Source organism: Halomonas sp. NO4 (assembly GCF_010994375.1).
GTDB lineage: Bacteria > Pseudomonadota > Gammaproteobacteria > Pseudomonadales > Halomonadaceae > Halomonas.
Genome location: NZ_WHMA01000020.1, coordinates 1 through 56,669, shown reverse-complemented (window position 1 = coordinate 56,669; position 56,669 = coordinate 1). Strand labels below are relative to the sequence as shown.

The following is a 56,669-nucleotide window of genomic DNA, read 5'->3' as shown; positions in this document are numbered from 1 at the left end:
TCGCGGCCGAGACGAGCGATGGCCTCGAGCATCTTGGCTTCGCTGATGCCACGGAACTGGCCACGTAGCAGGGCGGATACCTTGGGCTGGGGAATGCCCATGATCTCGGCGGCCCTGGACTGCGTCAGGCGGCGGTGCTTGATGATCTCGCCGATCTTGGCGGCGAGCTGTGCCTTGATGAGCATTTCATCGGCATCGGGCATGCCCAGGTCGGCATAGACGTTGGTGGAGCCGGTGTCGATGGTCATGACGTTTCCCCCTTGGCGTGCTGCTCGGCGAGCTTGAGTCGGTCGCGGATCTTGTCCATATCAGGCTTGGGGGTGGAAATGCCCTTGGCTGACTTCTTCTGGAAGCAGTGAAGGACGTAGATCGCATCACCCAGTTTGACGGTGTAGACGGCGCGATAGGTATCCCCCTGGTGGTCTTCGACGACCTCGAGGACGCCAGCGGAATCAAACCCCTTCAACGGCTTGGCCTGTGGATGCTTGGTGCCAACCTGGGCCAGGTGAAGGGCGAAGCCAAAGACGTCCTTGACATCGTCGGGCATGGCCAGAAGATCCTTCTTGCTGCTGGCCACCCAGTGGACGGGTTTGGGAGGGGGCGAATCCATGTCGGTATTTTATTCCCATATGGGTATGGGAACAAGTATCGACATTGTGTCGACGGCGATGAGTTGGGGCGACCGCATGTCGGTCGCCCGCGGTTTTCGTTCGGTTAGCGGATCTATGTCAAAGCTGGGTATTGCCGGCTTTCCTGCCGTGCGTCGTTGAGCTTGAAGCTGCCCACCAGTTCCGCCAAGCGGTCGGCTTGCTCGCGCAGCTGCTCGGCGGCCGAGGTGGATTCCTCCGCCAGCGAGGCGTTCTGCTGGGTCATGCGGTCGAGCTCGGCCACGGCAATGTTGACCTGGCCGATGCCGTCGCTCTGCTCGGTGGTGGCGTGGCTGATTTCCCCGAGCATGCCTGCCACGCGGTTCACCACCTCGACGAGCTCGTTCATGGCGTTGCCGGCGTCGCGTACCAGCCGGGTGCCGCCCTGGACCTTCTCGCCGGAGGCGTCGATCAGGCCGCGAATGTCCCGCGAGGCCTGGGCGCTGCGGGTAGCGAGTTGGCGGACCTCGCCCGCCACCACGGCGAAGCCTTTGCCGCTCTCGCCGGCGCGGGCCGCTTCCACCGAGGCGTTGAGCGCCAGCAGGTTGGTCTGGAAGGCGATGTCATCCATGACCTTGATGATGTCGCCGATACGTTCGGAGGCGTGCTGGATATCGCCCATCGTCGTTACCACGTGCGATACCGTGTCGCCGGTGCCCTGTACCAGCTGGGCGGCGGATTGCGAGAGGTGGTTCGCCTCGCGTGACGAGGCCGAGGTGTTGTCCACCGTGCCAGCGATCTGCTCGATAGAGGCGGAGGTCTGCTGCAGGCTGGACGCCGCCTGGTCGGTGCGTCGCGACATGTCCTGTCCGCCGCTGGCGATCTCCTGGGCGGCATGCCGAACGGCATCGCTGCTGCTCCTCACCTGGGCGAGTACGTCATGCATCTTGTCGGCGAAGGCATTGAACTGGATGGCCAGCTCGCTGGCTTCGTCCTTGCCCTGCACGGGCAGTCGCAGCGTCAGGTCGCCATCCCCCTGGGCGATCTCGCCCATGGCATCGGCGGTGCGTCGGATGGGGCGGAACAGGGCACGTAGCAGCAACGCGAACACCACCAGGCTCGCCAGCACGATTGCCGCTACCGTCAGAATGACCATCAGCACCGCCTGGTTGAGATCGGCAAACAGTTCGCTGCGCGGTATCCGGGCGAAGGCGATCCAGTCGGTACCCGGTACTTCGATCGCCGCGACCAGCTGCTCGGCGCCGTGTTCGTCGCTGATCGTGGCGTAACGATAGCCAACGCCTGCCAGCAGCTCGGCGGCCTGGGTCTCCCAGCCGGGCAGGTTCGCTACCGGCTGGCCCGCCATCGAGGCTCCCTCAGGGTGAACGCTGATCGTGCCGTCCTGGCTTGCCAGGAACACCGAGCCCGTCTCACCCAGCTGATAGTTGCTGATCGTCTCGGCCATGGCGTCGAGCGTATAGCCGACCCCGGCGACCCCCACGCGTTCGCCGTCGAATTCGACCACGTGGTTGATGAAGACCTTCAGCTCTCCGCCGTCTGAATCGACATCCAGCGTATAATCAGGGCTGTCGGCATCGTCGACCAAGCGATAGAACCAGGGGTCTTCTTCACGGTCCAGCGTGCGCTCGATCCCATTGGCCGTGTAGTAGTTGCCGCTGAGTGCCGACACGTAGAAGACGGTGTTGGCTCCGGTGCGTTGCTGGAGTCGTTCGAAGTGCTCCACCGCGCGCTCGCTACCTTCCCGCGATTCCCCTTCGGTCAGCCATTCGTGCAGATAGCCATTGTTCGCCAGGCTCTGGGCCGTCGTGATTGGCCCGCTCAAGTTGGCTTCGATGTCATTGCGAATGCTTTCCAGGGTTGCCGGCAATTCGTCTTGGGTGACTCGGTCGGTGATCAGCTCGCTGAACAGCCGGTACTGAATGGCCGTCGCGCCGCCAACGATCAGGATCATGCACAGGCTGATGCCGATCATCAGCTTTTGGGCAATGGTTAGATTCCTCACTGTTCCCCCTTCATGCTCGCGCATCGTCAGGGTCGATGCGTCGTTGTTGACTATTTGGTCAGAGGGGTATCGGCGAGGTAAGGAAAAACTGTAGAGGTGGTATGGCTAGCGCCGACCCACTGCGGGTCGATGCCTCATCCGAGCAGCGTCACCACCGCCCCATAGGCCGCCACGCCGGCGGCGATCGGCCAGCCGAGCGAGCGTAGCCGCCACCACGCGGCCAGGGTGGCGAGCACGCCGATGGCCGTGGCGAGCCAGGAGGTGGCATCGACGGTGGTTGGCACCAGGGAGGTGCCCAGCACGGCGGCGATCATGAGCGGGCCGAGAATGCCGAGCCACTGGGGCATGGCATCGAAGCCGTCGTCGCCGTCATCGAGGCGCTCGAGGCGGCGCCGCATCCACAGTAGCGGCAGCAGGCGCATCAGCAGGGTACCCAGCGACGATGCCAGCACGGCGAGCCAGAGAGCGGTACTCATGTCAGCGTCCTCTCGTTGTCGAGTCGAGCTTCACCAGGTAGAAGCAGAGAGCCCCGCAGGCGGCGCCGAGGGGAATGGCAGCGTTGCTCAGCCCGTTCACGGTGAGCAGCAAGGCGATGGCGATGCTGCTGCCCAGCGCCAGCGACCAGCGCCGATCGGTGAAGCGCGGGGCCAGCAGCACCAGGAACAGGGCCGGCAAGGCGAAGGGCATGATCTCGCCGAGCAGCGGCCAGCGCCGGGTCAGCTCTTCGCCGGCCACGGCGCCCAGCGCGGTGCCCCCGATCCAGCTGAACCAGGCGAGCAGCGCGGCGCCGGTGAACCAGCCGAGGCGCTGCGACGCCGGCAGCTGTGGCAGGCGGGTGTGGGCCAGGGCGAAGACCTGATCGGTCAGCCCGTGCATCAGCCAGGGCCAGGCGCGGCTCGCGGTCAGCCAGGGGGCGATGTTGGGGGCGTAGACCACGTGGCGCACGTTGATCAGCAGGGTCATGACGACCACCAGCCACAGCGGCGCCCCCGCGGCGATCATGCCGACGAACAGGAACTGCGAGGCCCCGGCGTAGATCAGGGTCGAGATGACCACCGCCTCCCAGGTGCTGAAGCCGGCCTGGACGGCGATCAGCCCGAAGGAGATGGCGACCGGTACGTAGCCGCCCAGAAGCGGAATGGCCTCACGCAGCCCGGCAAGCCAGGGGCGGGGCAGGGAATGAGTCGCTTGCTGGCTCATGGCGCGTCTCCTTCGTCGGTGTAGACGATGGTGAGCAGCAGCGTGGCCCAGGCGTCATGGGTGCGATAGAGGTGCGGGCGGTCGGCGGCGAAGGTCAGGCTGTCGCCGGGCCGCAGCTCGCTCAGGTCGCTCTCGGGGCCGGCCTCCAGCCGTCCGCTGATGAGGGTGAGCGACTCACGGGCGCCGGGGGTGTGCGGTTCGGCGTGGCGCAGGGTGTGGGGCGCGCAGCGCATCCAGTAGGCGTCGACCTGGGGGGATTCCTTGCCCTGGTCGATCAGCCGTACCTCCACGCCGTGCTCGCCCAGCGGCACGCTGATCGGCGCCACCAGGGTGCCGAAGGGCACGCCCAGCTGCACCGCCAACCGCCAGATGGTGTCCAGGGTGGGGTTGCCGTTGCCCTGTTCGAGCCGCGACAGGTTCGACTTGGCGATGCCGGCGGCGGCGGCCAGCTGCGAGAGCGACCAGCCGCGTTCGAGCCGCAGGGCCTGCAGGTGCTGGCCGAGGGTGCCGAGGGAGAGCGTGTCCATGGGGTGCCTTTCAACCGTTCCTTTTAACGAACGTTCTATTAAAGGAACGGGCGCCCGTCAAGGGGTATCGCGTCTGTGGGAGCCGGAGTGATCACGACCCGTGACCGGGATACCGCGGGCGCTTGTAGGGATTACCCTACAGGAAGGTCGTCCATGCCTGAGTTTAGTATCAGGTGTTAGCGATTGAAAAAGCGATGCCGAGGCAACGACCATAGGCCGATATCAACGTCAGGTCCTCTCCGGGGGCACCCTGTTCGGTAATGAAGGATAAAGGGGGGGCGACCCTTTCGCTAGTCGCCTTCAATGAATGCATTGAGGCGCAAGAATATCAGCATATAAGTGCTGATTGAAATGGCCGGTTTTACGAGAAGGAAATGATCCCTTTGCAGAATCATGATCCAGACAAGTCAACCCGCGTCACGAGTGGCGTGCCGGGTCTCGATCATATACTCCATGGCGGCTTTCGGGCGGGCAGGTCCTACCTGATATCCGGTGGCCCGGGCTCAGGCAAGACCACGCTAGGGCTCCATTTCCTGGCGGAGGCAGAGCCTGGAGAGGCCCTGCTGATCAGCCTCGGTGAAACACACCGGACGATTGACGAAGACGCACGCGGTATCGGCCTCGATATCAGCGGGGTGGTCAGCATCGACCTGTCACCTTCAGAGGCGAGTGGAACACCGGATGCCTATACGGTACTGGAGCCGTGGGAAGCCGAGTCTCCGGATCTGCAGGCGCGGATCCACGAACTCTTTCCGGATCGGCTGCCCAAGCGAGTCTTCGTCGATGCCTTGAGCCAGCTGCGGCACCTGTTCCCCGACTCCTACCAGTTCCGCAAGCAGGTCATGGCCCTGATGGAATACCTGAAAAGGGCCGGAGTGACCGTGCTGTTTTCCGCGGAACGGGGATCCTCTGCCGAGGAGGACCTCCAGTACCTCGGCGATGCCATCCTGACGCTGGAGGCGACGGAGTTCGGGCGGACCCTGTCGGTCGTCAAGTATCGCGGCTCCGGCTTCGTCGAGGGCAAGCACTCGGTACGCTTGAGTGATCACGGCATGACGGTCTATGAACGGCTGATTCCCACCGATCATCGCCGTGATTTCATCACCGAGTCGATCGCTTCCGGTGTCGCGGAGGTCGATACGCTGATGGGCGGTGGCCTCGAACGAGGCACGGTGACGATCTTGTCGGGCCCCACGGGTGCCGGCAAGACATCGCTCGGGGTACAGTTCATGCGTGAGGCCGCCACTCGTGGCGAGCGGTCAGTGATCTTCAGCTTCGAGGAGCGACTCGAGACCCTGCGCTATCGCTGCCAGGGCATCGGCATTCCGCTCGAAGACATGATCGATCAGGGAACGCTGGCGGTTCGCGAGGTCGAGCCGCTGCGCTACGGCCCCGACGAGTTTGCCTGGCTGGTGAGGCACGAAGTGGAGGCCCAGGGGGCGCGTATCGTCATGTTGGATAGCCTGGCCGGCTATCGCCAGTCGGTATTCGGTCAGGACGTGGTGCCCCATGTGCATGCCCTGTGTCGCTATCTGGGCAACATGGGCGTCACGGTTCTGCTGGTCAACGAGGTCGGTTCCATCGCCGGCGGCGAGCTGCGCGTGTCCGAGTACGGCATCAGCTACCTGGCCGATACGGTGGTGCTGCTGCGCTATATCGAACTGGACGGTGAACTGCGCAAGACCATCGGCATGCTCAAGAAGCGCACCGGTGATTTCGAGAAGACCCTGCGCGAATTCCAGATCACATCGCAGGGGCTGAAGGTGGGGGAGCCAATGGTCGGCTTGCGGTGCATCCTGCGCGGCGTGCCCGAGGCAACGCTTCCACGGACGCAGGGCAGTTGATGGTTGATATTCCGGCCTGGGGAATCGGCAGCGGCGGCCTGCGAATCGAGGTCGCGGTCGGTAATACCGCCGATCACGAACTCCTGGCACGCTCCCTGAGAGCCGAAGGCTATGTGATCGGGGGCTTTGATGCCGAGGGCACGGCCGGCCGCGAGGCCGACCTGCTGATCGTCGATCCCCCCTCTTTGGATCGCTTGCGCCAACGCATCGACCAGTTGCACGCCGAGGCCTCGCCGGTGGTGTTCCCGGTATTGTTGTTGACGAAGAGTGAGTTGACCTCACCGACCCAGGTCAGTCGTGAACTCGGCACCACGGCCGCCGACATTTTGCGTATCCCGACCACCCGGGCGGAACTGCGTGCCCGGGTGCGCAACTTGGTGCGTCTACGGCAGCTCTCCCTGCAGCAGTTCCATGAATACAACCTGGTGCGTGAGGTCACGCTCCAGGAGGCAACGGAGCAGGGGTTCGCCAAGGCGGTTTGTCGGATCATCACGTGCTTCAAGGGCCATGCGGCGGCCTGGGTCGGTATCGCCGATCCGGGCCAGTCGCTACCGCATATCCTGGCGATCCGCACCGGAGTTGGTGTCGACGTGTCCGGCGCCACCTGGAGCGAGGATGGTTCGACCTGGCAGGGCTCGGCGGGCTGGGCGCTCGCCTCGGGAGAGGCGCAGGTGGTGGCAGACCTGGCCACGGCGCCCGGTCTGGCCCCTTGGCGAGCGCAGTTGCGGAACCTGGGGCTGGAATCGATGGTCGCCCTGCCCCTGCGGCCGCAGCACGGCGCGGCTGGGGTACTGATGGTCGGCGCCTGCCGGCCCGGTGTCTTCGGGCCTGATGAGCGACTGTTGCTGGAACGACTCTCCACCCACCTGACCTTCGGGCTCGACAAGCTGCGCGTGCAGGGCGAGCGGGAGCGTCAGCAGCAGGAGATCCACAAGCTGGCCTACCGGGACCCGCTCACCGACCTGCCGAATCGACGCTTTCTCCTGCACCGACTGAACCAGCTGATGGCCGGCACCGGCAGTGGTCAGCAGGCCGCGGTGCTGTTTCTCGACCTCAATGATTTCAAGCTGGTCAATGATGCGCTGGGCCATGCGGCGGGGGACCAGATCCTGCAGCGGGTGGCACGGCGCCTCCAGCACACCCTGCGTGACGGTGACCTGGTGGGCCGGCAGGGCGGGGACGAGTTCATCGTGGTGTTGATCGACGATCCGCGTGAGCCCCTGGCTTGCGGGGAGGATGGCGTGCGCCGTCTGGCCGCTGGCGCCGAGGCGCTGGCGAGTCGGATCGTCAAGGCACTGGAACAGCCGTTCGCCATTCAGGAGCATCGTCACCACCTGAGCGTCAGCATCGGCATCAGTCTGCTGCCCTGTTACGCGACAGAGCCCGAGGTGGTGATCGACCAGGCCGACATGGCCATGTACCAGGCCAAGAAACAGGGCCAGCAGCTGGTGTTCTACTCTCCGGGTATGGAGCAGCAGCGACTCCAGCGCCTGTCGCTGGAGTCCCGTCTCTATCATGCCCTGGAGTGCGAGGAGTTCCAGTTGCATTACCAGCCGATCTGGGAGATCGGCAGCGGTCGCCTGGTTGGGGTTGAGGCGCTGTTGCGCTGGACGGACGCCGAGGGAAACCGCATCTCGCCCGGGGAATTCATCCCCGTCGCCGAGGATCTAAAACTCATGGGTCCCCTCGGGGACTGGGTGCTGAAAACGGCGGCTCGACAACTGGTGGACTGGCGGGCGCGCGGGATTACCTTGTCCATGGCCGTGAACCTCTCCGTCAGCCAGCTGCAAGGGCGTCAGGCGGCTGAGCGCATCCGCGATCAAGTGGTGGCCGACGGCACCCAGCCGGAGTGGTGGCACCTGGAGCTGACCGAGGAAACCCTCATGCATGAGCCTGAAGAGGTCGAGGCGGCGATGAACGTGCTCAGCGAGTGTGGTTTCCACCTGGCGCTGGACGATTTCGGACGTGGCTACTCCTCGTTGGCCCGCCTGCAGTCGATGCCGCTGGATATCCTCAAGATCGACAAGCTGTTCGTCGACCGGCTCGACGGCGATGCCGCCGGGGAGCCCATCGTCCAGGTCATCCTCGACCTGGCACGCCACCTGTCGATCCAGGTGGTGGCCGAGGGCATTGAAACCATCGCACAGCGCGACCGCTTGTCGGCGCTGGGGTGTCACTGGGGGCAAGGATTCCTGGTCAGTGCGGCACGGCCTGCCGACGAGATCGAGCAGCTGATACAGACCGAACGGTCGTCCTGATACATGAATGCATTGAGGCTACACATTCCCTTGGAGGCGTTACCGGGCGCGATGATCCAGGTCGATCCCCAGGGTCGAATTCGTGACTTCAACCATGCCGCCGACGGCCTGCTGGGGCGGCTGGCCGTTGACGAGCGGCTGGGTGAGCGGTTGGATGTCCAGGGCGTTTCGCGGCTGGTGGCGATCCTGGCTGCACCCCAGGGGGCTCCGGGGGCGTTTGCTGAGTTCGAGGCCTGCATCGGCGATCGCCACTTTCGATTCGCCGTGGGGCCGACATCGCCCGTCGATGAACAGCGGGTCATCCAACTGACCGAGATCACGAAGTGTCGCGCCCTCTTCCAGCAGCTGAAGACGAGCGAACAGTGCTATCACTCGCTGTTCCTGGAACATCCCGATGCAGTCTACAGCCTGGGCCTCGACGGCCGGTTCTTGGAGGTGAATCGCCGTACCTGCGAACTCACCGGCTATCGTTACGAGCAGCTGCTGGGCGAGCACTGGGAAGCCGTCGTGGTCGAGAAAGACCGGGAGGCCGTACGCCATCACTTTCGCCAGGTGCTGGGGGGCCAGTCCTGCAGTTATCGCTGCCGAGTGCTCGATCGCACCATCGGTGAGCGGGTGGCGCAGGTGACCAATGTGCCCATGATCGTGGACGGCGAAGTGGTGGGGGTGTTCGGCATCGCTCAGGACGGCACCGAACTCTACCAGTCTCGGCAGACCCTGCGCCGCCTGTACAGTGCCCAGGAGAATATCCGTGAGGAGGAACGGCGTCGCATTGCCCGTGATCTGCATGACGACCTGGGCCAGATGCTGACGGCCATGAAGCTCGACCTGGAGAGGGTCAACCATGAGCTGCCGGGATTACCCAGCGACCATGTCGAGCGTCTCCGGGAGAAGGGCCATTTCATCGACGAGGTGATCGAGAAAGTCCGCGACATCGCGGCCAATCTGCGGCCCTCCATCCTCGATGACCTGGGCTTCGAGGCCGCTGCCGAATGGTTCCTCGAGCAGTGTGCCAGACGCGATCAGCTGGACATACGCTGGCAGCCCGGGTCGGGAGTGACCGGCCAGGCGGTTGGCGAGACCGCCACCGTGCTGTTCCGGATCCTGCAGGAGTGCCTGACCAATATCCGTCGCCATGCCCGAGCCTCGCGGGTCATCGTGCGCTACGACGAGCATGACGATCGGGCTTGCCTGGAGGTCAGAGATGACGGTATCGGCTTCATTCCGCAGGCCACTCAAGAGCGCGGGGTCGGTCTGACCGGCATGCGCGAGCGGGTGGCGATGCTGGGTGGCTCGCTCAGGGTGGAATCCTCTCCTGGCATGGGGACACGAATCGGCATCACGCTGCCGCTGGAACCTGGCCATCATGATTAAGGTGGTGATTGCTGATGATCACGGCATCGTGCGCGAAGGCATGCGCTCGCTGATCTCATCGACTCCGGAGATGGAAGTGGTGGGGGAAGCCGACAACGGCGACGCCGCCTTGGCACAGGTGCTCAAGTGCCAGCCAACGGTGCTGCTGATGGACATGAGCATGCCGGGAAATGCGGGGTTGCAGCTGGTCGAGGCGGTGCGACGCCGGGCGCCGGATACTTGCGTGCTGGTACTGAGCATGCACCGGGAAGAGCAGTATGCCGCCCGGGTCATTCGCGCCGGGGCCCATGGCTTCATCACCAAGTCGCGTCCCCCCGAGGAGCTATTGACGGCCCTGCGGGAAGTCGCCCGGGGGCAGCTCTACATCCCGGGGGAGCTGGCGCATAAGCTCGCCCTCCAGGCTCTGACCGGACAGCCGGAGGGCCAACCTCATGCGCGCCTGACCAAGCGGGAATATCAGGTGTTCATGGCCCTGGCGCAAGGCCTGACGGTAGGCGTCATCGCTGCCAGGCTGCATCTCAGCTCGAAGACCGTGAGTACCCACAAGGCGCGCATTCTCAAGAAACTCGATGTGGACAGCCTGTCCGGGCTGATCCGCTATGCCGTGGAACACGACCTCCTTTGAGCTACACGAACTCCTGAGCTACACGAACTCCGAATCGTCCGTGCGCACGGTGATGCCGCCTTCTTCCCCGGGCAGCGTGATGGAGAACTCGCCGCCTCCCAGGTAGGTCACCGGGTGGCCCTCCCGGGTGCGCAGGGCGGGCGGGTCATGGATGGCGCCGGCGTGCTGCAGCTCGCTGAGCTCCTTCACGCTGACGAAGACGTCGATCATGTACTCGCGGCCTTGGTCGTCGAAGGCCATGATGGTGCGTTCCTGCCGGGGCACGCTGTCATCCTCCGCCGTGATCATTCACTTCATCCATAGCAGCGCGGCATGAGTTTGGCGAGCCGCCCATTCAGCCCGTCGGGCCGAGCAGCCCCACCACGCTGACCAGGATCAGAACGCCGCCGAGCACGCGGAAATAGAGGTTCGTGCGGCTGGCGATCATGTGGCGATGGGCACGCTCGCCGAGCAGGTGGCCGATCAGGGCGCAGGGCAGCAGCCACAGGTGGTGGATGAGCTGCAGGTCGACGCCGACGACCAGGAACGACACCATCTTGATCAGTACCAGGATGAACCACAGCACGAAGAGGGTGTCGCGCAGCTGATGGGCCGCCACGTGGGTGGCGAAGACGGCGACGATCAGCGGCGCGCCGATCAGCGAGGTGCCGCTTACGTAGCCGCCCAGCGCCAGCAGAACGGCATCCACGTAGCGGTTGTTGCTGCGAAAGGGCTTGTCGAGCACATAGCCGACGGCGTAGACGATCACGATGGCGAAGATGATGCTGGTCATCACGTTGCCGGGCAGGGTGAGCAGCCCGACCACCCCGATCAGCTTGGGCACGATCATGATCTGCATGGCCCGGCGCAGGTAACCCCAGTCGATGTTGCTGGTTTCCGGCCGCTGGCCGCCGTTGTCCGCTACCAGCTGGCGGTGGCCGCGCCAGGCGATCCAACTGGAGAAGATCAGCAGGTGCACAGCGATGATCGGCAAGAAGATCAGCGGCTCGTCATGGATCAGCAGCAGGAAGGGCAGCGAGAGTACGGCGCCGCCGAAGCCGAGGCTGGTGCGCACGAAGCCGCTCCACACGAAGATCAGCCCGATCAGGGCGTACTGCCAGGCCTCGAGTTCGCCCATCAGCGTTCCCCCTCGTGGAGGCGGGCTGCCAGGGCGAAGACGTGCTCATCCTCCACGCCGAGGTCCTTCAAGGCGGTGGCAAGGTGGAGCAGGTAGTCGCGGTTGGCACCGCTCGGCCCATGGGCGGTGGCAATCTGCTCGGCGATGGCATCGAGCGGGGCGTCGCCGAGGAAGGCCGCATTGTCGGCGCCGGCCAGGTAGACCAGGCCCTCGGCGCTGTGGCCGTCGCCCTCGTCGAAATGCAGCCGCACCACCTCGCGCAGGTAGCCGTTCTTCTCGCGCACGTCGAGCGGCTCGAGCACCTCCGGAGCGATGCGGTAGGCCATGCCGTGACAGGTCGCCCCGGGTTTGTGCACCAGGGTGACCACGCGGCCCGGCGCCTCGGGGGTGCCGCGGTGATCGTGGGAGCCCTGCCAGAAGCGGCGCACCCAGCCATGGATGTACGCCGGGCGCCGTTCGCGGTAGGGGAAGTCCGCCTTCCAGATCAGCGATCCGTAGCCGAACAGCCAGATGGCATCATGGCCGGCAAAGTGGGTGCGGCGTCGATTGTCACGGGTGGTGTCGAGCGTCATCGTCGGGGTGTCGTTTTTGCAAGTGTCGGGCCCGTGATCTTGCCAGGCCCGGCGCGTCAAGTGCACCCGGGAAGCTCGCGGCCGCGGAGGGAACTTGGCGGCCGAGGGCCTGTCACAACTAAAGAAAGGCAAGAAAAGGCGTTGGAAAATAAAGGCTTGCCTTCTATGTTGAAGACGGGCAAGCCAGCGCAGTTGCCGAATCCGTTACGGCAGAGGAGGTGTTCATGAAAGCGATCACTCGCGACGAGCTCAAGGTCATGAACGAAACCGAGCATGATGATTTCGTGCTCATCAATGTCTTGCCGCGCGACGCCTTCAACAAGCAGCACATTCGCACCTCGATCAACATTCCCGTCAAAGACGCGAACTTCGTCGAGAAGGTCGAGGACGTGGTCGGGAGCAAGGAGCGCAAGGTCGTGGTCTACTGCGCCAACTTCGATTGTGACGCCTCCCCCAAGGCGGCCAAGCAGTTGGAGGAAGCCGGCTTCACTCAGGTCTACGATTACGAAGGCGGCACCCAGGACTGGTTCGAGAAGCGCGACGCGGCCTGATCTTCCGACACATGACACGCACCACGGGCGGCTCTTGCGAGCCGCCCGTTTCTTTGCCGTCGACGTTGCTCCGGGCCGGGGGTATCGTGACGGCGTAATCACTGTTCTCGCCAGACAGGCATTGTTTTCGACAGGCATTGTTTTCGACAGGCATTGTTCTCGACAGGGAGGGCGCCATGAACGCCAGCAGGATTCTCGATCAGCTGATGCAGCAGGCCGGTGGCAGCAAGGGCCGCGGCAGCAGCAGCGGCGGGGTGGATGTAAAGGGCATGCTCGAGGGGCTGTCGCGCCAGATGGGCGGCGGTTCGGGCGCCGGTGGGGCGGCCCAGGGCGGCTCGGGGGTGGACGTGAAGAGCCTGCTCGGCGGCGGCGCTCTGGGCTTGCTGGTGGGCTCCAAGCGCGGGCGCAAGCTGGGTGGCAAGGCGCTCAAGTACGGCGCCATCGCCGGGGTCGGCGTGCTGGCCTGGAAGGCGTGGCAGAACTACCAGGGCAATGCGGGCGGCAGCCAGGCCCAGGAGGGCGAGCCGGTGGAGCGGCTGGGCGGCGAGGCGCGCGACCGGCGCAGCCTGGAGCTGCTGCAGGCGATGATCCTGGCCGCTCGTGCCGACGGGCATGTCGACGATCAGGAGCGCGAGCTGATCACCCAGCAGATCGATGCCCTGGGCGCCGATCATGAGCTCCACGACTGGGTGGCGCAGCAGATGCAGGCGCCGCTCGATGCCGAGGCGCTGGCCCGCCAGGCCGACTCCCCCCAGGCGGCCCGGGAGATCTACCTGATCAGCGTGGCGGTGATCGACGAGCAGAACCCCATGGAGCGCGCCTGGCTCGACCAGCTGGCGAAGGCGCTGAGGCTGCCGGCCGAGGCTAGCGCCGAGCTGGAGCGTCAGGCCGTCGAGGCCGGCTGATGGATGCCCCCTTGCTGTGGCTCGCCACCGGCCTGGGCCTGGGGCTCTCGCCCTGGGCCGCGGGGACGCTGGGCTCCCTGCTATGACCTGGCTGGTGATGGTGGCGATCCAGCCGCTGTGGCGGCGCCGTCAGGCGAGCTGAGCGGCGGTGGGAAGTCGACCTCGAAACCACGCGCGTCGAGCTGGCGAATCGCCTGGGGGCGCCCGTCAGCGTCGAGGTCGACCAGCCCGATGCCGCTGCCGTCCCACAGCCGCTCGCCGGCCTTGGCACGGTCCGGGTCGCGCGGGGTGACGACCATGCGCCGGCGCTTGGTGAACCAGTTGAGCGGCGAGCGCGGCGCATAGAGCCAGCGGTTGGCGCGGTCGAACCAGTCGAGCAGGGTGTCGGGAAAGGTGTTCTTGATGCCGCTGGAGGTGATCTGCCATAGGCGCACTGCTCCCAGTCGGCGGTGAGGTTCCAGTCGTCGGTGATGTCGTGGTCGTCGAAGATCATCAGCGTCGGCAGGTGGGCGAGCAGCCGCGCCACGGCGGGCAGCCCGTCGACGAAGCGCTCGATGGTCGCCTGCTCGTGGCGAAAGAGCGCCGCGTCTGCCTCGTCCAGCTCGGGGGTGCCGGGCTCGATCAGCTTCCAGGGTGTGGGCGACCAGGCGAGCAGGTACATGGCGATGACCTCGGCAAAGGTCATCAGGTGGTTGTGGGCGTTCGCCGAGGTGAACACCGGCTTGCGCACCCCGCCGAAGAAGCGCTCGCGCAGGGCGGCGCTGCTTTCGACATCGGGCAGCAGCGCCTCGCGCCGGTAATAGGTGGTGGGGGCGGCGTAGAGCGCCTGGCTGTCGGCCACGGTGGCGCCCTCCAGGGGCTCGTCGAACAGCCCCAGCCGATGGATCAGCGCGTGGATCGCCGTGAGCATCGGCCCGGCCACGTCGTCGGCGTAGACTTGGTCGCCGGTCAACAGTAGCCAGGCCGGCTACTCGTCGGGCGCCTCGCGCCGTTCGGCAAGCCAGGCGTCGGCGCGCACCAGGCCGTCCGGCCCGTCGTGGTGGGGCTTGCGGCAGGAGCCGTGAAGCAGGCGGTGATGGCGCTCGGCGAGCACGAAGGTGGGGTTCGTCTCGGCCTCGTGGAGCAGGTGGGGCGCCCAGTCGGCGATGCCGGGCTCGCCAGGGGCATCGCTGACCTTGAGGTCGTAGGCGATGGACACGCCGGTGGGCAGCGGCGTGGCGAGCGATACGTCGATCAGGTGCAGCCAGGCGTGGCGGCCCAGCGGCAGGTGGCGCAGGCGCTCCTCGCCCAGCGCCAGGCGGCGCGGCGGCACCCCGTCGGGGCGCACCATCAGGGTGAGCGCCAGGGGCCGCGAGCCCATCAGCCAGAGCACCAGGCGATCCGGAGCGAGACGTCTGAGGAGTGGCCCGATGAGGACATCGGGAAGGGCGTCGCGGGCGGTATCGGACGACGTCACTGTCACGCTGCGGCCTCCTGGGGTGGCGGTTCGGATTCCATGGTAACGGAGGCGGAGCAACCGGGGGAGTCGCGAAAAAGGCATCGCTTGACCTTTGTGTCACCCAAGGGTTATAGCCTGATAGGCCAAATCGTCGACCCACGGCACCCCATGCCGTGTTCGCTCCTTTCTGCCGGAGGTTTCGTCTATGGATGCTTTCCTGCCGCTATGGAACGAGGCGGCACTCACCAGCCTGGGCTTCTTCTGGATGGCGCTGTGGGCCTTTGCCCTGGGCTATTTGATCAGCAGCCTGATTCAGGTGCTGGTGACCCAGGCGCGCATGCAGCGTGCCATGGGCACTGCGGGGCCGCGCAGCATGCTGCTGGGCACGCTGTTCGGTTTCATCTCCAGCTCCTGCAGCTTCGCCGCCCTGGCGACCACGCGAACGCTCTTCCAGAAAGGCGCGGGGCTGGCTCCTTCGCTGGCCTTCCTGCTGGCGTCCACCAATCTCGTGGTGGAGCTCGGCTTCGTGATCGCTCTCTTCCTCGGCTGGCCCTTCGTGGTGGGCGAGTACGTCGGCGGGGTGCTGCTGATCCTGCTGGCCTGGGCGCTCATCGGGCTCACGAGGCCCGAGCGCCTGATCGCCCGCGTTCGCGAGCGCCTGGGCACCGACGCGGAAGAAGCGGCAAGCCAGGCCCCGGATTGGCGTCACAAGCTGACCAGCCTTCAGGGCTGGCAGGAGATTGGCCAGACCTACGTCATGGAGTGGCAGATGGTCTGGAAGGACGTGCTGATCGGCTTCACCGTGGCCGGGATCATCGCGGCCTTCGTGCCACAGGCCTTCTTCCAGTCGCTGTTTTTGGGAGCCGGCGATGGCGAGCCGGGCTTCCTGGAGCTGCTCGCCCAGGCGCTGGTGGGGCCCGTGGCGGCTTTCTTCACCTTCATCGGCTCCATGGGCAATATCCCGCTGGCGGCGGTGCTCTTCGACAACGGCGTGAGCTTCGCCGGGGTGATGGCCTTCATCTTCTCCGACCTGGTGGTACTGCCGGTCCTGCGCATCAATGCCACCTACTACGGCTGGCGCATGGCGCTCTACATCCTGGCGCTGTTGCTCACCACGCTGGTGGTGACCGCCCTGCTGCTGCACTACGGCATGGGCTGGCTCGGCTGGTTGCCGAGCGGTAGCGACTCGGTAACCGTCACTCAGCGTGACTTCTTCGCAATCAACTACGGCTTCTTCCTCAATCTGGCCTTCCTGGCTGGTTCGGCGGCCCTGGTCGGCCTGTGGTGGCGCGCGCGTCGAGCGGGTGGTGGTCATCATCATCACCACGACCATGGCGGGGGCGGGACGTCTCGCGGCACGCGCCTCCTGCAGGGCCTGGTGGCGCTCGCCGTCGCCTGGCTGGCGGGGGGCGTGCTGGTGGCGCCGCTGGCGACGGGCTGACGCATTCGCGTGAAGCGGCGAAGCTCTGCGCCAGGGTGTCGACCCTTGCCTGCTACGCCACACTGGCAGCGAGTCCCGTGACCGACTAGGCTGGCAGCGTTTCGTTCGCTTTTGACTGATGGAGGCGCTTCCATGCTGGTGATGATCCTGGGGCTGGTGATTTTTCTGGGGGCGCACTCGGTACGCATCGTCGCCGACGACTGGCGCCAGGCGCAGATTGCGAAGCTGGGCGAGCTGCGCTGGAAAGCGCTCTATTCGATGCTGTCGATTTTCGGCCTGGCCATCGCCATCTGGGGCTACGGCCAGATGCGCCTCGATCCCGTCTGGGTATGGCAGCCGCCGGTGGCGCTGCGCCACCTGGTGGCCCTGCTGATGATCCCCGCCTTCATCCTGCTGGTGGCGGCCTACGTGCCGGGCAACGCCCTCAAGGCCAAGCTCGGCCACCCCATGATCCTGGCCGTGAAGGTGTGGGCCTTCGCTCACCTGCTGGCCAACGGCCGGCTGGGCGACATCGTCTTCTTCGGCGCCTTCCTGCTGTGGGCGGTGTTCGACTTCCGCGCCGCACGTCGCCGCCCGCGCGACGCCGCGCCGGCCCCGCGCATGGCGGCCACACTCGCAACCCTGGTGATCGGCGTGGTCGCCTACTACCTCTTCGCCGTCCACCTCCACGTCTGGATCACCGGCGTGCCGGTGATGTGACGCTGACCGGTCAGTTCGGCTCGGCCGGCGTGGCGTCCGGCCGTGCCGGCAGCCAGACGCGGGCGGCCAGGCCGCCGAGCGGCGAGGCCTCGAGACGCAGGCACCCACCGTAGAGCCCTACCAGTTCGTTGACGATGGCCAGGCCCAGGCCGCTGCCGGGCTGGCGCTCGTCGAGGCGGGCGCCGCGTGCTACGGCCTGCCGACGCTCGTCGGCGCTCATCCCAGGGCCGTCGTCCTCGATGGTTAGCCAGGTGCCGTGCGGGTCGCTGCCGCCGCTCAGCGTTACGCGGTTTCGCGCCCAGCGCAGGGCGTTCTCCAGCAGGTTGCCGGCCAGTTCCTGCAGATCCTGCGGGTCGAGCTGCACGCTCAGCGCCTCGGGCAGGTCGCTGTCGAGCACGATGCCGCGCCGGGCCGCCAGCCGGCCGAGGCCGTCGAGCACCGGAGCGAGGGTGCCGGCGACGGCGACGCGGCGGTTCAGGCCATTGGCGCCGGCCGCCGAGGCGCGGGCCAGGTGGTGGCGCACTGCCTCGTCGATGCGCGAGAGTTCGGCTTTCACGCGGTATCGGGAAGGGGCTTCGAATCCTTCGGCGAGGGTGTTGAGTACGCTTACCGGCGTTTTCAGGGCATGGGCCAGGTTGCCGGCGGCATGGCGGGCACGCTCCATCAGTCGGCGGTCGCGGGCCAGCACGCCGTTGATGGCACCGGCCAGGCGCGCTAGCTCGTCCGGCAGGTCAGTGTCGAGCGTTTCGCGGGTGCCGGTTTCTACGGCCTCGAGGCCGCTTTGCAAGCGGCGTAGTGGTGCCAGTCCCCAGTGCACTTGCAGCGCCAGGGTCACGAGCAGCAATGCACCCACGCCGACGAGGGACACCACCAAGCGTGTCATGAACCCGTCCAGAGTGGCATCCAATTCCTCACGGGCGACGGCCACGCTGATGTGCAGTGGTGTCTCGAGCGGTGCCAGCCGGATGTCGCGCTCGATGATGCGCAGTGGAACCCCGCGGGGGCCGGTCAGGTTGCGGAAGACGATGTCGTCGTGAGTGCGGGTGGGTAGACGCTGGTCCCAGAGCGAGCGCGACGTGAGATGGTTATCGTTGCCGTCGCTGATCTGCCAGTACCAGCCTGAAAACACTTGCTCGAAGCGCGAGTCGCCAAGCGCTGTGTCGTGTTCCAGACGTTGCGTGGTCTCGTCATAGCGAAGGCCGGCAATCACGACGTTGAGCAGTGATTCAAGGCGCTCGTCGAAGGCTGCAGTGGCTGATGTGGAGAAGTGATGCGCCAGCCCAGCACCGGCCAGGGGGAGAGTGACGAGCGTGATCAACAGGGCAGCCGCCAGCAGACGGATGGCGATCGGGGCCGTGGCCAGGGATAGGCGACGATGGCTCATGTGGTCGCGTCGACCAGCCGGTAACCCTGGCCACGCAGCGTTTCGATCCGCGTCGTGCCGAGCTTGCGGCGCAGGCGGCTGATCTGCACGTCGATGACGTTGGAGTCGGGCTCGTGGTCACGGTCGTAGACGTGCTCGGCGAGTTCGCTGCGACTGACCACCCGCGGTGCGGCATGGGCGAGATAGGCGAGCAGTCGTGACTCCTGGGCGGTCAGGCTGACCGGGCGTCCGGCCAGCGTCACGCTGCCGCTGTGGGTGTCGAAGGCCAACTCGCCGATGCGTAGCACGGGGTGGGCATGACCGTGGCTGCGGCGAACGAGTGCGTGCAGGCGGAACAGCACTTCGGCCGTCTCGAAGGGCTTGGTGACATAGTCGTCGGCTCCGGCGGAGAAGCCGGCGGCCTTGTCGTTCCAGCGGGTTCGGGCAGTGAGCACCAGCACCGGCAGCTCGATGGCGTCCTCGCGCCACTCGGCGAGCCAGCGGCTGCCGTCGCCGTCGGGCAGGCCCAGGTCGAGGATTACCGCGTCGTAACGTTCGGTGCGCACCAGGAAGTCTGCCTCGCCGCCCGTGGCCGCCTGCTCGACCAGCATGCCGGCCTCGCCGAGGGCCGTGCCCAGAGCCTCGGCGAGAGCCGCATCGTCTTCCACCAGCAGCACCTTCATTCGTCGCCCTCTTCGCGCTGCATGGCGTTGATGTTGACGCCCTCCATGCCGATGAGCTTGCCGCTCTCGGCGTCGAACTCGAACTCAACGACCTGCCCCTGAGGGCCGAGCATCTCCACCTCGTAGCGCAACTCACCATCGTCTCGTTCGAGCTCCACTTCCAGCACCTGCCCGCGGTAGCGCGTTTCCAGCCAGTCGAGAATGTCGGGCAGGGCTACCAGGCGTCCTTGGCGTACCTCTTCGTGGAGGTCATGCCAGTGCTCGTCGGCAAGCGTAGGCAGGGCCAACGCCAGTGCTGCGGCCAGCAAGGTCTGCGGCAGAGTAAGCGGGCGAAAGAAGCGGGCATATCGAGAGTTCATGGTGGGTAGGATGCCAGTTCGAACATGAATACAGCATGAACGGCGCCGTCAGCTCAGGGCAAGGTGGCCGGTGATACAACGGAGCGGCGCCCATCAACGGGGCACCAAAAGACGGAGGTAGTACCCATGATACGCAAGATGATACTGACCACTTCCCTGGCTACCCTGCTGCTTGCCGCCAGCGTGGCCCATGCTGACGATGACCGACGCCTGCCGGTGGAGCGTCTGGACGGCGTGCTGGAGCAGGCCGCGGCTTTCGGCTTCACCCACTACCAGGAGATCGAGGTCAAGCGGGACGAGAGCGTGGAGGTCGAAGGCTGGCTCGACGATGAGTGGCAGGCGGAAGTGCGCCTCTCGCTGGCGAGCGGCGAGAGCCTCGAGGAGGAGCGCAAGCGCCGCGAGGGCGGTGCCTGGGGTATGAGTGAAGCGGACGTACGCCTGGCCATGGAGAGTGCAGTGGCCGAGGGCATGGCCGAGTTCGCTGAACTCCAGGTCGACCGCGACGGGCGCATCGAGATCGAGGGCTACGATACCGACGGCCGTGAGCTCGAGGTGAAGAGTCGCCAGGGTGAGCGCGACGTCATCGAGGTGGAGGTCGATTGACCCCCTTTCGCCGGGGCTGCCCCGTCGATTCCTTCATCCTCGCGACGGGCCCGGTGCGAGAAACTCGTGCCGGGCCCGTTTCATGGACGAGGAATTGTCAGGGACGAGCCATCAGGCTCGGTACGGCTGCTACGGCCGTCTCAGGCCATGAAATGAAAGCCTGCCAGGGTGATCAGACTGGCCAGCACCAGACTGTTGGCCTCTTCCAGTCTCTCCTCTTCCCACCGGCGCCCAGGGTGCAACAGCGCGACCGCTGCGGCCCCGAGGCTGACCAGTCCAAGCGGCAGCTCTATCGGCTCCCAGCCAGACCCCAGCACGCCCACGGCCAGCAATAGCACGCCGGCCGAGATCAGCATGGCGACCCAGCCCCGGGTCCTCCTGGAGAATGAAGCCGAGTCGGCGGTGTCGAGCGTCGCCATGTTCACAGCGGGTCTCCTTGTACCGGTCGACGGCAGTATTGCCACTACCCGTGATGATGGCGGCGTTCTCTTAAGGCTTGCTTAAGTGGGGATGACCGCTTGGTGACATTGCCACTTGGCATCAGCGCTAAGCCGCCTTGCTCACCGAGAATCGCATTCACTCCCCGCTGATCGAGCCGTACAAGAAGCGGACCTTCGAGCAACTGCGCGCGGCCGGGGTTCCGACTCCGTCCCACGGGTCCGCCAAATGATCTTCCACTGTTCGTGGGATCATCGCGTGGAGAACGAGACGGGCTTCGATCTTGACGCTCGCTCAAGGCTGGCTGTCAGCTACGCCGTTCGCCCGGTTGCGCGGCAATGTCGCCTCGGCACGTAAGCCGCCGCCGGGCGCTTCGTCCAGGGTGAGCCGGCCGCCATGGCGGTCGAGCAGGCGCTCGACGATGGAGAGGCCGAGGCCGGCACCGGCCCCTGGGCCGAGGCGATGGAAGCGCTCGAGGACGCGTTCGCGTTCCGCTGCGGGGATGCCGGGGCCCTGGTCGTCCACGCGCAGGGTCAAGCGGATGTCGTCGGCCTCCAGGGTAACCATCACAGCGCCGCCATTCGGGGTGTAGCGAAGGGCATTGCCGACCAGTTTCTGTATCAGGGTGCCGATGGCACCCGGCTCGGCCTTGAGGTGCCAGTCGCTTGTTTCATCGGCCTTCAGTTCCAGTGTCTGATGGCGTTCGATGGCCAGTGGTGAAAGCTCGACCAGCGCTTCGCGGACTTCGATCAGCAGGTTGGCGTCGGGGAGCTCGGTCGGGCCTTCTTCCTCTTCGGGGTCCAGGCGAGCCAGGGTCAGCAACTGGGAGACCAGCCGGATGGTACGGGCCACGCCCGAGCGCAGCTCCTCCAGCGCCTCGCGGCGGTCATTGGGGGTTTCGGCGGTCAGGGCGTTCTGGGCGTGCAGATCGAGTAACGTCAAAGGCGTACGCAGCTCATGGGCAGCGTCGGCAATGAAGCGCTTCTCGCGCACTCGCAGCCCACGGATGCGCTCCAGAAGGCGGTTCAGCGCGTCGACGATGATGGCCAGTTCGAGGGGCAGAGAATGTACTTCCAGCGGCTGCAGGTTGTGCGGGGTGCGGTGGCGGATTGCCTCTGCAAGACGCGACAGTGGGCGCAGTCCCCAGCCGGTTGCCCACCACAGCACCACCACCAGCAGCGGCAGACCGATCAGGTCAGGCAGCAGGGTGCGCAGGGCCATGGCGCGGGTCAGCTCACCGCGCACGTCACTGCGCTCGGCCACCATGACCCGGCGTGACGAGTCGGCGACATCGAGCACGTAGACCCGCCAGTCGCGATCCGCCACTTTGCTGTCGACGTAACCCGGGGGGCGGTCAGTGAAGGGCTCCGGCGGGGCGCTGGCCGAGCGCAGCACCAGGCGCCCTTCCTCCCACAGCTGGAAGGCCAGCTTGCTCTCGTAGCGATGGCCGGCGAGACGCTTGTCCGACTGCTCGGCGCGCAGCAAGGCGCTCTCCAAGCTGGCCAGTAGAGCTTCGCGCTGATCGTCCGGTAGTGGCGCCTGTATCAGGCCCTCCAGCAGGCGTGCGCTCTGGGCCAAGTTGGCGTCGTAGAGCTCCTCTATCTCATGGGCAGCATAGCGATAGCTGACCAGGCCGATGGCCAGCATGCTGACGGTGAAGGCCAGGATTACCCATCCCAGCGTACGGCGGCGGATGGAGCTCATGACGACACGCCTCGTGGCTCCTTGTCCATCACGTAGCCGATGCCCCGCAGGGTGCGGATGAGCTCGGGGAATAGCTTGCGCCGCAGGTGATGGACGTGGACCTCGATGGCGTTGCTCGCCACGTCCTCGTCCCAGCCGTAGACCAGTCGGATCAGGGTGTCGCGGGTCAAGACCCGCCCCGGATGGCTCATGAACTCTTGCAGCAGTGTGAACTCCCGCCGCGACAGCTCGACAGGCTTGTCGAGATAATGCACGTCGTGGGTGGCGGGATCCAGGCGAATGCCGCGGCATGCCAGCACGCTGCTGACTTGTCCCTGGCTACGCCGCAGCAGAGCGCGCAGACGGGCCTTGAGCTCGGCCACCTCAAAGGGTTTGACCATGTAGTCGTCGGCGCCGACATCCAGGCCGGCGATGCGGTCGTCGACGGCGTCGCGGGCAGTGAGCACCAGCACGGGCACACGATTTCCACGCTGGCGGATCGCTTCCAGCACGTGCATGCCGTCCAGCCCTGGCAAGCCCAGGTCGAGGATGACCGCGTCGAAAGGCTCGTCGCCCTGCAAGGCGGTCAATGCCGTGTTGCCGTCAGCCAAGTGGTCCACGGTGTAGTGCTCGGGCTTGAGGGCCAGGCGGATGCCCGAGGCCAGGCTCGGATCATCTTCAACCAGCAGGATACGCATGGGGGGTGTCGTTACCTCCTGTCGGATGGGCCGACTTGCCTGCTGCCAGGCGCGGCGTGAGGTGGCTGCCATGGTCACGCGCCGAAAGCGGAAGGCATGGGCACAAGGTGGCGCTGGCCTCTTCGGCGACCTCGGCTGGGGTAGGCCGAAAAAGTATCAGATCGTTGGGCCCTTTCGGGGCAAATTTGCGAGACCCCTTAACCTGGAGCAAGGCCAAGATAGGGATCTCCAAGGCGGCAGCCATGTGCATGGGGCCAGTATCCGGAGTGATCAGGCGTCTCAGGTTGGCCAACACAGCCAGAAAGTCTCGCAGCGGCATCCGAGGCAGCACGTGACCGAATTCGCCGCAGGCACTCTTCAGTGGCGTGTGCAGGGCCGCCTCCTCCGGGCCCAGCAGCACGAGATGGGGTTGTCGGTGCTGCTCGAGACCTCGCAACAGTTCCTGCCAGAACTCGAGCGGCAGGCGCTTGTCGAGATGGCCACCGACGAAGATGCCGATGGGAGCCTGCTGCCCCGAAAAGCCGGCCAGCCTGGCGGCAGCGGAACGACTCTCCTGCTCGGACACCACCAACCAGGGACGAGAGGCACACGCCAGCCCCAGGCTGGCTGCCAGCGAACTGGCCAGTTCGTGGGCATGAGGTGGTGACACATCGCTGACCCAGTCATAGCTCGCTTCCAGTCGGCCGCGCTGCCCCAGGCTCTGCCGTGCGCCGCACAGCTGGATAAGCAGCCAACTCGTCAGTGAGCCCTCGCCGATCTGGATAGTCAGGTCGTATTTTCGCCGCCTGAGCCGAATCAGCAGCTGTATCAGTTTCCATGGACGAACCAGCATGCTACGGCTCAAGGCGTGATAGCGGGCCAGTGGCATGCCGTCGAATAGCGCACGGGTGGTGTCGGTTCCAAGATAGTCTATCTCGATCTCCGGTCGACCCTCGGCGAACGCTTGGATCAAACGGGCCCCGATGACGGCATTGCCGATACGGAAATTGGGACGTACCAGCAGAACGTGCCGCACACCCGCCAGAGTATCGGGGCTTGCTGGCCGGGGTGACCGGGAGCTCTTTGGCAAAGCTCGGTAGATCCAGGTCTTGAAAGATCTTTCGAGGCGCCGCCCCAAGCGGCGCATGGCAGTATGCCGGCGCAGGTAAGTGAATGGAAACATGCGAGCCCCCTGTGTGGACGGAGGCTGCACTGTCGCCGAGCTGGCTTAAGGCATCCTTATGTCGTGCACTGCCCTGGCGATATTACCCTGGCCTCTGTTCACTGCCAGACGCTTGGCACGATCCGACTGGCCGAGTCGGCGAGCATTGGGTTTCACTCATGCCATACGCTTCAGCGTTCTGTCCGCCAGCAGGAACTGATGGGCGAAGGCGGCGAGTACATGCCCGCCGATTGTCAGCCACAGCAGGTTGGCGAGGACTTCGTGGGTTTCCTCGAAGGCCTCCTCGAGCCATTCGATCTCGGGGCCGGCAGGAACGAGTGACAGCCCGAAGACGTCGATGCCATGGCCGCTTCCCCAGGCGGCGAGCACTCCACTTACCGGAATGAACAGCAGCAGGGCGTAGAGAGCCAGGTGGCCGAGATGGGCGGCGAAGCGCCAGTGGGCTGGTGGCAGCGGGCGGCCGCGGTTGTACCAACGCCAGACCAGTCGGAACGCCAACAGGACCAGCAGCAGCATGCCGATGCTCTTGTGCAGGTCCATCAGGCTGGCTTTGCCGAGGTGTTCGAGGGCCTCCATCCAGACGTCGCTGGCCAGCATGACCAGAACCAGCACTGCCATGGACCAGTGCAGTGCGCGGGAGACGAGGCCGTAGCGGTGTTCGGTGTCGAGCCAGTTCATGGGATCACTCCTCGTTGGGTAAGAATGGACGTGATCCTTGTACGACACTGCGCCTTGCCGGGGCCTTAACGTGTCGTTCATGCTGGGTTCATGTTGACTACACCAGCTTGCTCTCCCGCAGCCGGGCCACCGGCTCGGGCGGGGCGAAGTTGTCGGGGGTGGCGGCTTCCCAGAAGTCGCGGAACACGGGGTGCTGGCCGGCGCCCACCTCGAGCAGCTCCTCCGGGGCGAGGAAGTCGTGAAGCTCGGCGAAACTCTTCACCTCGTAGGCGGAGAGGCGGTGCAGCACGTGCTCCGGCCCCAGCTCGCGCGGATGAGCGAGGCCGGCGGCGCCCAGCATCTCGGCGAGCGCGGCGACCGTGTTGGCGTGGAAGTGCGCCACGCGCTGCGACTTGTCCGCCACGTCGAGCCGGCTGCCGCGCAGGCGGTCTTGCGTCGCCACGCCGCTGGGGCAACGGTCGGTGTGGCAGGTGCGGGCCTGGATGCAGCCGAGAGAGAACATGAAGCCGCGGGCGGCGCTGCACCAGTCGGCACCCAGCGCCATGGTGCGGGCGATGTCGAAGGCGCTGATGATCTTGCCGGCGGCGGCGACGCGCACCCGGTCGCGCAGCCCGGCGCCCACCAGGGTGTTGTGCACTATCAATAATGCGTCGGTGAGCGGCATGCCCAGACGATTGATGAACTCCAGCGGGGCGGCGCCGGTGCCGCCCTCGCCGCCGTCCACCACCACGAAGTCGGGGTGCTCGCCCGTTTCGCGCATCGCCTTGACGATGGCGAACCACTCCCAGGGGTGGCCGATGGCCAGCTTGATGCCCACCGGCTTGCCGCCGGAAAGTTCGCGCAGGCGCACGATGAAGGCGATCAGCTCGCGCGGCGTGGTGAAGGCCGAGTGGGCCGCGGGGGAAATCACGTCTTCGCCCAGCGGCACGCCGCGGGTGCTGGCGATCTCGGCGGTGACCTTGGCGGCGGGCAGGATACCGCCGTGCCCTGGCTTGGCACCCTGGGAGAGCTTGATCTCCACCATCTTCACCGCGTCCTGCGTGGCATGCTCGCGAAAGCGCTCGGGGTCGAAGCGACCGGTTTCGTCGCGGCAGCCGAAGTAGGCCGAGCCGATCTCCCACACCAGGTCGCCGCCATGGCGGTGATAGGGGGAGATCGCTCCCTCGCCGGTATCGTGGTAGAAGCCGCCGTCCCTGGCGCCCTGGTTGAGCGCGGCGATGGCGTTGGACGAGAGTGCACCGAAGCTCATCGCCGAGATGTTGAAGACGCTTGCCGAGTAGGGGTGGGTGCGGTCGGCGCCGACGGTCAGGCGAAAGTCCGCGGCGTCGTTGTGCACGGGCGCCAGCGATGGGCTCATCCACTCGTAGCCCGGCGCGGCCATGTCGTGCAGCGAGCCGAAGGGCTGCTTGTCGCTCACGCCCTTGGCACGCTGGTAAACCAGGCGGCGCTGCTCGCGGGAGAAGGGCACCGCCTCGGTATCCGGCTGAATGAAGTACTGGCGAATCTCGGGACCCACCGACTCCAGGTTGTAGCGCAGATGGGCCAGGATCGGGTAGTTGCGGCTCACCGTGCGCCGGCGCTGGCACAGGTCGTAGGTGCCCAGGGCGGCGAGCAGGCCGAAGCCCAGCACGCCCCAGCCCCAGAGGGCACTGGCGGCGAGACCGGCGAGGCTCGCCGCCAGGCCCAGCAGGCTGGCGGCGTAGGCACTGTAACGCAGTGGCAGGGGGTGGCGAGGCATGGCGCGCTCCTTGCGATGAAACGAGCTGCCATTGCAGGGCCGCGGGGCGCGCCTGTCAATCGGCGCCGAGCCCCCACACGCCGGCCAGCACCTCCAGGGCCTCGCTGATCACCGGCTCCTCGGTACGGCGGCGCTGCCACACGAAGCACAGGGCGCAGGGCAGGCGCACGCCCTCGGCGATGGCCAGGCCGCGCTCCTGGCGCTCGGCCATGGCCAGGGCGTCGCGGGCCAGACTCAGCCCCACGCCGGCGCGCACCAGGTCGAGCATGCACGCCTCCTGATCCACCTGGGCGACGCCGTGGGGCGAAAGGCCCAGCGGGTCGAGTGAGCCGCGCAGCAGGCGGTGATGAACGGAGTCGCTCGGGGTCACGATCCACGGCAGGGCGGCGAGGCTCGGCCAGTCGGTGTGCGCCAGGCGGCTGCCCCAGCCGGCCGGGGCGATGACGTGGTAGTGGAAGAGGGTCAGCTCGCGGCAGGCGATCTCCGGGGCGGCGTCGCCCGGACCCTCGCCGGGCGGTGCCAGGTAGAAGCCCACGTCGAGCTCGCCGCGTCGCAGGCGCGCCAGCACGCTGCCGCTCATGCCGTGGCTGAGCTCGGTCTCGAGCTGCGGGGCGCGCGCCACCAGGCGGTGGAGGAAAGCGCCGAGGCGGATGAACTCGGGGTCGACGATGGTGCCGATGCGCAGCCGGCCGCGCAGGGTGCGGTGCAGCGCCCGGGCATTGGACTCGAAGGCCGTTACGGCGGCCAGCGCCTGCTCGGCGGCGGGCAGTAGCGCCTGGCCGTCGGCGGTGAGCGCAAGGCCCTGGGGGCGACGCCGGAACAGCGTCAGGCCGAGGCCCTCCTGCAGCTGCTTGAGCTTGAGGCTCACCGCCGGCTGGGTCAGGTGCAGCCGTTCGGCGGCGCGGGAGACGCTGCCCTCACGGGCCACGGTGACGAAGGCGCGAAGGGTCTGGAGGTCCTGCATGAGGCGAAAGCTCGATCTGTGTTATCAGCTGAGCTTATATCTCGCTTTTGAATTCCTCAATTGATTCGCCCGGTCGTGGCGCTAGGCTAGGCCGATAACGCACGATTTCCCCGATGATGCTGCCACAACAGGAAGCCACGCCATGACCACGAACGCGATTGCGCATTATATCAATGGCCAGCCCGCCGCCGGTGACTCAGGCCGCACCCAGGACGTCTTCAACCCGGCGACCGGCCAGGTCTCCGGCCGGGTGGCGCTCGCCTCGCGCGGCGATGTCGATACTGCCGTGGCGGCAGCCAAGGCCGCCTTCCCCGCCTGGGCCGATACCCCGCCGATTCGCCGCGCCCGGGTGCTGTTCAAGTTCCTGGAGCTGCTCAATGCCCACAAGGACGAGCTGGCCCGCGCGATCACCAAGGAGCACGGCAAGGTGTTCACCGATGCCCAGGGTGAGGTGGCGCGCGGCATCGATATCGTGGAGTTCGCCTGCGGCGTGCCCCAGCTGCTCAAGGGCGACTACACCGAGCAGGTGAGCAGCGGCATCGACAACTGGACGATGCGTCAGCCGCTCGGCGTGGTGGCCGGCATCACCCCGTTCAACTTCCCGGCCATGGTGCCGATGTGGATGTTCCCGCTGGCGATTGCCACCGGCAACACCTTCATCCTCAAGCCGAGCCCGCTGGACCCCAGCGCCTCGCTGCTGATTGCCGACCTGCTCAAGCAAGCCGGGCTGCCCGATGGCGTCTTCAACGTGGTGCAGGGCGACAAGGAGAGCGTCGAGGCGCTCATGGTGCATCCCGACGTCCAGGCGCTGTCGTTCGTCGGCTCCACGCCCATCGCCAACCTCATCTACGAGACCGGCGCACGCCACGGCAAGCGCGTGCAGGCCCTGGGCGGCGCCAAGAACCACATGGTGGTGATGCCCGACGCCGACCTCGACAAGGCCGTGGACGCCCTGATCGGCGCCGCCTACGGCAGTGCCGGCGAGCGTTGCATGGCGATCAGCGTGGCGGTGCTGGTGGGCGACGTGGCCGACACGCTCGTGCCGCGCCTGGCCGAGCGCGCCCGCGCCCTGAAGGTCAAGAACGGCATGGAGCTCGACGCCGAGATGGGCCCCATCGTCACCGCCCAGGCCCACCAGCGCATCACCGGCTACATCGACAAGGGCGTGGCAGAGGGCGCCGAACTGGTGGTCGACGGCCGCGACTTCGACGCCGCCACCACCGGCGAGGGCTGTGCCGAGGGCTTCTGGATGGGCGGTACCCTGTTCGACCACGTCACCCCGGAGATGACCATCTATAAAGAGGAGATCTTCGGCCCGGTGCTCGCCTGCGTGCGGGTGCCGGACGTGGCCACCGCCATCCAGCTGATCAACGATCACGAGTTCGGTAACGGCGTGAGCTGCTTCACCGAGAGCGGCAGCGTGGCGCGCGAGTTCGGCCGGCGCATCCAGGTGGGCATGGTGGGCATCAACGTTCCGATCCCGGTGCCCATGGCGTGGCACGGCTTCGGCGGCTGGAAGCGCTCGCTGTTCGGCGACACCCACGCCTACGGGGAGGAGGGGGTGCGCTTCTACACCAAGCAGAAGTCGATCATGCAGCGCTGGTCGGACTCCATCAACGCAGGCGCCGAGTTCGCCATGCCGACCCACAAGTGAGCAGGCCGGCGGGGAGAGTACGTCATGGCTGAACAAGAATTCGACTACATCATCGTGGGCGCCGGCACCGCCGGCTGCCTGCTGGCCAACCGCCTGAGCGCCGATCCCGCCAACCGGGTGCTGCTCATCGAGGCCGGTGGGCGCGACAACTACCACTGGATTCACATCCCGGTGGGCTACCTCTACTGCATCGACAATCCGCGCACCGACTGGCGCTTTCGTACCGAGCCGGATGTCGGGCTCAACGGCCGCTCGCTGATCTACCCCCGCGGCAAGACCCTGGGCGGCTGCTCGAGCATCAACGGCATGCTCTACATCCGCGGCCAGGCCCGTGACTACGATCACTGGGCCGAGCTCACCGGCGAGCCCGCCTGGCGCTGGGACAACTGCCTGCCCGACTTCATGAAGCACGAAGACCACCAGCGCCTGGACGACGGCGGCGATGCCGACGGTGCCCACCGCGACTTTCACGGCCATGGCGGCGAGTGGCGGGTGGAGAAGCAGCGCTTGCGCTGGCAGGTGCTCGACGACTTCGCCACCGCCGCCGTCGAGGCCGGCATTCCCCGCACCCGCGACTTCAACCGTGGTGACAACGAGGGCGTGGACTACTTCGAGGTCAACCAGCGCAGTGGCTTCCGCTGGAACACCTCCAAGGCCTTTCTGCGCGGGGTCGCGAAGCGCGACAACCTCACCCTGTGGCATTCCACCCAGGTGGAAAAGCTGGTGTTCGAGACGGGGCAGGGCGGCGAGCCGCGCTGCACGGGGGTGCGTGTCGAGCGCGAGGGCGAAGAGCGGGTGGTGCGGGCGGGGCGCGAGGTAATCCTCTCCGCTGGCTCGATTGGTTCGCCGCAGTTGCTGCAACTCTCCGGCATCGGCCCGGCCGACCTGCTGGCCGAGCACGAGATTCCCCTGGTGGCGGAGCTGCCCGGGGTGGGCGAGAACCTCCAGGACCACCTGCAGATCCGCTCGATCTACAAGGTCTCCGGGGCCAAGACCCTCAACACCCTGGCGAGCTCCTGGCTTGGCAAGGCGCGCATCGGCCTGGAGTACGCTTTGAAGCGCACCGGGCCGATGAGCATGGCGCCCTCCCAGCTGTGCGCCTTCACCCGTAGCAGCGACGAGTACTCGCACCCCAACATCGAGTACCACGTTCAGCCGCTGAGCCTGCCGGCCTTCGGCCAGCCGCTGCACGACTTCCCGGCCATCACCGCCAGCGTGTGCAACCTCAACCCCACCAGCCGTGGCACGGTGCGCATCAAGAGCCGCGATCCGCGCCAGGCGCCGGCCATTGCGCCCAACTACCTGAGCACCCCCGAGGATCGCAAGGTCGCCGCCGACTCGCTGCGCGTCACCCGGCGCATCGCCGCGCAGGCCGCCTTTGCCAAGTACGCTCCGGAGGAGGTCAAGCCGGGTATCGAGTATCAGACGGACGACGAACTGGTACGGCTCGCCGGCGATATCGGCACCACCATCTTCCACCCCGTGGGCACCACCAAGATGGGCCGTGACGACGATCCCCTGGCGGTGGTGGACTCGCACCTCAAGGTGCGCGGCGTGGCGGGGTTGCGCGTGGTGGACGCCGGCGTCATGCCCACCATCACCAGCGGCAACACCAACTCGCCGACGCTGATGATCGCCGAAAAGGCGGCGGGCTGGATCCTCGCCGGGTGATGAGATGCGCTGTGCCGGCGGGCGGCGTCATTTTCTCGTCATCTCGTGAAAATAGTGTTTGACGTGCGCCCGCCAAGGGCGCATGCTGCGTGCAGTTGGTTGGCAAGTGGAACATCGCAGGTGGTCATCGAAACGCTCATGGCGTCGATTTCCCGGTGAAGGTTTCTTGTTTTACCCACTGCAACTCGGGTATCTCCCGGCAAATCAAACGCTATTCGAGGAATTCGATCATGGCTACCGGTACCGTCAAGTGGTTCAACGACACTAAAGGCTTCGGCTTCATCTCTCCGGACGACAGCGGCGACGACCTGTTCGCGCACTTCTCCGAGATCCAGGCTGAAGGCTTCAAGTCTCTGCAGGACGGCCAGAAGGTCTCCTTCGACGTCACCCAGGGCAAGAAAGGCCTGCAGGCGTCCAACATCAAGGTCATCGGCTGAACGCCACCTGATCTGATGTGACTGTTGTCGATCTTTAGGATCAGGCAGTCGAGAAAGGCCCGCTTCGGCGGGCCTTTTCACGTTGGGAAGCTGGTGATTCTCTAAGCTCTAAAATGAATAAATGAATTTCTAAAAATAACTTTTTAGAATATGCAGCGGCCTTCACAATGGCGGTTCTGCACGCTGTACGGAATCGTCCCATGCCCCTGGCTGCCTGGCTCTCTTTCGCCGTCGTCATCGCCGTCTTCGGGCTGATGGTCTTTTCTCGCCTCGGCCCCGATATCATCCTGCTCGGAGCGGTGATCCTGCTGCTCACCCTCGGGGTGATCGAGCCCGACCAGGCGCTGGCCGGCTTTTCCAGCACCGGGCTGTTCACTGTGGCCTTTCTCTACGTGCTGGTGGCGAGCATCCGCGAGACCGGCGGTATCGACCTGATCATCCGCTACGTGCTGGGCAGGCCGCGCAGCGAGGGCCGAGCGCTGGTGCGTCTGCTGCTGCCGGTGGTCTCGCTCAGCGGCTTCATCAACAATACGCCGGTGGTGGCCACCTACATCCCCGCCGTGCTGAGCTGGGCGCGCCGCCTGACGCTGCCCGCCCATCGGCTGCTGATGCCGCTGAGCTTTGCCTCCATCCTCGGTGGCACCATCACCTTGTTCGGTACCAGTACCAACCTGGTGGTGCACGGCCTGCTGCTGGAGCGCGACCCCCAGCTTGCGATGGGGCTCTTCGACATCGCCTGGGTGGGCGTACCGGTGGCGCTGGTGGGACTCGTGTACCTGATCCTGGTGGGGCCGCGGCTGCTGCCCCGGCGGCGCGGCGCCGAGGCCGCCTTCGAGAACCCGCGGGAGTTCACCATCGAGATGGAGGTCGACCCGGCGGGGCCGCTGGTCGACCGCACGGTGGAGGAGGCGGGGCTGCGCCATCTGCGAGAGCTCTTCCTGGTGGAGATCGAGCGTGGCGGCAACGTGGTCAGCGTGGTGGGGCCGGGCGAGCGCCTCAAGGGCGGCGACCGCCTGGTGTTCGCCGGTACCTCCGACGGCGCCGTGGAGCTGCAGCAGATCCGCGGCCTGGTGCCGTCGCGCCACGGCGAGTCGAGCCTCGAGAAGGACTTCCGCGAACGCCGCCTGGTGGAAGCGGTGGTCTCCGACCAGTGCCAGTTCGTCGGCCAGCGCATCCGCGACGGCCACTTCCGCACCCTCTATGGCGCCGCCGTGCTGGCGGTGTGTCGCGGCGGCGAGCGGGTCGCCGGCAACCTGGGCCAGGTGCGCCTGCAGCCCGCTGACGTGCTGCTGCTCGAGGCGCGCCCGCCGTTCATCGAACGCCATCGCCAGTCGCGGGACTTCCTGCTGATCAGCCAGGTCAACGGGGCGGCGCGCCCGGTGCACGAGAAGGCGGGGCTTGCCTGGAGCATCCTCGCCGGGGTGGTCGTGCTGGCGGCCTTCGGCGTGATGAGCCTGATGAACGCCGCCATGCTGGGCGCGGCGCTGGCGCTTCTCACCGGCTGCTGCTCGGTGGGGGCGGCCAAGCGCGGCCTCGACACCCAGGTACTGCTGACCATCGCCGCCTCCTTCGGCCTGGGGGCGGCGCTGGAGAGCTCGGGTGCCGCCGCGGCGCTCGCCGAGGGCGTGCTCGGCCTGGCTGCCGGCAGCCCCTTGGGGCTGCTGGTGGCGGTCTATGTGCTGGTGAGCCTGCTCACCGCCGTGGTCACCAACAACGCCGCGGCGGTGATCACCTTCCCGATCGTCATGGCCGCCGTCGACACGCTGGGCGTCAACCCCATGCCCTATGTGGTGGCGGTGATGTTCGCCGCCTCGGCGAGCTTTCTCACCCCCATCGGCTACCAGACCAACCTGATGGTGCACGGTCCGGGCGGCTACCGATTCAGCGACTTCCTGCGCGTGGGTGGCCCGCTCAATCTGCTGACGGCGGCGGTAGCGCTGGCGCTGATCCCGGTCGTCTGGCCGTTCTGACGTCTCGTCCTGCGCCGACGTTTACGGTAGGGTGTCGGTTTTCCGCGACTGCGAGATCTCACCATGAGCCAACCCGATGAGCTGATCATCGAGCCCCAGGGGGGCAAGCCCGCCGACGCCTGCGTGTTCATCCTTCACGGCCTGGGCGCCGACGGCAGCGACTTCGAGCCGCTGGTGCCGGCGCTGGCGCTGCCGCGCGATGCCAGCGTGCGCTTCATCCTGCCCCATGCGCCGCGCCTGCCGGTGACCGTCAACGGCGGCATGGTGATGCCGGCGTGGTATGACATCCACGAGATGAACCTCGACCGTCGCGTCGACGAGCCGCAGCTGCGCGATTCCGCCGCGCGCATCCAGGCGCTGGTGCGCGAGCAGATGAGCCACGGCATCGACAGTCGGCGCATCATCCTGGCTGGCTTCTCCCAGGGCGGGGCGGTGGCCTATGAGGCGGCGCTCACTTTCGATGCACCCCTGGGCGGGCTGCTTGCGCTGTCCACCTACTTCGCTACCGCCGACTCCATCCGGCTCGCCGAGGCCAACCGCGAGCTACCCGTCGAGGTGCACCACGGTACCTTCGATCCGGTGGTGCCCGAGGCGCTGGGCAAAGCAGGCTTCGAGCGGGTCAAGGCCCTGGGGCATCCGGTCACCTATCGTACCTATCCCATGGCCCATGCCATCTGTCCCCAGCAGGTCGCCGACATCGGGGCCTGGCTCTCCGAGCGGCTGGCCCGGTGAGACGCAGCGCGGACGGCAGGGACGCCGGATGACCACGCCCATCGCCCACCATCTCAAAACCTGCTGGCGCAGTGCGCGCCCGCCCTTCCTGGTGCTCGCGCCGCTGTGCGCCGGCTTGGCGGTGACCGGCGCCCGGGTCGATGGCCATGCGGCGGCCGGGCTGGATATCGCCCTGGTATTGCTGGCCGCGCTGCTCGCCCACGCTGCGGTCAATCTCTTCAACGAGCACCATGACTTCGAAAGCGGCCTGGACGCCCTCACCGAGCGCACCCCCTTCTCCGGGGGCAGCGGCGCACTGATCGAGCGGCCCGAGGCGGCGGTCGCCGTGCGTCTTGCCGCGCATCTCTGCCTGGCGACGGTGGTGGTCATCGGCGCCTGGTTCACGTGGCGCTCGGGGCCGCTCCTGCTGCTCCACGGCCTGATCGGAGTCGGGCTGGTGGTGGCCTATACCGGCTGGCTGACCCGCCGCCCCTGGCTGTGCCTGCTGGCACCCGGCGTGGGCTTCGGTACCCTGATGGTGGTGGGAAGCTACCAGGCGCTCACCGGTGGGGTCTCGGCCACGGCGCTGGCGGTATCGCTGCCGCCCATGCTGCTGGTGAGCGCGCTGCTGCTCGCCAACCAACTGCCCGACATCGCGGCGGATCGTCGCGTGGGCCGCTACCATCTGGCCATCGCCCTGGGGGTGCCGCGTGCGGCCCGCGGGGTCGCGGCGCTGGTGCTGGCGGCCTTCCTGGTGGTTCCGCCCCTCGTGGCCGCGGCCTGGCTGCCGGCCGCGGCCTGGTTGATGTGGCTGGCCCTGCCCGCGGCACTCTGGCTGGCGCGCGGACTCTGGCGTCTGCCGCCGCGTGCCCGGGCAAGCGACGTTTCGTCGCTTGCGTCGCTGCTGGGACTCAACGTGGGGGTGCTGCTGGCAAGCCTGGGGCTGTTGAACCTGGGGCTGTGGCTCGCGGGATGAACTCGGCCAAGGTCGCCTCGACAGCGGCGTGGCGCCGGGGCAGGATGAATGATCCGTTTGTCACCTACTGCCTGTCAGGATCGCCAATCATGAGTGAGTCGCCCTTTGCCAACCTGCCCGACGCCCAGGGGTTCTTCGGCCGCTTCGGGGGCCAGCACATTCCGCCCGAGCTCAAGCGGATCATGGACGAGATCGATGCCGCCTACGAGGAGATCCGCGTTCGCGAGGACTTCCAGACCGAGCTGGCGGACCTCCTCGCCGACTACGTGGGGCGGCCGAGCCCGATCTTCCACGCCCGGCGGCTGTCCGCGAAACTCGGTGGTGCGCAGATCCACCTCAAGCGCGAGGATCTGAACCACACCGGCGCGCACAAGATCAATCACTGCCTGGGCGAGGCGCTGCTCGCCAAGTTCATGGGCAAGACCAAGGTGATCGCCGAGACCGGCGCTGGCCAGCACGGCGTGGCCCTGGCCACCGCCTGCGCCCTGGTGGGCATCCCCTGCGAGATCCACATGGGCCAGGTGGACATCGAGAAGGAGCATCCCAACGTCACCAAGATGAAGATCCTGGGGGCGACGCTCATCCCGGTGACCCGCGGCACGGCGACCCTCAAGGACGCCGTGGACAGCGCCTTCGAGGAGTACCTCAAGGACCCGCAGCACTTCATCTACGCCATCGGTTCGGTGGTGGGCCCGCACCCCTTCCCCAAGATGGTGCGCGACTTCCAGTCGGTTATCGGCCGCGAGGCGCGCAGCCAGTTCCTCGAGCGCCACGGCCGTCTTCCCGATCACGTCACCGCCTGCGTGGGCGGCGGTTCCAACGCCATCGGCCTGTTCACCGCTTTCCTCGACGACGCCGACGTGCACCTGGTGGGGGTGGAGCCGGCCGGCGAGGGGCTCGACACGCCGCGCCACTCGGCGACCCTGACGCTGGGCAAGCCCGGCGAGATCCACGGCATGGCCTGCTACGTGCTCGAGGACGAGGCCGGCAACCCCATGCCGGTGCACTCCATCGCCTCGGGGCTCGACTATCCGGGCGTGGGGCCCCAGCACAGCTACCTTAAGGAGAGCGGGCGTGTCGACTACGAGACGGCCACCGACGCCGAGTGCCTGGACGCCTTCCTGACCCTCTCTCGTGTGGAGGGCATCATTCCCGCCCTGGAGAGCGCCCACGCCGTGGCCTGGGCGATGCGCGTGGCGCCGAGCCTACCGGCCGACCGGCACATCCTGGTCAACCTTTCGGGGCGCGGCGACAAGGATGCCGACTACGTGGCCGACAAGCTGGGGCTGTGAGCTGGACGTGGGCAAGCCGGAGTCGGCGGCGAGCAAGTCTTGAGTTAGGCTTAAGGTGGCCCAAGGTCTTAGGCAAGGCCTTAACTCTCGAGCTCACCGCTCTTGAGTCCACCACTCCCGAGTCCACAAGGAGATCGTGACCATGACCGACCTTTCCGAGGAGCTCCGTCTGCCGGTGGCCTGTCCCGATTGCGGCAGCCACCTCTTCAAGGTGTCGCAGGTGCACAACCCCGACGACCGGGTGTTCTGCACCTCCTGCCGGCGCTACCTGTGCCTCTACCACGAGGCCCAGGAGATACTGCGCCTGGGGCCGTGCAGCGAGCGCGAGGCGCTGATCGAGAAGGTCGTCAACCGCCCGGCGAAGTGAGATCCCGGGCGGCAGGGCCGCCCGGAGGCGCTCAGAGCAGTTCCTCCCCTGCCAGCGCCAGGCGCGAGCGCTCGACGCTGCGCAGCGTGACATGCCCGGCGTGGGGCCAGTCGCGGAAGCGCTGGACCACGGCGGCCATGCCGCAGGTGTTGGCGGTGAGGTAGGGGGTGTCGATCTGCCCCACGTTGCCGAGGCAGACGATCTTGGTGTTGCGCCCGGCGCGGGTCACCAGCGACTTGACCTGCTTGGGCGTGAAGTTCTGCACCTCGTCGATGATCAGGAAGGTGTCGTTGAGGGTGCGCCCGCGCATGAAGCCAGGGGCACGAATCTGCACGCGCGAGCCGAGCAGCTGGCGCGTGGCGCCGTTGTCCCAGCTTGTCTCGCCGCTCTCGTCTCGCAGCAGGTTGTCCATGTTGTCGTGGAAGGCGCCCATCCAGGGCGACATCTTCTCCTCCTCGGTGCCGGGCAGGTAGCCGATGTCCTCGCCCATGGAGATCGGCGCCCGGGTGAAGACGATGCGCTCGAACCGCTTGGCGTCCAGGGTCTGCTGGAAGGCGGCGGCCAGCGTCATGTAGGTCTTGCCGGTACCGGCGCTGCCGGCGATGGTCACCAGGTCGATGTCGTCGTCCATCAACAGGTTGAGGGCGAAGTTCTGTCGGCTGTCGTGGGCGTGCACGCCCCACACGCCGGCCTTGTGCCGGTAGTTGGTGAGCAGCTGCAGCCGGGCGCGGTAGGGCTCCACTTCGCGCACGATGGCCTCGAAGCTCGCACCGTTCTCGCTGTCGGAGACCAGCATGCCTAGATGCCAGTCGCCGGGAATGGGGCCCTCCAGCTGGTAGAAGGTGTGGTGGTCGATGCGCTCCACGGTGACATCCACGTCCAGCTCATCCCAGGGGCCGTCACCTGTCTCGGCCGCCGGAGCGGTAATGTGCGCCCCGTCGGGCATGGCGTCGCTGTCGCTGAAGGCGCGGTCGGTGAGGTAGTCCTCCACCGGCACGCGCAGCGCCGCGGCCTTGACGCGCAGGTTGATGTCCTTGGAGACCAGGATCACCGAGGCGTCGGGGCGCTCGTCGCGCAGCCGGCAGGTTTCGGCCAGCAGGCGGTTGTCGGGGCTCTCCTCGAGGTGTTCCAGGGGCTTGAGATCGGAATAGCAGAGAAAGCGCAGCACCCCCAAGGTGGTCCCGCCGGCGCGGGGAATGGGAATGCCGCGCTGGATCTCGTCGAAGGTGACCTCATTGGTCAGATCGGAGAGGGTACGGCTGACCTGGCGGGCGGTGCGGGCGATCTCGCGCAGGCCGTTCTTGTGCTTGTCGAGTTCCTCGAGCACGGTCATGGGGATGACCACCTCGTGTTCCTCGAACTGGTAGAGGGCAGCGGGGTCGTGAATCAGGACGTTGGTGTCCAGCACGTAGAGCCGCTTGGCTTTCTTGTCGAGTCGTACCATCGAAAAGTGCTCCCGGGTTGACGGCACCTTCGACACTGGCACTGACACCTTACCGTCATATGACAGCCCGGCTCCCCGGCCAGTGTCACCTGCGTACGGCGTATTCCTCCTGCTTTCCGGTGAATGTTGACTCAGCTTATGACACCAGCATGTGCCTTCCGCTTCCTTCCTTCCGTCCAAGGCTTCAACGCTAGACCTTGCCCGTGCCGAGGCCTCAGTGCAGGTAGACGCTCTCCACGTCCAGCGTGGAGCGGCTTCCCAGGTCGTCGAAATGCGCCGCGAGCCACTCTGCCGCCGTCTCGCGGCCGAGGTCGCGCAGGTGGCACAGGAAGGCCCATTCGGCGTTGAGCTTGCTCGACACCGAGAGGTCGGCCAGCGCCTCGTCGGCACTGATGCGGTGGAAAAGCGCGTCGCGATAGCCGGGCACGGCGATGTCGTACTCCGTGGCCAGCTGCTGGAGCATGGCCAGCAGCCGCACTTCCTTGATCAGCGAGGCGTTGAAGGTGATCTCGTTCAAGCGGTTGAGGATGTCCGCGGCGGTGGTGGGCAGCTCGCGGCGGGTCAGCGGGTTGATCTGCACGATGACGATGTCGCGCGCGGTGCACTGCTCCATGAGCGGCAGCAATGCCGGGTTGCCCATGTAGCCGCCGTCCCAGTAGGGCTCGCCGTCGATCTCCACGGCCTGAAAGACGAAGGGCAGGCAGGCCGAGGCCATCACCGCATCCAGGCTCATCTCCTCGCGGGTGAAGACGCGCTGTTTGCCGCTGTGGACATTGGTCGCCGTGACGAACAGCTTCAGCGACTCGCAGGCACGCACCCGCTCGAAGTCGACGTGGTCGGCCATCACCTCACGCAGCGGATTCACGTTGAGCGGGTTGAACTGGTAGGGCGAAATCAGCCGGCTCATCAGATCCAGGGCGATATAGCCCGGCGAATGGTCGAGGCTCCAGTTGCCCAGCCACATGTCCAGCGGGCTGCGGCGGATGGGGCTGGCCATGCCGGCGCGGCTCACCGCGGCCCAGAAGTCGTGCAGGGCCACTCGCGCGGTGGTCTCGTCGCCGCGCACCAGCGCATCGGCGATCACCACGGCGTTCATCGCCCCGGCGCTGGTGCCGCTGATGCCCTCGATCACCACCCGCGGCTCCTCCAGCAGGTGGTCGATCACGCCCCAGGTGAAGGCGCCGTGGGCCCCACCGCCCTGCAAGGCCAGGTCGATACGCTTGGTCTCGGTCATTTCCACTCCCCATGTGCAACATGCTGCGTTGCACCACCCTATCAGCTTAACGGCCAGTGCGGGGAGCGGCCAGGCACGAGCGCATTCCAACCAGCGAGACGCTGGTGAACGTTACTTGGAGCCTGAGGCCGCCCATGTACTCCTTTCTCTCTTCTATAGTGCTTTACAGGCTCATCGAGTCCGGCGGAAAGAGACTTGTGGCTCGGCCAGTGCAAGCCGGTCTGGCAGCAAGTTCGAGAATGCGATCGGCCAAGCGGTCATCGACGCCGCTGTCGCCGCGAGTGAACGCGAGAGAGGTAACGCACATGGCAGACGATTTGCGTGACAGCGCCTTGCAGTACCATCGATTCCCCCGCCCCGGCAAGCTGGCGATCCAGGCGATCAAGCCCATGGCCAGCCAGCGGGATCTTTCGCTGGCCTATTCGCCCGGGGTGGCCGCGGCCTGTGAGGAGATCGAACGTGACCCCCTGAAGGCGGCCGAGTATACCGCCCGCGGCAATCTGGTTGCGGTGGTCAGCAACGGCACGGCGGTGCTGGGGCTGGGTTCCATCGGCGCCCTGGCCTCCAAGCCTGTCATGGAAGGCAAGGCCGTGCTGTTCAAGAAGTTCGCCGACGTGGACGTGTTCGACATCGAGATCGAGGAGCGCGACCCGGACAAGTTCATCGAGATCGTCGCCGGTCTGGAAGCCACCTTCGGCGGCATCAATCTGGAAGACATCAAGGCACCGGAATGCTTCGAGATCGAGCGGCGCCTGCGAGACCGGATGAAGATCCCGGTCTTCCACGACGACCAGCACGGTACCGCCATCGTCTCGGCGGCCGCGCTGCTCAACGGCCTGCGGGTGGTGGGCAAGGAGCTCGGCGACATCCGCCTGGTCTGCAACGGTGCGGGCTCCGCGGCCCTGGCCTGTCTGGATCTGGCGGTGGCCCTGGGGGTGCGCCAGGATAACATTCTGGTCTGCGACCGCAGTGGCGTGATCCACACCGACCGTGCGGGGGGCCTGGACCAATACAAGGCGCGCTATGCGGCCCGGACCGAGGCCCGCACCCTGGCCGATGCCGTCAACGGTGCCGACGTGTTCTTCGGCCTCTCGACCGGGGGCGCGCTCACAGCGGAGATGGTGGCGACCATGGCCGATCGCCCTCTGATCCTGGCCATGGCCAACCCCATCCCGGAAATCATGCCGGAGGACGCCAAGGCGGTACGTCCGGATGCGGTGATCGCCACCGGACGCTCGGACTACCCCAACCAGGTCAACAACGTCCTGTGCTTTCCGTTCATCTTCCGGGGCGCCCTGGACTGCGGCGCCACCACCATCAACGAGGCGATGAAACTGGCCACCGTCAAGGCCATCGCCGACATGGCGACCACCACGGTGCCGGAAACGGTGGCGGTGGCCTATGGCGGCCAGGCGATGACCTTCGGCCCGGAGTACATTCTGCCCAAACCCTTCGACCCGCGCCTGATCGACACCATCCCGCCGGCGGTGGCCAAGGCCGCCATGGACAGCGGCGTGGCCGCTCGCCCCATCGCGGACCTGGACGCCTATGCCCGTTCGCTGTCACGACTGGTCTACCGCTCCGGCAATGTGATGGAGCCGGTATTCGAGCGGGCACGACAGAATCCACTCCGCCTGCTGTACGCCGAAGGCGAGGACGAGCGCGTCCTCCGCGCCATGGAGGTGTGCGTCACGCATCGCTATGCCAACCCCGTGCTGATCGGCCGTCGTGCGGTCGTCGAGGCCCGCATCGCAGAACTGGGCCTGCCGGTGAAACCGGGCGTCGATTTCGAGCTGATCGACTCGCAGGACTATCCCGGCTACGCCGAACTGGCCAGTGAGTACCACAAGCTGATGGGGCGGCGCGGTGTTCAGCCGGAGGCCGCCGAGAGGCGAGTCCGCAGCCGGGCCACCATTCTGGCCTCGCTGCTACTGCGCCGGGGCGAGGTGGACGCCATGATCACCGGCCCGGTAGGCAATTACCGCGAGCACCTGGGACTGGTCCTGGACGTCATCGGCCTGCGCAAGGGCGTCAGCACGGCGGCCGCCCTGCAACTGCTGATCCTCGAACGGGCCACCCTGTTCATCGCCGATCCCTTCGTCAATTACGACCCCGATGCCCGTCAGATCGCCGAGATCACCCTGCTGGCCGCGGAGCAGATTCACCGTTTCGGCATCACCCCCCGAGCCGCTTTGGTCTCCCACTCGAATTTCGGCAGTGCCGACTTCGCCAGTGCCGGGAAGATGCGCCAGGCACTGGCGCTGATTCAGGAACGCGCACCGGACCTGATGGTGGACGGCGAGATGCAAGCCGACTCGGCACTGTCCCCCGGCGTGCGCGGGCGCATCCTGCCCGATTCGATGCTCGACGGCGAGGCCAACCTATTGATCATGCCCAATATTGACGCAGCCAACATCGCCTTTACCTCCCTGAAGGTACTGGGCAACGGCGTCTCCGTGGGACCCATCCTGCTGGGGGCCGCCAAGTCGGTTCATGTGCTCAACCGGACGGTGACCGCACGAGGGATCACCAACATGAGCGCCTTCGCCGTGGTCGAGGCGCAGACCGATCGATAACGACAACAATTCCGCTCCAACCAAGGGAGACGCTCCATGGCCTTCGAAAACTACAACGACTTCGATCCACAGGAAACCCGGGAGTGGCAGGAAGCCGTCGACGTGGTGGTGGAGCGGGTGGGCCCCGAACGGGCCACCTATCTGCTGCACAAGGCGGTGGAAGAAGCCTACCGGACCGGCACCGAGGCGCCGGACACCACCCGCACCCCCTATGTGAACACCATACCGCCCCACAAGGAGGCCAAGCTGCCCGGCGACGAGGCCCTGTTGCAGCGGCTGACCGCCTACCTGCGCTGGAACGCCATGGCCATGGTGGTGCGCGCCAACAAGAAACCCGCCGAACCCGGCGGGCATATCGCCAGCTACGCGTCGTCGGCGGTGATGTACGAGGTGGGCTTCAACCACTTCTGGCATGCCCCCAGCGAGAGTCACGGGGGAGACATCCTCTACGTGCAGGGCCATTGCGCCCCGGGGATCTACGCGCGGGCCTTCCTGGAGGGACGGCTCACCGAGGAACAGCTGGACAACTTCCGCCTGGAAGTGGACGGCAAGGGGCTCTCCTCCTATCCCCACCCCTGGCTGATGCCGGACTTCTGGCAGGTCTCCACCGTGTCCATGGGGCTGGCGCCGATCATGGGCATCTATCAGGCCCGCTTCATGAAGTACCTCCAGCACCGGGGGCTGGCCGATACAGAGGGACGCAAGGTCTGGGTGTTCCTGGGTGACGGCGAGATGGACGAGCCCCAGTCCCAGGGCGCCATCGCCCTGGCCAATCGGGAGAAGCTGGACAACCTGATCTTCGTGATCAACTGCAACCTGCAGCGCCTGGACGGTCCGGTGCGGGGCAACAGCAAGATCGTCCAGGAACTGGAAGGCAACTTCCGGGGCGGGGGGTGGAACGTCATCAAGTGCCTGTGGGGGTCGGGCTGGGACGACCTGCTGGCCAAGGACACCCAGGGGCTGTTGCGCCAGCGCATGGAGGAGTGCATCGACGGCGAGTATCAAAACTTCAAGGCCAAGGGCGGCGCCTACATCCGCGAGCACTTCTTCGGCAAGTATCCGGAACTCAAGGAAATGGTCGCGCACCTGTCGGACGACGACATCTACTACAAGCTGACCCGCGGTGGCCACGACCCGCAGAAGGTCTACGCGGCCTATCACGCGGCGGTCAATACCAAGGACAAGCCCTCGGTGCTGCTGATGAAGACCGTCAAGGGCTACGGCATGGGTGAAGGCGGCGAGGGCCAGAACATCACTCACCAGAAGAAGAAGCTGGGCGAGGATCACCTCCGGTACTTTCACCAGCGCTTCGGCCTGCCCTTGAGTGACGAACAGGTCACCCAGGCGGCCTTCTTCAAGCCCCCCGAGGACAGCCCCGAGATGCAGTTCCTGCACGAGCAGCGCCAGGCACTGGGCGGCTACCTGCCCCAGCGCCGGCGCAACGGCGATCGGCTCGAGGCGCCCCCCCTGGACATGTTCAAGCAGGTGCTGGCGGACACCGGCGAGCGCACCCTATCCACCACCATGGCCATGGTGCGCATCATGGTATCCCTGGCCCGGGACAAGACCCTGGGGCCGCGGCTGACCCCGATCGTCGCCGACGAGTCGCGCACTTTCGGCATGGAGGGCATGTTCCGGCAGATCGGTATCTACGCCCCCGAAGGGCAGAAGTACGTGCCCATGGACGCCGAGGAGATCATGCCCTACCGGGAGGATCAGAAAGGCCAGATCTTGCAGGAGGGCATCAACGAGGACGGGGCCATGTCGTCGTGGATCGCCGCGGCCACCTCGTACAGCAACCACGGGATCACCATGATCCCGTTCTACGTCTACTACTCCATGTTCGGCTTCCAGCGCATCGGCGATCTGGCCTGGGCGGCCGGCGACATGCTGGCGCGGGGATTCTTGATCGGTGGCACCTCGGGGCGCACCACCCTGAACGGCGAGGGCTTGCAGCACCAGGACGGGCACAGCCAGCTGTTCGCCCAGTTCATCCCCAACTGCATGGCCTATGACCCCACCTTCCACTACGAGGTGGCGGTGATCGTGCGCGACGGGATCAAGCGCATGTACGAGGACCAGGAGAACGTCTTCTACTACATCACCACACTGAACGAGAATTACCATCATCCGGCACTGCCCGACGGCGCCGAAGACGACATCATCAAGGGCATGTATGCGTTCAGCAAGGCCGAGGGCAAGGGGCCGCGGGTACAGCTGCTGGGCTGTGGCAGCATCCTCAACGAGGTGATTGCCGCGGTGGACCTGCTGCGCGACGACTGGGGCGTGGCGGCCGACGTCTGGAGCTGCCCGAGCCTTAATGAACTGGCCCGCGACGGGCATGCCGTCAAGCGCTGGAACCGGCTGCATCCCGGGAAGAAACCACGCAAGAGCCACGTCGAGCAGTGCCTGGAAGGCACCGACGGCCCGGTCATCGCCTCCACCGACTACATCCGGCTGTTCGCCGAACAGATCCGACCCTTCGTGCCACGGCGTTACGAGGTACTGGGTACCGACGGCTTCGGCCGCTCCGACAGCCGCGAAGCCCTGCGCCGCCACTTCGAGGTGGATCGTCATTACGTCACCGTGGCCGCGCTGCAAGCCCTGGTCGACGAGGGCCAGCTCAAGAGCGGCAAGGTCCGGGACGCCATCGCCAAATACGGCATCGACCCCGAAAAGCCCAACCCCCTGTACGCCTGAGCCGGAGGAGAAGAACCGTGGCCATCCAAGAAATCAAGGTACCGGACATCGGCGATTTCACCGATGTCCCGATCATCGAGCTCCATGTCCAGGCCGGCGACAGCGTCCAGGTGGAGGACCCGCTGATCACCGTGGAGTCCGACAAGGCCTCCATGGACGTGCCCGCGCCTGTCGCGGGGACGGTCAAGGAGGTCAAGGTCAAACTCGGCGACACGGTCTCCGAGGGCTCGCCGATCGTGATGCTGGAGACGGAAGGTGAATCCGCTCCCCCGTCACCCGCTGCCCCCGCTCCCGCCGAGGAAGACGCGAAGACAGCGCAAGCGGCGCCAGCCCCCTCGGCCGCACCCGCTGCCGCCCCTTCCACTGCACCGTCCACCGCACCTTCCACCGGCCCGATTGCCGATTTCAGCCGGGTTCACGCCAGTCCCTCGGCTCGCCGTGTGGCCCGCGAACTGGAGGTGGACCTGAACCGAGTGCCGCCGACCGGTCTCAAGGGCCGGGTCACCCAGGAGGACATCCGGAACTTCGCCAAGGGCGGCGCCCCCGCGGCACAACCGGCGGCTGGGGCCCCAGCCGGCGGCGAGGGCATGGATCTGCTGCCCTGGCCCAAGGTCGATTTCAGCAAGTTCGGCCCGGTGGAGACGAAGCCGCTGTCGCGCATCAAGAAGATCTCCGGTGCCAATCTGCATCGCAACTGGGTGAGAATCCCCCACGTCACCAACCACGACGAGGCCGACATCACCGACCTGGAAGCCTTCCGGGTGCAGTTCAACAAGGCCAACGAGAAGGCGGGCATCAAGGTCAGTATGCTGGCGTTCATGATCAAGGCCGCGGTCGCCTCCTTGAAGCAGTTCCCCGAGTTCAATGCCTCGCTTGAGGGCGACAACCTGATCCTCAAGCAGTACTACCACATCGGGTTTGCTGCCGACACGCCCAACGGCCTGGTGGTGCCGGTGATCCGCGATGCGGACCAGAAAGGCGTCGTCGAGATCGCCCAGGAAATGGGGGCGTTGGCCAAGCTGGCCCGCGACGGCAAGCTCAAACCCGATCAGATGCAGGGCGGCTGTTTCACCATCTCCTCGCTGGGCGGAATCGGCGGGCTGTATTTCACGCCCATCATCAACGCACCTGAAGTGGCCATCATGGGCGTGTGTCGCTCCTTCTGGAAGCAGGTCTCGCCGGACGGCAAGCAGTCGGAGTGGCGGTTCATGCTGCCCCTGTCGCTGTCCTGGGATCACCGGGTAATCGATGGCGCCGCCGCGGCCCGTTTCAACGTCCATTTCGCCCACCTGCTCGCCGACATGCGGCGCATCATCATGTGAGGAATCGACGACATGGCCAATGCAATCGAAGTCAAGGTGCCCGACATCGGTGATTTCACGGAGGTCGAGATCATCGAGGTGCTGGTCGAGCCGGGCGATGCGATCGACATCGAAGCGCCGCTGATTACCCTGGAGACCGACAAGGCCTCCATGGATGTGCCGTCTCCGCAATCGGGCACGGTCGGAGAGCTCAAGGTCAAGGAGGGGGACAAGGTCTCCGAAGGCTCGACCATCCTGCTGCTGGAACCGGCCGAGACCGGATCCCGGGTGACGGACCATGAAACGCATCCGGCGGTCCATGAAAAAGGGGCTGGCTCAGCGGCGCCCGGCGATGCCGGCGGGGGGTATGGCGGTGGCAGCCTGGAAGAGGTTCGGGTACCGGACATCGGCGATTTCGGCGATGTACCGATCATCGAAGTGCTGGTACGCGCGGGCGATACGATCCGTGTCGAGGACCCGCTGATCACCCTGGAGTCCGACAAGGCCTCGATGGACGTGCCCGCGCCCAAGGCCGGCAAGGTCACCGAGGTGCTAGTGTCGGTCGGCGACACGGTCTCGGAAGGCTCGGCGATTCTGATGCTGCAAGGGGAGGGGACATCCCCCGCAGCCCAACCGGCACAGGGAGCGGGAGAGCGGGCCGCTGCGCCGGCCCCCCAGGCGGCCACCCATACCGGCGGGGCCGACATCGAGTGCGAGATGCTGGTGCTCGGCGCCGGCCCGGGCGGCTACTCGGCCGCCTTCCGGGCCGCCGATCTGGGGATGAAGACCGTGCTGGTGGAACGCTATGCCACCCTCGGCGGGGTGTGCCTGAACGTCGGCTGCATCCCCTCCAAGGCGCTGCTGCATGTCGCGGCGGTCACCGACGCGGCCAAAGCCATGGCCGATCACGGCATCGCCTTCGGCAAGCCGAAAATCGATCTCGACAAACTGCGCGGCTGGAAGGAAAAGGTCGTCGGCCAGCTCACCGGTGGGCTGGCCGGCATGGCCAAGGCACGCAAGGTCCAGGTCGTGCGCGGCGTCGGGACCTTCCTCGACCCGCATCACCTGGAAATTGCCCTGACCAGCGGCGACGGCCAGGAGCAGACCGGCGACAAGCAGGTGGTGAAATTCGACAAGTGCATCATCGCCGCCGGGTCGCAGTCGGTGACACTGCCCTTCATTCCCGATGACCCCCGGGTGGTCGATTCCACCGGCGCGCTGGAACTGACGTCCATCCCGAAGCGCATGCTGGTCATCGGCGGCGGCATCATCGGCCTGGAGATGGCCACGGTCTACTCCACCCTGGGCACTCGCATCGACGTGGTCGAGATGCTCGACGGGCTGATGACCGGTGCCGACCGCGATCTGGTCAAGGTCTGGGAAAAAGTCAACAAGCCCCGCTTCGACACGGTGATGCTCAAGACCAAGACCACCGCCGTGAAAGCCCAGAAGAACGGCCTCAAGGTCAGCTTCGAGGGCGACAACGCCCCCGCTGAGCCACAGCTGTACGACATGATTCTGCAATCGGTGGGGCGCCGCCCCAACGGCAACAAGATCGGCGCCGACAACGCCGGCGTGGCGGTCGACGAGTGGGGATTCATCGCCACCGACCGGCAGATGCGCACCAACGTCGGGCACATCTTCGCCATCGGCGACATCATCGGCCAGCCGATGCTGGCCCACAAGGCGGTGCACGAGGCGCATGTCGCCGCCGAGGCCGCGGCCGGCCACAAGAGCTTCTTCGATGCCCGCCAGATTCCCTCGGTGGCCTACACCGATCCGGAAGTGGCCTGGGCCGGCAAGACCGAAACCGAATGCCAGGCCGAAGGCATCAAGTACGGCAAGGCGGTGTTCCCCTGGGCCGCTTCCGGCCGAGCGATCGCCAACGGCCGCGACGAGGGCTTCACCAAACTGCTGTTCGACGAGGAGACCCACCGCCTCATTGGCGGCGCCATCGTCGGCCCCCAGGCGGGGGACCTGATCAGCGAGCTCTGTCTGGCCGTCGAGATGGGCTGCGATCCGGTCGACATCGGCAAGACCATCCACCCGCACCCGACCCTGGGCGAATCGATCGGCATGGCCGCCGAACTGTTCGAAGGCGTGTGTACCGATCTGCCGCCGCAGAAGAAGCGCTAGGGTGACTTCCACCGGGCTGCCGATGCTGCCGCGCTCACGCGGCTATCCCATCTCAGCCGGTAAACCTGGAACGGCGGATCATGAATGAAGGCAAAGAAGGGGGGAGGACATAACAATGGCCGAACAACCTCGCCAGCCGGAAGAATACGATGAAACGACCGGCGGTCGATCCGCCAAGATGGCATGGGGCCTGCGTGCCTTCGGGCTGATCATGGCGCTGGTGGTGTGGCTCGCCATGGGATTCGCCGAGGGGCTGTCGTCGGACGCGCGCTGGGTCGCCACGATCGCCACCCTGATGGCGGTGTGGTGGATGACGGAGGCGATCCCGCTTTCGGCGACGTCCCTGCTGCCGATCGTGTTGATCCCGATGCTGACGGCGCGCACCGTCGGCGAGGCCACGGCGCCCTATGCCAGCTCCATCGTGTTTCTGTTCCTCGGCGGCTTCCTGATCGCCATCGCCATGGAGAAATGGAACCTGCACCGGCGCATAGCGCTGCTGACGCTCGCCCGGGTCGGGGTCGAGCCGAAGCGGATCGTGCTTGGCATGATGCTCGCCACGGGCTTCCTGTCGATGTGGGTCTCGAACACCGCGACGACGCTGATGATGCTGCCGATCGGGCTCTCCGTGCTGCGCCTGGTGGCGGAGCGCAGCGGCGAGTCCGCGGAAACCGTCTCCCCCGGCCATGATCCCGCAGGCCACGCACACGACCACCACCGGGCCGGCCACGTGGACTTCATCTTCGACGACAACATCAAGCGGTTCGGTGTCTGTCTGCTCCTGGCGGTCGCCTGGTCGGCGAGCATGGGCGGTCTCGGCACCCTGCTGGGAAGCCCGCCGAACGCCATCGTCGCCGGCTACGCGGCCGACGAACTGGGCCGCACCATCGGCTTCCTCGAGTGGATGATGCTCGGTGTGCCGCTGGCCTTCACCTTTATCCTGGTGGGCTGGGTGTTGATGACCCGTGTGCTCTACCCGTTCAAGGTCGCGGAGATTCCCGGTGGCAAGGAGATGATCGACGGTGAGATCCACAAGCTCGGCCCGCTCAGTCAGGGCGAGAAGATGGTGATGATCGTCTTCGGCTCGGCGGCCTTCCTGTGGGTGGTGCCCGGGGTGCTCGCCAGCTTGCCGTGGATAGGAGAGCGGCTGGGGCCGCTTGGCGAGCTCAATGACACCGCCATCGCCATCGCCGCCGGCATTGCAATGTTCATCCTCCCCGCACGAGGTCGCGGGGAGGCGGTGCTGAACTGGCAGGATGCCGAGGACGGGCTGCCCTGGGGCGTATTGCTGCTGTTCGGCGGTGGCCTGAGTCTCGCCGGGGCGGTGGCAGCGACCGGCCTGGACAGCTGGTTCGGCGAGCAGATTACCGGGCTGCAGGTGCTGCCGATCCTGCTGCTGGTCGCTGCCGTGACCACGATCGTGCTCTTCCTCACGGAGGTGACCAGCAACACGGCGACGGCCGCGACCTTCATCCCCGTACTCGGGGGTGTCGCCGTCGGCATTGGCGCCGATGCGATGACGCTGCTCATCCCGGCGGCCTTCGCCGCGACCTGCGCCTTCATGCTGCCGGTCGGCACGCCGCCGAACGCCATCGTCTTCGGCACCGGCGCGGTCACCATCGGTCAGATGGCGCGAGGCGGCGTCATTCTCAACGTCATCGGGATCGCCCTGATCACCCTCTTCTGCTACCTGCTCGGCGGTTTCGCCCTCGGGCTGCAGTTCTAATACCAGGCGGGTGGGCGCTTGCGCGACGAGTTGCCGTCCGGTACGGCGCAGGCTCCCCCCTCGTCTCAGTGTATTGCCTGAACGGGGTGTCACTGCTCCTGGGCAAGATCAGACACCGTAATGGCTGGCAGCGCGGTCAACGAGACGTACTCGCGTCGTCGACCCGCACCTGGACATAAGACCCCGGTGCCTCCTCGAGGGGCGGGTACTCGCTGCTTCCGGGGTCGCGGGCCGGCACCTGGCCGCCGGCATGGCGCTGGAGCCAGGTGCGCCATTCCGGCCACCAGGAACCCGGGTGGTGGGTGGCCGAGGCCAGCCAGCGTTCGGGATCTTGCGGCAGGCGTCCATAGGTCCAGTAGCCGTACTTCGGCGAGTCCGCCGGGTTGATGACCCCGGCAATATGCCCGGAGCCGCCGAGCAGGAAGCGGGGTTTCCTGCCCAACAGGTGCGCCCCGCGGTAACTGGAGTGCCAGGGGGCGATGTGATCCTTCTCGGTCGCCACGAAGAACGTCGGGATGCGCACCTGGCTCAGGTCGATGGACTGCCCGGCCAGGGTGATCCCTCCCGGTTGGGCCAGGCGGTTTTCCAGATACATGTTGCGCAGGTAGTAGCTCTGCATGCGCTTCGGCATGCGGGTGGAGTCGGAATTCCAGTAGAGCAGGTCGAAGGCCTTGGGGTCGCGGCCGAGCAGGTAGTTATTGATCACGAAACCCCAGATCAGGTCGGCGGACTGCAGCAGGTTGAAGGCGTTGGCCAGGTGCGTGCCCTCCAGATAGCCGCGCTGTTCCATGTGCTGCTCCATGTAGCGGATCTGCTCCTCGTCGATGAACACTTCCAACTGCCCCACCTCGCTGAAGTCGAGGAGGGTGGTGAAGAAGGTGGCACTGTGCACTCGCTCATCGCCCCGAGCGGCCTGATGCGCCAGGGTGCAGGAGAGCAGGGTGCCGCCGATGCAGTAGCCGATGGTGTTGAGCGTCTCCTCGCCGGTGACCTCCTGCACCACGTCCATGGCCTTGAGGGTGCCCTGGGTGAGGTAGTCGTCGAAGGCCACCTCGGCATAGCGCTCGTCCGGGTTGACCCAGGAGATCATGAAGACGGTGATTCCCTGCGTCACGGCCCAGCGGATAAAGGAGCGCTGCGGGGTGAGGTCGAGGATGTAGAACTTGTTGATCCAGGGCGGGACGATCAGCAGCGGCCGGCGGTCGACCGCCTCGGTGGTCGGTGCGTACTGGATGAGCTGCATCAGCTCGTTCTGGTAGATGACCTTGCCCGGGGTCACCGCGAGGTTCTGGCCCAGCTCCAGCTCGGCCGAATCGCTTTGCTTGATGCGCAGCAGGCCCTCGCCCCGCGACAGGTCCTCCATCAGGTTGGCCAGGCCCTGCAGCAGGTTGGCACCGCCGGTGCGCACCGTGGCCTTGATCACTTCCGGGTTGGTGGTGGCGAAGTTGCTGGGGGCGAGGGCGTCCATCAGCTGACGGGCATAGAACTCGACCTTCACCCGCTCGTCGCGGTCCAGCTCCTCAGTGACCTCGTGCACCCCCTGCAACCACTGCTCGGCGGTGAGTTGGTAAGCCTGGCGGAGCGCGTCGAAGAAGAGGTTCTCCTCCCAGCTCTTCCCCTTGAAGCGTCGGTCCCGTGGCTCGGGCGCGGCGGCCGTTGAAGGCGCCTCGCCGAAGAGGCGCTGCGTGGTGTTCTGCCAGAGTGCCGCATAGCCCTGCCACAGTTGCTGCTGGAGCTCCAGGGCCTGCTGCGGATGGAAGAGAAACTGCTGGCTCAGGCGGGTGAGCGCCTTGGCCGCGACCGCCGGGTCGGGCAGGGTGAAGAAGTCCCCGCGCGCCTGGCGCTCGAGCCAGCCCTGCCAGGCGCGGGACGATCCGGTCGACAATCGCGCGAGGGCCTCGGCATAGCGCTGTGCCAACTCGTCGGATGGCGTCTCCTGGGGTGGTGTCGCCTGATCGCCTGGCTTCGCTGAAGACGGTTTCTGGTCATTCATGGCCTTGCCCCTTGGTGAGTACTACTCGATAGCGGCATCGTCCGACCCATGGCGGGAGGTAGGTCGCCGAAGCTAGGGCCGATGCACTGCGTCATCTGCCGCCATCTACCGTTTCAGTATCGTAGGGGCGGGGTGCCCTACGCCAACCTTCACGCCTCGATCCACGCCTCGTCGCTCACCGACCAGATGCGCAGCGTCACGCTGTCGTCTTCCAGGCACTGGCCGTCTTCAAGGCGGAAGTGCTGCTTGTAGAGCGGCGAGGCGACCACCGGCACGCCCATCGAGACCACCGGGCTCACCCCTACCGCCGATAGGAGAAGGGCCGAGTGAAATGTCACTCGGCCCTTCGTCAACGTGGAATGGACGGGCTATCGCCTCTGTCCGCTGGTCGCTCGAATCAGGGCGATGCATTGCCATCGGTCAGCAAATGCTTTGCCGCCTGGCCACAAACCCAGAAAATCGCGGCCAGTATGATGAAGAACAGGCTGCCCGAGGCCAGATCCCAAGTGAAAGCCTCTTCACGAGCCACGACCAGATAGGCCAAGCCTGCCAACAGAGCAAAGATCACGACGATGGCCCCTCCTGAAAAGAGGAAGTACAGCGCTATACCAAGCTTATTCCGCATAACCATCTCCTCAAGCTGCTTGGAGGCTCACTTTCACCATAGCTCATGCCGGTTCGCCTTGCTGGGCATGAGCCTGATGGGCATCTTCAGCGCCGTGCTTTTGACGCTCAGGTGGCGGATGCAGGGTTTGTGAGCGCTTGCACATCGGTTCGATGTCTCGGGCTCGAGTTCTTCGGTGTCTTTGTCATCGGGTTGGGAGGCATGTTTCTCCTCGCCTAGGCGCTTCGGCAACGATGAGCGACTCGTCGTGGCAGGTTGTTCAGCGATGGCCCGCCAGCGCTATGTAAGAAATGGCTTACATCGTGTCAGCCTGTACCCACGCCGACACGACCAAGGTCAAAATTCCGGATCGTTACGTAGATATGCACGAAAGAAGTCGTTAGGTTGGGAGCTAAGCGGGCTGAAACAGAGCCTTGGAGCCGAAACCTTCTAAGCGAGATGGAACCTTGGACTACTTGATCATCCATGAAGCCGCAAGGCCGCTGTGGTGGGTGCTGGCCATCGTCGTGCTCCTCGGCATCTTCAAGTCTCGCTGGTTCAAGGGCCTGTTCGGCGAAGCCTTCGTCAAGCTGATTGCCAGGTTCCGGCTGCCGGCGGATGAGTACCGGGGAGTACACAACGTCACGCTTCCTACGCCCGATGGCACCACCCAGATCGATCACGTTATCGTTTCCCGATTCGGCATCTTCGTCATCGAAACCAAGCACATGTCGGGGTGGATCTTCGGCAGCGAAAAGCAGGCGCAGTGGACACAGAAGCATTTCCGCAAGTCGTTCAAGTTTCAGAACCCGCTGCGCCAGAACTACAAGCATGTGAAAGCGCTGGAAGCTCAGCTCGACGTGCCGGCGGATACCATTCACTCGGTAGTGGCCTTCTCGGGTAGCGCCATCTTCAAGACCAAGATGCCTGATAACGTCACCGTCGGTGGCGGCTATGTGAGGTACATCAAGTCGTTCCGAGAGCCTGTGCTGTCGGAGATTCAGGTGCAGAAAGTGTTGGAATACATCGCCACCGGCCGGCTGGCGCCAAACCGTGAAACGCACCGCCAACACGTGAAACAGCTCAGAGCACGCTTCGAATCCACCGCTGAACGAAAATGCCCTAAGTGTGGAAGCAGCATGCTGCTGCGCACAGCCAAACGAGGTGCAAACGCCGGCAACCGATTCTGGGGGTGTTCGGCATATCCCAAGTGCCGGGAGGTGCAGGATGTGGCATAGAGTTGACGGGGTATATCAGGCAGGGCCGGCCGCTTTCGACCCAAAGGGGACATTCGACAAGGCAGCTAGGGTATCCATCTGTGTTATGCAGTCGGCACAGTGATTGGCTGTTATGATGCCGAATAATGCTTATTTTTTCTGAAATTCAGAGGGTGGAAATGTGACTGATGCGCTAAAACACGAATGAGAGTGCCGATGCATTCAAGTCAATAAACAAACTGGTTTTCTCTTACCTGTGAAGTAGTTAAACGGAGTCAAAAATGAGTGATATTCATCCAGACGCTGAAACACAAAGCATCACTATCAAGTGTCTGAACTGTGGAGGCAAGTTCCCCTCTCCAATATTCATGACACCCTATGCCTCATTCAGTACAGCAACATTGATGGGTAATCAAGCGCAGTGTCCTCACTGCGCTAAGATGAGCGGCTGTAATAAAGAAAACTTCGTTGCTCGATTTGAAGGCGGCGGTTTTGTGGGCAATGATGCAATCTAATAGCCGTCGATACGAGGCATTGCCGTCTGGCGCACATAATTAGTTACTCAAGTGCCTCCTAGTTTGGGGGCCGTCCTCCGGACGTCCCTGGGTGGCCGCCATTTAGCTCTTTATTAGTTGCCGAGGATTGTCGATATTTCTATGGGAAATGCAAAAGAGTGCAATAGCAGAAACATTCCGCTTCCAGTCCAGCGTGAAGTAAGACAACGATGTGGCTTTGGCTGTGTGATTTGCGGCATGCCATTATATGAATATGAGCATATGGAAGAGTGGTCTCAAGTGCAACGGCATGTAGCAGATGAGATTACATTGCTTTGTGATCAACACCATCGAGAGAAAACCGGTGGACTACTTCCAAAGGAGGTTGCGCGTGAGGCAAACAACAATCCTTACAACCTAAAGGAAGGGGTGTCAAAACCATATAATCTATATTTCTCTGGCCGGGAGGCTTGCGTTGAAATCGGTGGAAACAGCTTCACTTGTGAAGATCAAGGATATGGTACGGCAATGGCGCCTATCAGCGTTGATGGAACTCCGTTAGTAGGCCTCATTCTGGCCGACGGCCACTTTCTTCTCAACCTAATAATTTTTGATGAATTTAATGCGCCTGTTTTGCATATAAAAAACAACCAGCTTTTCTATTCAGTAGCTCCTTGGGACATTCAGTTGGTAGGCACCACCTTGACGGTTAGAGAAGCTCATCGAAAGATACTCATAGAAATTGACTTCCATCCCCCAGGAAAAGTAGTGATAAACCGAGGGCGCTTCCTTAGGAATGGTGTCGAAATATTAGTTCGACCGAGAAATATTCTCATTACCAATAACGCAACATTTTTGAGCGAATGCCATGCGCATAATTGCTATGGTGGGTTGATTATTGGGCATCATCAGCAGCCGATTGGCGGGTTTATGAGGTTGGACAGTATCCCGAGATACTTGGGTGACCGAAAGGAGGTGCTCAGGTTTGAAAAAGAGTGCATGGACAAGGATCCCGTTATTCACCAAACAAGAAATTAACCAGTCGCTATTGTTAAGTGGTTTCCCCTCCGCTTCGCGATTACAGAATTACCGAAAAGCTTGGTTGTTAACTTAACGGAACTATATGAAGCAGGCAGCGAACAGACAACAAATAGACACTCTGTACGTCCTGGGGGCAGGTGCCAGTTATGGCCTGACAAAGGTCAAAACCAAAAAGCACCCTTACTCGCGGCAAGTAACCCCGCTTGACGCTACATTTTTGAAGAACCTTCAGCACTTTCAGCCTGCGAACGGGTGGCGTCGCGCGTCCACCGAACTCGTTCTCCAGCAATGGTTTGACCGTATAGCGGCTGTTGATCATGGCCTGGAGGAGGCCATCATCAAGCGCGTCAGCCAGTACGATTTTCTGTCAAACCTCCATCCTACGAAGATTAAGGGGCGTTGCAACAATGCCGAGTACCTTAATCACCTATCGCACCTTATTACAGAATTTCTGTCGCGTTGCAAAGCAAACAACTCAGGTAATGCGCGAAAATTAATACAACACATATTTCCCGCGCATAAGCCTGTTGCGGAGTACACGGATAGGATCATCACATTCAACTACGATACAGTCTTAGAGCGCCCTCTTATAGACCGGGGGCTCTCGAAGAAGAAGATATACTTCGACCGCATTGTAGCTCGTGAAGAAGATGGTATTCGTCGCTATGCAGATGAAAAGTTCCCCCACCCAATCATGTTGAAGCTTCACGGTTCTATAAACTGGCGGTGTAATAAACGGCACTTTGAGGAGATGATTACAGGAAATATTGAGTCCGATGAAAAGATCGTTGTATGGTCGGATGATAAGGGGCGGCCCACTCCGGACGACGATGATTCCCCGCTTATCATACCGCCTATACCTAACAAACCAATCACGGCCACTAGCCTTTTTCGGTTCTTGTGGACCTTGGCTTATGAGTACATGCATCAGGCCAAGAGGATCGTCATTGTTGGCTATTCGTGCCCTCCTACGGATACATTAGCCAGAACCATGTTCAGTCAATTCACTAGCCGCACGCTCGAAGAAATATTTGTTGTCGATCCTAATGCGGTAGCACTCAAGAACTACCGAGAGATGCTGGAGCCTCGCACGGCTGCGCGAGCAAAGTGGCGTTATTATCCAGACATTTGTGCTTACATCGAGTCAGAATTGAACTAACAATGACATAGAGTCGACGCGGCGCAAGACTTGCGGCTCATATCATGCGTTACAATAGACCCTTGCTGATTGTCCGCTTTTGGCCGATAGCGACGGCATAGAGACTATGCCGTCGCTGGCTGTTGTTAGACCTCTGTCTGCTCAGCCATAACTAATGCGTCATCCACCTCAACTCCAAGGTATCTGACGGTGCTTTCGAGTTTTGTATGACCTAATAAAAGTTGAACGGCTCTCAAGTTTTTCGTTCGGCGATAGATTAAAGATGCTTTGGTGCGTCGCAACGTGTGAGTCCCATAGGCTGATGGCTCAAGGCCAATAGAGGTTACCCAGGATTTAACGATGCGCGCGTACTGTCGCGTGGACAAGTGGCCCGCGCTGCTCGGAGCCTGTCAACATAGTTGGCACATGAAATGGTTTCGGCTCTTTAAAATCCTGCTGC

Annotated in this window: 49 protein-coding genes and 3 pseudogenes (1 of these 52 running past the window's edge); 26 read left to right on the top strand and 26 right to left on the bottom strand. The window is 65.0% G+C overall.

Annotated features, from left to right (window positions below; all coding sequences use genetic code 11):
• The 6 genes from FEF15_RS13535 to FEF15_RS13510 all read right to left on the bottom strand — a co-directional run.
• Positions 1-248, bottom strand: the 5' portion of a protein-coding gene (locus FEF15_RS13535; protein WP_163559704.1) for a helix-turn-helix transcriptional regulator. Its footprint begins 70 nt before the window's first position; 248 of the gene's 318 nt are visible here — the first part of the coding sequence; the start codon lies at positions 246-248; the stop codon falls past the left edge of the window.
• A complete protein-coding gene (locus FEF15_RS13530) occupies positions 245-610 on the bottom strand; it encodes a type II toxin-antitoxin system RelE/ParE family toxin (RefSeq protein WP_163559703.1) in 366 nt (121 codons plus the stop codon). The genes FEF15_RS13535 and FEF15_RS13530 overlap by 4 nt, the downstream gene beginning before the upstream one ends.
• Before the next feature lie 113 nt (positions 611-723).
• Entirely contained in the window at positions 724-2,610 is a 1,887-nt protein-coding gene (locus tag FEF15_RS13525) for a methyl-accepting chemotaxis protein (RefSeq protein WP_163559702.1), read from the bottom strand.
• 134 nt (positions 2,611-2,744) lie between these two features.
• Complete coding sequence (locus FEF15_RS13520) at positions 2,745-3,086, bottom strand: AzlD domain-containing protein (protein ID WP_163559701.1); 342 nt, start codon at positions 3,084-3,086, stop codon at positions 2,745-2,747.
• Between the two features lies 1 nt (position 3,087).
• Positions 3,088-3,810, bottom strand: coding sequence for an AzlC family ABC transporter permease (locus FEF15_RS13515; protein WP_163559700.1), 723 nt, complete (start codon positions 3,808-3,810; stop codon positions 3,088-3,090).
• Positions 3,807-4,337, bottom strand: coding sequence for an XRE family transcriptional regulator (locus tag FEF15_RS13510; protein ID WP_163559699.1), 531 nt, complete (start codon positions 4,335-4,337; stop codon positions 3,807-3,809). The genes FEF15_RS13515 and FEF15_RS13510 overlap by 4 nt, the downstream gene beginning before the upstream one ends.
• Before the next feature lie 374 nt (positions 4,338-4,711).
• On the opposite strand from FEF15_RS13510, the gene FEF15_RS13505 reads away from it, so the two are divergent.
• Genes FEF15_RS13505 through FEF15_RS13490 form a run of 4 tightly spaced genes read left to right on the top strand, consistent with a single transcriptional unit; the run spans position 4,712 to position 10,438 of the window.
• Positions 4,712-6,181 (top strand): ATPase domain-containing protein, encoded by a 1,470-nt coding sequence (locus FEF15_RS13505; protein ID WP_163559698.1) that lies wholly within the window; start codon positions 4,712-4,714, stop codon positions 6,179-6,181.
• Positions 6,181-8,439: an EAL domain-containing protein gene (locus FEF15_RS13500; protein WP_163559697.1), complete on the top strand. Its 2,259-nt coding sequence runs from the start codon at positions 6,181-6,183 to the stop codon at positions 8,437-8,439. The genes FEF15_RS13505 and FEF15_RS13500 overlap by 1 nt, the downstream gene beginning before the upstream one ends.
• Before the next feature lie 51 nt (positions 8,440-8,490).
• Positions 8,491-9,813, top strand: a complete 1,323-nt coding sequence (locus FEF15_RS13495; RefSeq protein WP_163559696.1) for a PAS domain-containing sensor histidine kinase — start codon at positions 8,491-8,493, stop codon at positions 9,811-9,813.
• Entirely contained in the window at positions 9,806-10,438 is a 633-nt protein-coding gene (locus FEF15_RS13490) for a response regulator transcription factor (protein ID WP_163559695.1), read from the top strand. The genes FEF15_RS13495 and FEF15_RS13490 overlap by 8 nt, the downstream gene beginning before the upstream one ends.
• An 18-nt stretch (positions 10,439-10,456) precedes the next feature.
• Here FEF15_RS13490 and FEF15_RS13485 read toward each other — a convergent pair whose 3' ends face one another.
• The 3 genes from FEF15_RS13485 to FEF15_RS13475 are packed head-to-tail and all read right to left on the bottom strand — an operon-like array spanning position 10,457 to position 12,127.
• Positions 10,457-10,726 (bottom strand): hypothetical protein, encoded by a 270-nt coding sequence (locus FEF15_RS13485; RefSeq protein ID WP_163559694.1) that lies wholly within the window; start codon positions 10,724-10,726, stop codon positions 10,457-10,459.
• Between the two features lie 46 nt (positions 10,727-10,772).
• Positions 10,773-11,555 carry a sulfite exporter TauE/SafE family protein gene (locus FEF15_RS13480; protein ID WP_163559693.1) on the bottom strand — a complete coding sequence of 261 codons (783 nt, stop codon included), beginning with the start codon at positions 11,553-11,555 and terminating at the stop codon, positions 10,773-10,775.
• Positions 11,555-12,127: a gamma-glutamylcyclotransferase gene (locus FEF15_RS13475; RefSeq protein ID WP_163559692.1), complete on the bottom strand. Its 573-nt coding sequence runs from the start codon at positions 12,125-12,127 to the stop codon at positions 11,555-11,557. The genes FEF15_RS13480 and FEF15_RS13475 overlap by 1 nt, the downstream gene beginning before the upstream one ends.
• A gap of 224 nt (positions 12,128-12,351) precedes the next feature.
• On the opposite strand from FEF15_RS13475, the gene FEF15_RS13470 reads away from it, so the two are divergent.
• Positions 12,352-12,678 carry a rhodanese-like domain-containing protein gene (locus tag FEF15_RS13470; RefSeq protein ID WP_163559691.1) on the top strand — a complete coding sequence of 109 codons (327 nt, stop codon included), beginning with the start codon at positions 12,352-12,354 and terminating at the stop codon, positions 12,676-12,678.
• Positions 12,679-12,854: 176 nt separating this feature from the next.
• Complete coding sequence (locus FEF15_RS13465; protein WP_163559690.1) at positions 12,855-13,583, top strand: tellurite resistance TerB family protein; 729 nt, start codon at positions 12,855-12,857, stop codon at positions 13,581-13,583.
• An 80-nt stretch (positions 13,584-13,663) separates the two neighbouring features.
• Here the strand turns inward: FEF15_RS13465 and FEF15_RS13460 are convergent.
• A pseudogene (locus FEF15_RS13460) lies at positions 13,664-15,039 on the bottom strand (hypothetical protein).
• Between the two features lie 187 nt (positions 15,040-15,226).
• Here FEF15_RS13460 and FEF15_RS13455 point away from each other — a divergent pair.
• Both FEF15_RS13455 and FEF15_RS13450 read left to right on the top strand, forming a co-directional pair.
• Positions 15,227-16,462 carry a permease gene (locus FEF15_RS13455; protein WP_163559689.1) on the top strand — a complete coding sequence of 412 codons (1,236 nt, stop codon included), beginning with the start codon at positions 15,227-15,229 and terminating at the stop codon, positions 16,460-16,462.
• A gap of 132 nt (positions 16,463-16,594) precedes the next feature.
• Positions 16,595-17,161, top strand: a complete 567-nt coding sequence (locus tag FEF15_RS13450; RefSeq protein WP_163559688.1) for an NnrU family protein — start codon at positions 16,595-16,597, stop codon at positions 17,159-17,161.
• Between the two features lie 10 nt (positions 17,162-17,171).
• Here the strand turns inward: FEF15_RS13450 and FEF15_RS13445 are convergent, their stop codons facing one another.
• The 3 genes from FEF15_RS13445 to FEF15_RS13435 are packed head-to-tail and all read right to left on the bottom strand — an operon-like array spanning position 17,172 to position 19,566.
• Positions 17,172-18,545, bottom strand: coding sequence for an ATP-binding protein (locus tag FEF15_RS13445; RefSeq protein WP_163559687.1), 1,374 nt, complete (start codon positions 18,543-18,545; stop codon positions 17,172-17,174).
• On the bottom strand, positions 18,542-19,207 hold the full coding sequence (locus FEF15_RS13440; RefSeq protein WP_163559686.1) for a response regulator transcription factor: 666 nt from the start codon (positions 19,205-19,207) through the stop codon (positions 18,542-18,544). Before FEF15_RS13440 ends, FEF15_RS13445 begins: the two co-directional genes overlap by 4 nt.
• Positions 19,204-19,566 (bottom strand): PepSY domain-containing protein, encoded by a 363-nt coding sequence (locus FEF15_RS13435; protein WP_163559685.1) that lies wholly within the window; start codon positions 19,564-19,566, stop codon positions 19,204-19,206. Before FEF15_RS13435 ends, FEF15_RS13440 begins: the two co-directional genes overlap by 4 nt.
• Before the next feature lie 126 nt (positions 19,567-19,692).
• On the opposite strand from FEF15_RS13435, the gene FEF15_RS13430 reads away from it, so the two are divergent.
• On the top strand, positions 19,693-20,169 hold the full coding sequence (locus FEF15_RS13430) for a PepSY domain-containing protein (RefSeq protein WP_163559684.1): 477 nt from the start codon (positions 19,693-19,695) through the stop codon (positions 20,167-20,169).
• A gap of 140 nt (positions 20,170-20,309) precedes the next feature.
• Here the strand turns inward: FEF15_RS13430 and FEF15_RS13425 are convergent, their stop codons facing one another.
• The 7 genes from FEF15_RS13425 to FEF15_RS13395 form a co-directional block, all read right to left on the bottom strand.
• Positions 20,310-20,588 (bottom strand): hypothetical protein, encoded by a 279-nt coding sequence (locus FEF15_RS13425; RefSeq protein WP_163559683.1) that lies wholly within the window; start codon positions 20,586-20,588, stop codon positions 20,310-20,312.
• 313 nt (positions 20,589-20,901) lie between these two features.
• Entirely contained in the window at positions 20,902-22,311 is a 1,410-nt protein-coding gene (locus tag FEF15_RS13420; RefSeq protein WP_163559682.1) for an ATP-binding protein, read from the bottom strand.
• Entirely contained in the window at positions 22,308-22,988 is a 681-nt protein-coding gene (locus FEF15_RS13415; RefSeq protein ID WP_163559681.1) for a response regulator transcription factor, read from the bottom strand. The genes FEF15_RS13420 and FEF15_RS13415 overlap by 4 nt, the downstream gene beginning before the upstream one ends.
• A complete protein-coding gene (locus FEF15_RS13410; protein WP_163559680.1) occupies positions 22,969-24,150 on the bottom strand; it encodes a glycosyltransferase family 9 protein in 1,182 nt (393 codons plus the stop codon). The genes FEF15_RS13415 and FEF15_RS13410 overlap by 20 nt, the downstream gene beginning before the upstream one ends.
• Before the next feature lie 156 nt (positions 24,151-24,306).
• Complete coding sequence (locus tag FEF15_RS13405; RefSeq protein ID WP_163559679.1) at positions 24,307-24,828, bottom strand: cytochrome b; 522 nt, start codon at positions 24,826-24,828, stop codon at positions 24,307-24,309.
• Between the two features lie 97 nt (positions 24,829-24,925).
• Positions 24,926-26,566 carry an FMN-binding glutamate synthase family protein gene (locus tag FEF15_RS13400; protein WP_163559678.1) on the bottom strand — a complete coding sequence of 547 codons (1,641 nt, stop codon included), beginning with the start codon at positions 26,564-26,566 and terminating at the stop codon, positions 24,926-24,928.
• A gap of 55 nt (positions 26,567-26,621) precedes the next feature.
• The gene (locus FEF15_RS13395; RefSeq protein WP_163559677.1) at positions 26,622-27,530 is read right to left on the bottom strand and encodes a LysR family transcriptional regulator; all 909 of its coding nucleotides are present in this window, start codon (positions 27,528-27,530) and stop codon (positions 26,622-26,624) included.
• A 142-nt stretch (positions 27,531-27,672) separates the two neighbouring features.
• Between FEF15_RS13395 and FEF15_RS13390 the strand changes: the two genes are divergently transcribed.
• From FEF15_RS13390 to FEF15_RS13355, 8 genes are all read left to right on the top strand, one after another.
• On the top strand, positions 27,673-29,184 hold the full coding sequence (locus FEF15_RS13390) for a CoA-acylating methylmalonate-semialdehyde dehydrogenase (RefSeq protein WP_163559676.1): 1,512 nt from the start codon (positions 27,673-27,675) through the stop codon (positions 29,182-29,184).
• A 24-nt stretch (positions 29,185-29,208) separates the two neighbouring features.
• Positions 29,209-30,855, top strand: a complete 1,647-nt coding sequence (locus tag FEF15_RS13385) for a GMC family oxidoreductase N-terminal domain-containing protein (RefSeq protein WP_163559675.1) — start codon at positions 29,209-29,211, stop codon at positions 30,853-30,855.
• 230 nt (positions 30,856-31,085) lie between these two features.
• Positions 31,086-31,292, top strand: a complete 207-nt coding sequence (locus FEF15_RS13380) for a cold-shock protein (RefSeq protein WP_163559674.1) — start codon at positions 31,086-31,088, stop codon at positions 31,290-31,292.
• A gap of 200 nt (positions 31,293-31,492) precedes the next feature.
• Positions 31,493-33,262 carry an SLC13 family permease gene (locus FEF15_RS13375; RefSeq protein ID WP_163559673.1) on the top strand — a complete coding sequence of 590 codons (1,770 nt, stop codon included), beginning with the start codon at positions 31,493-31,495 and terminating at the stop codon, positions 33,260-33,262.
• A 63-nt stretch (positions 33,263-33,325) separates the two neighbouring features.
• The gene (locus FEF15_RS13370; protein WP_163559672.1) at positions 33,326-33,994 is read left to right on the top strand and encodes an alpha/beta fold hydrolase; all 669 of its coding nucleotides are present in this window, start codon (positions 33,326-33,328) and stop codon (positions 33,992-33,994) included.
• A gap of 28 nt (positions 33,995-34,022) precedes the next feature.
• Positions 34,023-34,949 (top strand): prenyltransferase, encoded by a 927-nt coding sequence (locus FEF15_RS13365; protein WP_163559671.1) that lies wholly within the window; start codon positions 34,023-34,025, stop codon positions 34,947-34,949.
• 89 nt (positions 34,950-35,038) lie between these two features.
• On the top strand, positions 35,039-36,241 hold the full coding sequence (trpB, locus tag FEF15_RS13360) for a tryptophan synthase subunit beta (protein WP_163559670.1): 1,203 nt from the start codon (positions 35,039-35,041) through the stop codon (positions 36,239-36,241).
• Between the two features lie 142 nt (positions 36,242-36,383).
• Positions 36,384-36,608: a hypothetical protein gene (locus FEF15_RS13355; RefSeq protein WP_163559669.1), complete on the top strand. Its 225-nt coding sequence runs from the start codon at positions 36,384-36,386 to the stop codon at positions 36,606-36,608.
• A gap of 31 nt (positions 36,609-36,639) precedes the next feature.
• On the opposite strand, the gene FEF15_RS13350 is transcribed toward FEF15_RS13355, so the two are convergent.
• Complete coding sequence (locus FEF15_RS13350) at positions 36,640-38,052, bottom strand: PhoH family protein (RefSeq protein ID WP_163559668.1); 1,413 nt, start codon at positions 38,050-38,052, stop codon at positions 36,640-36,642.
• A gap of 214 nt (positions 38,053-38,266) precedes the next feature.
• Complete coding sequence (locus FEF15_RS13345) at positions 38,267-39,286, bottom strand: patatin-like phospholipase family protein (protein ID WP_163559667.1); 1,020 nt, start codon at positions 39,284-39,286, stop codon at positions 38,267-38,269.
• Positions 39,287-39,591: 305 nt separating this feature from the next.
• Between FEF15_RS13345 and FEF15_RS19680 the strand changes: the two genes are divergently transcribed.
• The 5 genes from FEF15_RS19680 to FEF15_RS13320 all read left to right on the top strand — a co-directional run bounded on the left by FEF15_RS19680 (position 39,592) and on the right by FEF15_RS13320 (position 49,722).
• Entirely contained in the window at positions 39,592-41,862 is a 2,271-nt protein-coding gene (locus FEF15_RS19680; protein ID WP_163559666.1) for an NADP-dependent malic enzyme, read from the top strand.
• 36 nt (positions 41,863-41,898) lie between these two features.
• Positions 41,899-44,562 carry a pyruvate dehydrogenase (acetyl-transferring), homodimeric type gene (gene aceE / locus FEF15_RS13335; RefSeq protein ID WP_163559665.1) on the top strand — a complete coding sequence of 888 codons (2,664 nt, stop codon included), beginning with the start codon at positions 41,899-41,901 and terminating at the stop codon, positions 44,560-44,562.
• A 17-nt stretch (positions 44,563-44,579) separates the two neighbouring features.
• Positions 44,580-45,884, top strand: a complete 1,305-nt coding sequence (aceF, locus tag FEF15_RS13330) for a dihydrolipoyllysine-residue acetyltransferase (protein WP_163559664.1) — start codon at positions 44,580-44,582, stop codon at positions 45,882-45,884.
• A gap of 12 nt (positions 45,885-45,896) precedes the next feature.
• Positions 45,897-47,999 carry a dihydrolipoyl dehydrogenase gene (gene lpdA, locus FEF15_RS13325; RefSeq protein WP_163559663.1) on the top strand — a complete coding sequence of 701 codons (2,103 nt, stop codon included), beginning with the start codon at positions 45,897-45,899 and terminating at the stop codon, positions 47,997-47,999.
• A 115-nt stretch (positions 48,000-48,114) separates the two neighbouring features.
• Positions 48,115-49,722, top strand: coding sequence for an SLC13 family permease (locus tag FEF15_RS13320; protein ID WP_240454173.1), 1,608 nt, complete (start codon positions 48,115-48,117; stop codon positions 49,720-49,722).
• A 136-nt stretch (positions 49,723-49,858) separates the two neighbouring features.
• Here FEF15_RS13320 and phaC read toward each other — a convergent pair whose 3' ends face one another.
• The 3 genes and pseudogenes from phaC to FEF15_RS13305 all read right to left on the bottom strand — a co-directional run bounded on the left by phaC (position 49,859) and on the right by FEF15_RS13305 (position 52,340).
• The gene (phaC, locus tag FEF15_RS13315; RefSeq protein WP_163559662.1) at positions 49,859-51,715 is read right to left on the bottom strand and encodes a class I poly(R)-hydroxyalkanoic acid synthase; all 1,857 of its coding nucleotides are present in this window, start codon (positions 51,713-51,715) and stop codon (positions 49,859-49,861) included.
• Between the two features lie 149 nt (positions 51,716-51,864).
• Positions 51,865-51,993: pseudogene (locus FEF15_RS13310) on the bottom strand (nitrite reductase (NAD(P)H) small subunit); the annotation flags it as partial.
• A 119-nt stretch (positions 51,994-52,112) separates the two neighbouring features.
• Complete coding sequence (locus FEF15_RS13305) at positions 52,113-52,340, bottom strand: hypothetical protein (protein ID WP_163559661.1); 228 nt, start codon at positions 52,338-52,340, stop codon at positions 52,113-52,115.
• 446 nt (positions 52,341-52,786) lie between these two features.
• Between FEF15_RS13305 and FEF15_RS13300 the strand changes: the two genes are divergently transcribed.
• The 4 genes from FEF15_RS13300 to FEF15_RS13285 all read left to right on the top strand — a co-directional run bounded on the left by FEF15_RS13300 (position 52,787) and on the right by FEF15_RS13285 (position 56,230).
• A complete protein-coding gene (locus FEF15_RS13300; protein WP_163559660.1) occupies positions 52,787-53,557 on the top strand; it encodes an NERD domain-containing protein in 771 nt (256 codons plus the stop codon).
• A 260-nt stretch (positions 53,558-53,817) separates the two neighbouring features.
• A complete protein-coding gene (locus tag FEF15_RS13295) occupies positions 53,818-54,051 on the top strand; it encodes a hypothetical protein (protein WP_163559659.1) in 234 nt (77 codons plus the stop codon).
• Positions 54,052-54,288: 237 nt separating this feature from the next.
• On the top strand, positions 54,289-55,068 hold the full coding sequence (locus FEF15_RS13290; RefSeq protein WP_205598534.1) for a hypothetical protein: 780 nt from the start codon (positions 54,289-54,291) through the stop codon (positions 55,066-55,068).
• Between the two features lie 85 nt (positions 55,069-55,153).
• Positions 55,154-56,230 carry an SIR2 family protein gene (locus FEF15_RS13285; RefSeq protein WP_163559657.1) on the top strand — a complete coding sequence of 359 codons (1,077 nt, stop codon included), beginning with the start codon at positions 55,154-55,156 and terminating at the stop codon, positions 56,228-56,230.
• Between the two features lie 125 nt (positions 56,231-56,355).
• On the opposite strand, the pseudogene FEF15_RS13280 reads toward FEF15_RS13285, so the two are convergent.
• A pseudogene (locus tag FEF15_RS13280) lies at positions 56,356-56,598 on the bottom strand (tyrosine-type recombinase/integrase); the annotation flags it as partial.
• Between the last annotated feature and the right edge of the window lie 71 nt (positions 56,599-56,669).

Coding starts and splice junctions, on each gene's coding strand:
- FEF15_RS13415 (WP_163559681.1), bottom strand. CDS start 22,988: ATGCGTATCCTGCTGGTTGAAGATGATCCGAGCCTGGCCTCGGGCATC.
- FEF15_RS13425 (WP_163559683.1), bottom strand. CDS start 20,588: ATGGCGACGCTCGACACCGCCGACTCGGCTTCATTCTCCAGGAGGACC.
- FEF15_RS13440 (WP_163559686.1), bottom strand. CDS start 19,207: ATGAAGGTGCTGCTGGTGGAAGACGATGCGGCTCTCGCCGAGGCTCTG.
- FEF15_RS13400 (WP_163559678.1), bottom strand. CDS start 26,566: ATGCCTCGCCACCCCCTGCCACTGCGTTACAGTGCCTACGCCGCCAGC.
- FEF15_RS13430 (WP_163559684.1), top strand. CDS start 19,693: ATGATACGCAAGATGATACTGACCACTTCCCTGGCTACCCTGCTGCTT.
- FEF15_RS13380 (WP_163559674.1), top strand. CDS start 31,086: ATGGCTACCGGTACCGTCAAGTGGTTCAACGACACTAAAGGCTTCGGC.
- FEF15_RS13305 (WP_163559661.1), bottom strand. CDS start 52,340: ATGCGGAATAAGCTTGGTATAGCGCTGTACTTCCTCTTTTCAGGAGGG.
- FEF15_RS13490 (WP_163559695.1), top strand. CDS start 9,806: ATGATTAAGGTGGTGATTGCTGATGATCACGGCATCGTGCGCGAAGGC.
- FEF15_RS13405 (WP_163559679.1), bottom strand. CDS start 24,828: ATGAACTGGCTCGACACCGAACACCGCTACGGCCTCGTCTCCCGCGCA.
- FEF15_RS13500 (WP_163559697.1), top strand. CDS start 6,181: ATGGTTGATATTCCGGCCTGGGGAATCGGCAGCGGCGGCCTGCGAATC.
- FEF15_RS13355 (WP_163559669.1), top strand. CDS start 36,384: ATGACCGACCTTTCCGAGGAGCTCCGTCTGCCGGTGGCCTGTCCCGAT.
- FEF15_RS13295 (WP_163559659.1), top strand. CDS start 53,818: ATGAGTGATATTCATCCAGACGCTGAAACACAAAGCATCACTATCAAG.
- FEF15_RS13445 (WP_163559687.1), bottom strand. CDS start 18,545: ATGAGCCATCGTCGCCTATCCCTGGCCACGGCCCCGATCGCCATCCGT.
- FEF15_RS13420 (WP_163559682.1), bottom strand. CDS start 22,311: ATGAGCTCCATCCGCCGCCGTACGCTGGGATGGGTAATCCTGGCCTTC.
- trpB (WP_163559670.1), top strand. CDS start 35,039: ATGAGTGAGTCGCCCTTTGCCAACCTGCCCGACGCCCAGGGGTTCTTC.
- FEF15_RS13520 (WP_163559701.1), bottom strand. CDS start 3,086: ATGAGTACCGCTCTCTGGCTCGCCGTGCTGGCATCGTCGCTGGGTACC.
- FEF15_RS13510 (WP_163559699.1), bottom strand. CDS start 4,337: ATGGACACGCTCTCCCTCGGCACCCTCGGCCAGCACCTGCAGGCCCTG.
- FEF15_RS13435 (WP_163559685.1), bottom strand. CDS start 19,566: ATGAACTCTCGATATGCCCGCTTCTTTCGCCCGCTTACTCTGCCGCAG.
- FEF15_RS13375 (WP_163559673.1), top strand. CDS start 31,493: ATGCCCCTGGCTGCCTGGCTCTCTTTCGCCGTCGTCATCGCCGTCTTC.
- aceE (WP_163559665.1), top strand. CDS start 41,899: ATGGCCTTCGAAAACTACAACGACTTCGATCCACAGGAAACCCGGGAG.
- FEF15_RS13290 (WP_205598534.1), top strand. CDS start 54,289: ATGCCATTATATGAATATGAGCATATGGAAGAGTGGTCTCAAGTGCAA.
- FEF15_RS13480 (WP_163559693.1), bottom strand. CDS start 11,555: ATGGGCGAACTCGAGGCCTGGCAGTACGCCCTGATCGGGCTGATCTTC.
- FEF15_RS19680 (WP_163559666.1), top strand. CDS start 39,592: ATGGCAGACGATTTGCGTGACAGCGCCTTGCAGTACCATCGATTCCCC.
- FEF15_RS13350 (WP_163559668.1), bottom strand. CDS start 38,052: ATGGTACGACTCGACAAGAAAGCCAAGCGGCTCTACGTGCTGGACACC.
- lpdA (WP_163559663.1), top strand. CDS start 45,897: ATGGCCAATGCAATCGAAGTCAAGGTGCCCGACATCGGTGATTTCACG.
- FEF15_RS13370 (WP_163559672.1), top strand. CDS start 33,326: ATGAGCCAACCCGATGAGCTGATCATCGAGCCCCAGGGGGGCAAGCCC.
- FEF15_RS13395 (WP_163559677.1), bottom strand. CDS start 27,530: ATGCAGGACCTCCAGACCCTTCGCGCCTTCGTCACCGTGGCCCGTGAG.
- FEF15_RS13485 (WP_163559694.1), bottom strand. CDS start 10,726: ATGATCACGGCGGAGGATGACAGCGTGCCCCGGCAGGAACGCACCATC.
- FEF15_RS13515 (WP_163559700.1), bottom strand. CDS start 3,810: ATGAGCCAGCAAGCGACTCATTCCCTGCCCCGCCCCTGGCTTGCCGGG.
- FEF15_RS13320 (WP_240454173.1), top strand. CDS start 48,115: ATGGCCGAACAACCTCGCCAGCCGGAAGAATACGATGAAACGACCGGC.
- FEF15_RS13450 (WP_163559688.1), top strand. CDS start 16,595: ATGCTGGTGATGATCCTGGGGCTGGTGATTTTTCTGGGGGCGCACTCG.
- FEF15_RS13470 (WP_163559691.1), top strand. CDS start 12,352: ATGAAAGCGATCACTCGCGACGAGCTCAAGGTCATGAACGAAACCGAG.
- FEF15_RS13285 (WP_163559657.1), top strand. CDS start 55,154: ATGAAGCAGGCAGCGAACAGACAACAAATAGACACTCTGTACGTCCTG.
- FEF15_RS13385 (WP_163559675.1), top strand. CDS start 29,209: ATGGCTGAACAAGAATTCGACTACATCATCGTGGGCGCCGGCACCGCC.
- phaC (WP_163559662.1), bottom strand. CDS start 51,715: ATGAATGACCAGAAACCGTCTTCAGCGAAGCCAGGCGATCAGGCGACA.
- FEF15_RS13455 (WP_163559689.1), top strand. CDS start 15,227: ATGGATGCTTTCCTGCCGCTATGGAACGAGGCGGCACTCACCAGCCTG.
- FEF15_RS13345 (WP_163559667.1), bottom strand. CDS start 39,286: ATGACCGAGACCAAGCGTATCGACCTGGCCTTGCAGGGCGGTGGGGCC.
- FEF15_RS13475 (WP_163559692.1), bottom strand. CDS start 12,127: ATGACGCTCGACACCACCCGTGACAATCGACGCCGCACCCACTTTGCC.
- FEF15_RS13410 (WP_163559680.1), bottom strand. CDS start 24,150: ATGTTTCCATTCACTTACCTGCGCCGGCATACTGCCATGCGCCGCTTG.
- FEF15_RS13390 (WP_163559676.1), top strand. CDS start 27,673: ATGACCACGAACGCGATTGCGCATTATATCAATGGCCAGCCCGCCGCC.
- FEF15_RS13505 (WP_163559698.1), top strand. CDS start 4,712: ATGATCCCTTTGCAGAATCATGATCCAGACAAGTCAACCCGCGTCACG.
- FEF15_RS13365 (WP_163559671.1), top strand. CDS start 34,023: ATGACCACGCCCATCGCCCACCATCTCAAAACCTGCTGGCGCAGTGCG.
- FEF15_RS13465 (WP_163559690.1), top strand. CDS start 12,855: ATGAACGCCAGCAGGATTCTCGATCAGCTGATGCAGCAGGCCGGTGGC.
- FEF15_RS13530 (WP_163559703.1), bottom strand. CDS start 610: ATGGATTCGCCCCCTCCCAAACCCGTCCACTGGGTGGCCAGCAGCAAG.
- FEF15_RS13495 (WP_163559696.1), top strand. CDS start 8,491: ATGATCCAGGTCGATCCCCAGGGTCGAATTCGTGACTTCAACCATGCC.